Genomic DNA, 57,671 nt, shown 5'->3' with positions numbered 1-57,671 from the left:
GGCAGCGTGACCGCGTCGCCCGGCCCGTGGCAGAGCGCCGGGGGCAGCCCGGGGCGCCACTCCTCCCAGGAGAGCAGGGCGGGCAGCCGGGCGGCGGTGCCGGGGGCGGTGAAGAGGAGCGTCCGGTCGCGTACGGCCGCGGCGGGGCCGCTGCCCGCGCCCTGCGTCCACAGCAGCTCCAGCACCCGGCGGCCCGGCAGTGCGGGGAAGCTCACCACGTCGAAGGCGCCGCCGCACGGCAGCACGGCGGGCGCCGCGGGGCGCTGCGACCACAGCGCGTGCACGCTGCGCGGGAAGGGGCTGGCGGAGGCGAGCCAGTCGGCGCCGGCGGGAGTCACGTCGCTGGCGGGAGTGTCCGATGCGTGACGGTTCATGGAAACCACATCTACGCGCGCTGCCGCACGCCCCCGTACAGATCCGCGGAACCAGGGACAAGTCGGCGGAGGGGAGAGTACTCTGCGGCGGTTTGTACGCGTGCCGGAGGGACGGCGTTCCCTCTCCGACGGCCTCTAGCCCTCCGCCGGAGAGCCCGCCCCGCCCTCGGCGAGGAGGTCGCGGCCGTACTCGACCATCCGCTTCGCGTAGTCCTCGGTCCAGTCCGCCCGCTCCGCGATCGCCTCCGGCGTCAGCCGGTCGAACCGCTTGGGGTCGGCGAGCTGCGCCGCCGCCATCGCCTGGTACTCGATGGCCCGGTCGGTCGCCGCCCGGAAGGCCAGCGTGAGGTCGGTGGCGCGGGCCAGCAGCTCGCGGGGGTCCTCGATCGACTCCAGGCCGAAGAAGTGCTCCGCGTCGGGCTCCGCGAGCGGCGGCTCGAAGAGCAGCGCGGCGGGCCGCCGCGGGGTGCGCGGCTGCTCCGTCCGGCCTGGCCGAGCCGGGTCCGGCTCCGTCATAGGGGTCCTCCACTTGCCTCTGTGCCACCGCCCATTCTCCCCCGCCGCGCAACCCCGCCCGCGCGCGGCGCCGCGGGACCGCCCGTACGGGCGCGTGCCGGGCCGGCGCTCACGCCCGTACGCGATGGTCCGCCAGGTGCGCCAGGACCGCCTGGTGGGCCTCCCAGCCGTCCGGGAACTTGACCACCGCGCCGAGCTGCACCGGCTCCGTCGAGGGGTGCTCGTCCAGCAGCTCGGGCACGCCCGCACGGCACACCACGACACACGCGTGCCGGTGCCGCGAGGCGAGCACGCACAGGCGCCCGGTCTCCAGGTGGAACGCCGTCGCGTCCGGGCGTCCCGACAGCGGGTGCAGCACCACCGTGACGTCGAACTCCATGCCCTGCAGCCGGTTGGCCGTGTCGACCGTCACCGCGTCCGCCGACTCCGCGGGCAGCGTCCGCGCGAGCGCGGCCCGTACCGCCGCGGCCTGGTCCCGGTGCGCCGTGCCCACCGCGACCCGGTCCGCCGTCAGCTCGCCCTCGCCGCGCTCCGAGGCCGTCGTGCCGCGCCGCTCCAGCAGCCGCCGCACGACGCGCGCCACCGCCGCCACCGCCTCCGGATCGGTCCGCGGCGTGTGCGCCGCGGGCAGCTCCAGCAGCCCCCAGCCGCTCGCCGCCGCCTCGTCCAGCACCCGGTCGGCGCCCGACCCGTCCGACCGCTCCGCGAACGCCAGCCGCCGCTCACCCGGGCCCGTACCGCTGCGGAACGGCGTGAAGGGGTAGAACGCCCGCGACACCAGCGGCGCGGCCGACGCCGGCAGCCGCCAGGACACCGGCAGCCGGTGCTGCGGCAGCCCCGGGTGGTGCGCCAGCAGTGTCGTCACCGCGCTGGCCGCCGGGTCCCAGGCCAGGCCCGACCACTGCTCGGCGCCGACCGCGCTGAACGGGTCGAGCTGCCCGGGATCGCCCACGAAGAGCGCGCGCTCGAAGAGCCCGGCGACGGAGAGCAGCGCGTCGGAGCGCATCTGGTACGCCTCGTCCACGATGGCGTGCTCCCAGCGCTCCGCGCCCTCGGCCTCCTTCGCCCGGGCCGCGGCGACATACGCCCACTTCGCGGCGGTGGAGGCGATGACCCCGAGTCCCGCGAGATCGGCGAGGCTCGTGGCGGTACGCACGTGCTCGTGGCCGTCGAGCACGGGGTCGTAAGGGCGGGGGTCGCTGCTGTGCAGCCGGCCGACGGGCAGGTCGGGCTCCTCCCGGGCGAGGCGGTCGACGAGGTCGTCGACCTGCGCGTTGGTCTGGGCGACGAGGAGGAGCCTGCGGCCGGCGGCGGCCAGCTCGCGGGCGGCGCGGACGACCAGGGTGGACTTGCCGGCGCCGGGCGGGGAGTCGACCAGGACGCCGCGGGAGGAGCCGTCGAGGGTGTCGCGGAGGATGGCCTCGGTGGCGGCCCGGGCGGCGGTGGCGGGGTCGGCGCCGTGGTGCTGGGGTGCGGCCGGACCCGGGGGGCGTGTGGCCGCGGTGCGGGGCTCGGGGGCGTGCGCGCGGGCGCGCTGCTCGGCACCGGACGCCTCCGCGGGGCCGCCCGCTTCTGCCACCGTCCCGCCCGCCGCGGGTGTGTCCGCCGCGCTCCGGGTGCTCTCCGCGCGCCCGTACGCGCCCGTCCTCGGCTCCGTCGTCACAGGAAGTCCTCCGCCGTCACCCGGTCCGGCTCCTCCGCGGCCCGCGCCGCCGGGCTGCCGTGCGTCCACGGGGTGTCCTCCGGCTCCGGCAGCGCGGGGCCGCGGCGGGCCGTGTGCTCGAAGAGCGTCCACACCACCCGGTCGCCCGGCTCCGGCACCGAGCCCTCCGCGGGGGTGCGCGAGCGGCCCATGCCGTCCTGCAACTGCACGGTGACGCGCCCGTCCCCGTACCCGGCGACCAGCGCGCGCTGCGTGCGGCCGCCGGGCAGCTCGCGGTAGACCTTGCCGCCGTCCTCCAGGTGCGGTTCGTCGTCGGTGGCGACGGTGACCAGCGGCCGGGGCATCGGGCGGCGGCCTTCGGAGTACGCCATCTCCACCGATTCCGTACGGCACACGAACGCCTGCCCCGCGAGCCGCCGCTCCGCCATCGTCAGCGGGTCGTCCAGCGCCTCCTGGGCGTCCAGCTCGGCCAGCGCGCGCTCGCGCTGGGCCAGCTTGCGGGCGGCGGTCACCGCGTCGTCGCGGCGCGGCTGCGGGGGCTCCCCGGCGCGCACCCGGTCGCGGTGGGCGGTGAAGGACCACCTGTCGCCGAGCCACCGGCCGGGCACGTGCGCGCCCTCGGGGAGGGCACGCAGCAGATCGTACGACCGCCAGACCGCGTCCCACGTGGGCCGCAGCCGGCTCTCCACGAGCCGGGCGACGGTCTCTTCCGCGGCCCGCACCGCGGCGGGGTCGCCCTCGGCGCGGGCGCGGTCGAAGCGGGCCATGGCGGGGGCGAGGAGCCTGTTGTCGAACGCGGGGTCGGTGGCCGGTCCCGCCGGGGGCACGAGCAACTGGCCCTCGGCGTCGCGGCCGGTCTCCGCGCGCTCCGCGGCCGCCGCGCCGTCCGTGATCCAGGCGAGCAGGGCGCCGAGGTGCTGGTCCTCGACGGTGCTCTGGCCGGTGGCCCAGTGCCGGGCGAGCAGTTCCGTGGCCGGCAGCAGCAGCGAGGCGCCGGGCACGCGGGCGCGCTCGCCGTAGTGCGACAGCCAGCGGCCGAGGAGCGGCACGCGCGGGGGCGCGGGGTGCGGGGTGTCCGGGTCGTCCTCGGCGGTCCTGCGGAAGCGCATGGAGCGGCCGAGGAGGCGCACGTACTCGATGCCTGCGCGGCTGGGCACGAGGAGCTGCGCGGCGTCGGCACAGGGCTCCTGGACGGGCTCCGCGGGCTCGTCGTCGCCGGGAGTGTCGCCGGAGCCGCCGGACTCGCCGGAGCCGCCGGACTCGCCGGAGCCGCCGGTTTCGCCGTCCTCCGCGTACGACTCGACGTACGGCAGCACCTCCGCCGCCAGCTCCGCCAGGAACGCGAACCGCAGGTCGCGGTCGCGCGGCTGCGGGACGACCAGGAGGCGCGGCCGGTCGCGGTCGCAGCCGACGAGCGCGCCCAGCGGGGCGGCGGCCTCGCCGGCGGCGGTCATCGGGACGAGGACGAGCGGCCGGTCGGACAGATGCCGGTGCCGCACGGTCGCCAGCGGGGTGGCCCGCCCGGCGACCACGGCCTCCGCCCGCGCAAGGGTGACCATGAGACTCATGCGCCGCCGCCCCCTTCGGCGGCGGCCAGCGCCTCCGCGCGCAGCACGGCGGCCCGCCGCAACGCGGCCACGGCGGGATCCTCCGGGGACGGGCCCGCCTGGTCCACCTCCGGCGCCACCGCCCGCGCGGCAGCGGCGCGCCCCGCGGCGGGCCGCCCTGCTTCCGCCGCACCCTCCTCGGCGTCTGCGCCGCCCGCCCGCGGTGCCCCGCCCGACGCAGCCGTCACGACCTCCGCCACCGTGCGCAGGCCGCCCAGGTCGCCGCGCACGCCGCGGCCCAGGGCGGTCACGTCGCCCCGCTCGCGGGCTCGCGCGCGGCAGTGGAAGGCCAGCTCGCAGGCCGCCAGGCACTCGGGGGCGTACGCGGCGGGCACCGACTCCACCGCCGTCATCAGCCGGGGCGGGGGCTGGCGGACGTCCAGGGTAAGGTCCGCGGGCAGGGTGGCGGCGATCGCTTCGAGGCGGGTGAGGCGGGCAAGCTGGCGGCGGGTGGCGGCCAGTTGCTTGCGCACGTCGACGGGCTCGGCGACCGGCTGGTTGGAGAAGTCCTTGGGGCAGACCAGCAGCACGTCGTGGTGGACCTCGCAGTGTGGCTGGAGCGCCAGCACGTACACCGCCGCCTGCCGGGCCGCCGCGCCGACCTTCGCCGGGTCCGCCGCCCCGTCGAGGATCGGGAAGGACTTGATCTCGGCCACCGTGCAGCGCCCGTCGGGCCCGACGACCGCCGCGTCCGGCTCCAGGTAGACCGGCGCGCCCGCGACCTCCAGGCTGACCATCGGGTGCCGCAGCAGCGTCCAGCCGCCCGCCGCCACCGCCTCGGCGATGGCCAGCCGGGTGCGCTCCGTACGCCCGCGGGGGCCGGGGGCGGCCAGGTCGGGGACGTGCACCGCGGCGGGCTCGGGCGGGACCTCGCCGGTCCGCTCGGCGAGGAGGCTCAGCAACTCGGCGCCGCCGTCGGCGGTGATACGGGCCTCGAAGGCGTTGCCGCGGGCGAACGCGAACTGCGACTGGCCGAACGGCGCCGGTCTGCCCAGCGCCTCGGCGAGCGCGCCCTTGTCGATCCCGGCGCCGTCCAGCAGCGTCCGGCGGCGGCACCCGGGGTTCGCCGCCAGCGCGGCGAGCGCCCGCGCGTCCAGGGCGCGCGCCTCGACGCCCGCGCCGCGCAGCGCGTCGAGCCGGCGGCGCAGCGCGGGTCCGGGCGCCGGCTCCGTCCCGGGCCCGGCGGTGGGGGCGTCGGCGTGGGCGGGGGTCAAGTCGCCCGTAGCGGTCGTACGTTCCACGCGCCGCAGTCTGGCACGCCCCACCGACACCGGGGGTGCCCGCGGGGCGGGAGCGGCGCCGCGGCGGTCCGCCGCTGCCCTGTCGCGATCCCCGCCGGTGCCGGGCGCGCGCGGCGCATCCGGCGGATCTTCGCGTACGGGCGTACCGGGCGCGGCACCGTCAGCCGCCGCGCCCGCCGCGCGTCAGTACGCGAGTCTCCTGCACATCACCTGTGCCGCGCTGCCGCGCTGCTCCACCGGCGCCCGTCTGCCGCCCGACGGCGCCGGCGGGTCGCCGGGGCCCGGGTTCTCGTGGGTGGCGCGCGGGCTCGGGATGTGGGGCGCTTCGGGTTCGTCTCCCGGGGCGCCGCCCCCGCCCGTGCGGACCTTCTCCGGCGCGCGGTCGTCGGCCGGTACGTCGCTGCCGTCCGGGTCGCCGGGCCGCGGGCCGCCCGCGGCGACCACGCCGCCGCCCGCGGGCGTGCCGCTGACGCGGGAGGCGAGCCGGTAGACCCGGCGGCGGATGCCGTCCGCGGCGCGCAGCGACGGGCGCAGCAGCAGCCAGCCGAGGCCCATGACGGCGGCGCCCGCGACCGCGTCGAGGAAGTAGTGGTTGGCGGTGCCCATGACCACGATGGTGGTCACGAGCGGGTACGCGACGCCCAGCAGCCGGACCGGCGTGTACGGGGCGTGCCGCCACAGCACCACCGCGCACCAGAGCGCCCAGCCGACGTGCAGGCTGGGCATCGCCGCGTACTGGTTGGTCAGCCCGCCGAGGCCGCGCGGTGCGCTCGCCTCACCGCCCCACCAGCCGTACGACGAGTACTGCGCCATCGTGTCGACGAACCCGTACGCCGGGTCCAGCAGCCGCGGCGGGCAGGTCGGCATGAGGATGAAGCCGACGAGCGCGACGACGGTGGAGAGCAGCAGCCAGGTCCGGTAGCGCCGGTAGTGCACGCGGTGGCGGAGCCAGACCCACACCAGGACCACGGGCGTGACGACGTAGTGCAGGGACGCGTAGATGAAGTCGGCGGGGACGCCGAGCACCGCGTGCGCGGTGAAGAGTCTGTTGAGCGGGTCCTCGAAGTTGATGTGCAGGGTCTTCTCGATGTCGAGCAGCGCGAGGCCGTTGTCGACCGCCATGGTCACGTCGCCGCGGGCCAGCAGCCGCCCCGCCGAGTACGCCATGTACACCACGACGACGAGCAACAGCTCCGTCCACCAACGCTGCCTCAGTCGCATGGTCCAGGCACTCCGTCTCCGCTTCCCCGCTCCGGGCCGCCCCACGTGGCCCACGGACAACCGTACGGTGTACGTCAGCCCACCGCACGATGTATATCCCTCCACCGGTTGGTGGATGCGACCTCCACCGAACGGTGGAGGGAGCAAGAAAGACGCGGAATGATCCGGAAAGGTTGCCTGGAGTTGCCGGATCAGGCGGAAATCAGCCCCGGGTTCGTCAGGAACGCGTCCACCTCGGACCTGCCTGACCAGCGCCGCAGTCTCTCCGCGGTGGCGTCGAGCATGGCGCGTACGCGCGTGGAACGCACCTCCTCCAGGAGCGCGAGCGCGCCGCCGGCCGCGGCGGCGGCCTCGTCCGGCCGGCCCGCGGCGGCGAGGTCCGCGGCCAGTTCCGCGGTGAACAGGGCGGTGTTGCGGGCGAAGTGCGGGTCCTGGAGGAGCACGGCGCGGCGGGCGCACTCGGCGGCGCGGGTGTGGTCGCCGAGCGCCGCCCAGCACTGGGCCTCCAGGCCGGTCAGCTCGGCCTCGCCGTAGAAGGACATCCACTCCGGGCACCCGTCCGCCGCGCCCCGCGCGAAGAGGTCGCCCGCCGTGGTCAGCGCCTCGCGGGTCGCGGCGGGGTCGCCGAGGAGCGCCCAGCCGCCGGCCTCGCGGGCGGCGAGCAGCGAGCGCAGCCGGTCGCAGCCGGCCGCGGCGGCGGCGCGGCGGCCGGCCTGGGCGGCGCGTACGGCCTCGTGGGCGCGGCCGGTGTCGCGGGCCAGGAACGCGGTGTTGGAGAAGGCGTGCGCCTCCAGGGCGGGGTCGTCGGCGAGCCGGGCGGTGGCGAGGGCCTCGGCGTAGTGCGAGCGGGCGTCGGCGTAGCGGCCGGAGTCGTGGGCCAGCCAGCCGACGGAGAGTGCCAGCTCACCGGCCGCGGCGTGCAGCCGCTCGGCGTCGGAGCCGGGGCGCGGGACGGTCTCGGGGAGCAGCGCGCGGGCGGTGCGCAGGGTGCAGCAGGCGCGGGCGTAGAGGTCGTCGGCGCCGTGCCGGTCGTCGTGCAGCCGGATGCGGCGTACCGCCTCAGCCACGGCGGCCTCGGGGAACTCGGGCGTACGGGGCCGGGCGGGCGGCAGCGCCGGGAAGGGCGGGAGCGGCGGCGGCCCCCCGGCCGCGGAGGCGGCGGGGGAGTGCTCCGCCGGCCCTTCCGGAGGCGTGGGGCGCATGGACGTGCGCGGGGGCGCATCTTTGCTGCCGCGCGCCCTTCGGCCCCGTACCGCCGCCCGCGGCTCGAAGCCCAGATCGCCCAGCGAGCGCCCCGGGAACATGTGCAGGAACACGCGCTCGTACGCGTAGTTGGGGCACCGGATCTCGCCGGACTCGACGCGGCCCACGTAGCGCGCGTCACACGAGACCTGTTCGCCGATCTCCCGCGCGGCCCGCCGCACCGAGGCGGCGAACTCGCCCGGTGACCGGCTGCCGCGCAGCGCGCGGAAGGCGGCGTTGGGACGCAATCGGTCCGGTGGGGCGGCCACGTCCGCTCTTCCTCCCTGCTGCTGCTCGACCCTGCTGCTGCTCGGCGACGCCCGTGCCGCGACCCCCGGTCGGCCACCGATGCGCTCCACGGGCGGCGCCGCACGGCGGCCCGCTCGCACCCGCGGTGCGTGCGCCGCCACGCAGAGTCTGCCGACCCGCGGGTCCCCTCGCCCCCGATCCGCTATAAAACGCCATCCTTTGCGGCGACTTCACCCCGTGCCGTTGACGCGGTCCTGGCGTTGGATGGGCAGAGGACCGGGGGAACCACGACGGGGACTGGATGAGGAGGGGTTCCTGTGCCGGACACCGGCGGGGAGACCACTGTCGGTACGAGAGCCGCCGCGGACCCGTGTGACCTGGTCACCGTCCCGGCCAGACACGGCCTCGAAGCGGTCGACATCCTCCGGCTGCGCACGGCCGTCGGGCCCGTGCTGCACGACGGCGGCGTCGACACCCTGGGCTTCCTGGTACCGCCGGGCACGGCGGCGCGCTGGGACCTGCCCGGCAGCGCGTGCACCCCGACGCTGCGCCGCGGGCTCGCGGCGCAGCCGGTGGCGGGGACGTACTGGCTGGTGCCGCCGGAGGAGGCGGCGCCGGTGACGGACCCGGTGCTGCTCGCGGCGGCGCTCTGCGAGGCGGCCCGTACGATCGAGGCCGCCGACCGCTTCTGACCCCGGGCCGACCGCCCCGTACCCCCGCGGAGCGCGCCCGGGGCCCGGGCGGGGGATACTGGGCCCGTGGCCAGGCAGAGGTCGCGCGGCGGGCGCAGCCCCGTCGTGGTGGACGTGGACGGCGGCACCGCGGAACTGCGTCCCGACCCGGACCGCCCGCGTGCCTGGATGCTGCTCCTCGACGGCGCCCCGCAGTCGCACGTCGACCTCGACGACCCCGCGCACCTGACGTTCGAGTACCAGCGCCGCCTCGGCCACGCCGCCGACCTCGTCGCCCCCGCCGGCCGCCCCGTGCAGGTCCTCCACCTCGGCGGCGGCGCGCTCACCCTCCCCCGCTACATAGCCGCCACCCGCCCCCGCTCCGTCCAGCAGGCGGTCGAGATCGACGGCAGGCTCACCGCGCTGGTACGCGCCGAACTGCCGCTGCCCGAGCGGGCGCGGATCCGGGTGCGGCACGGGGACGCACGCGCCGTGCTGGCCAGGATGCCGGACGGCTGGGCGGACCTGATCATCGGCGACGTCTTCCACGTCGCGCGCACGCCCGCGCACCTGACCACCACGGAGTTCCTGGGCTCCGTGCGCAGGGTGCTGCGCCCCGGCGGGGTCTACGCCGCCAACCTCGCCGACGGGCCGCCGCTCGCGTACCTGCGGGCGCAGATCGCCACCGCCGCCGCGGTCTTCCCCGAGCTGTGCGTCGTCGCCGCCCCCGCCGTCTGGCGCGGGCGGCGCTTCGGCAACGCCGTGCTCCTCGCCTCCGCCGTCCCGCTGCCGGTCGGCGAGCTGACCCGCAGGGCGGCCACCGACCCGCAGCCCGGCCGCGTCGAACACGGCCGCGCGCTCCGGGACTTCGCGGCGGGCGCCCGGCCGGTGACCGACGCCACGGCGACCGAGTCGCCGGCGCCGCCGCCCGGGGTGTTCACGTAGCGGAGGACGTGTCCGGGTCCTTCAGGTCGCGTACTCGTTCGTCTCCACCCGCGGCGGGCCGTCGTGCCACGTGCAGATCACCGACGTCCGCCCGTTGTCCGCGACGAAGTCGACGCGGATCCACGTCGTCTGCTCCCACGTCTGCATCTGCCACCCGGCGTCCGGCGTCGCCGACACCAACTCCGCGGAGTCCGCGGCCATCTCGAACGTCACCCGCCCGCCGGCCACCGGATACGTCTGCACGTCCCCCGTCGCGGTCGCCGCAGGCCGGTCCCGCCGCCCCGCGTCCCCCGGGCCCTCTTCCGCCCCCACGGTGCCCTCGGGGCTCGCCGTACGCCGCTCGCGCTCCGGCGGATCCTGCGAACTCTCCGGCGCCGACGGGGTTTCCGGCTCCGGCGTCGGGGAGGCCGGCGGGGGCCGCTCCGTCGCCGTGCCGACCAGAGGAGGCGGCGACGACGGCGCGCGGCCCGACAGCGGCACGGTGTGCGGCCGGTCGGACGTGCTGTCCAGCACCAGCCTGACCCCGAACCACGACACGGTTACGGCCGCCAGTGTCGCCAGGGTCCACGCGAGCGCGTGCACAAGCCTTCGACGCATCAGCCCTATCCTGCCGCACCCGCCCCCGCGGTGCCGCACCCCGCCCGGAACCGCTTGCGGCCGGTTGTCCACAGGCGGGCGGAGGCGGGGCGGCGCACACCGCGCTTTTGGCGTACGTTGCCGGACATGGCATGTGTGCTGCTGGTGGAGGACGACCAGTTCGTGCGCTCCGCGCTGATCAGGCATCTCACCGACGCCGCCCACACCGTGCGCAGCGTCGGCACGGCGCTGGAGGCGCTCCGCGAGGTCGCGCACCACGGGTTCGACGTCGTGATCCTCGACCTCGGGCTGCCCGACCTCGACGGCGCCGAGGCGCTGAAGATGCTCCGCGGCCTCACCGACGTGCCGGTCATCGTCGCCACCGCCCGGGACGACGAGTCCGAGATCGTCCGCATCCTCAACGACGGAGCCGACGACTATCTCGTCAAGCCGTTCTCCGTCGAGCATCTGCAGGCCCGCCTCGGCGCCGTGCTGCGGCGCGCCGGCGGCCGCACCGCCGCCGCCCCGCCGCCGCGGCAACTGCGCGTCGGCGGCCTCGCCATCGACCTGCGGCGGCGTAGCGCGGAGCTGGACGGCCGCGAGCTGGACCTGACCCGGCGCGAGTTCGACATGCTGGCGTTCCTCGCCGAGCGGCCCGGCGTCGTCGTACCGCGGCGGGAGCTGCTCTCCGAGGTGTGGCGGCAGTCGTACGGCGACGACCAGACCATCGACGTCCATCTGTCCTGGCTGCGCCGGAAGCTCGGCGAGACCGCCGCGCGGCCCCGCTATCTGCACACCCTGCGCGGCGTCGGCGTGAAGCTCGACCCGCCGGCCGGGATCCCGCCCGCATGAGGTGGGCGCTGGTCAAGGTGTGCCTGGCGGTCACGGTGATGGTCGTGGTCGCCTTCGCCGTGCCGCTCGGGCTCGTCGTCAAGGAGATGGCCCGCGACCGGGCGCTGACCAACGCCGAGCGGATCGCGGCGGGCATCGGCCCGGCGCTGGCGATCACCACCGACGCCGAGCAGTTGGAGCGCGCGGTGGGCAGCACCGAGGCCGGCGCGGGCGGGCGGATCGCGGTGCACGTGCCGCGCGGCAGCGCGGCGGGCATGTCGGCGGTACGGATCGGGGAGCCGCGCGCCGGCGCGGCCGACGTGGAGCGCGCCTCGGGCGCGGGCACGTCGCTGCTCGTCGCCGTCGCCGGCGGGCACGCGCTGCTCCAGCCCATCGCCGTCGAGGGCGACCGGGTCGCCGTCGTCGAGGTGTTCGTGCCCGCGGGGGAGCTGACCGAGGGCGTGGCGCTGGCGTGGCTGGTGCTGGCGGGCGTCGGCCTGGCGCTCATCGCGGGCTCGGTCGCCGTCGCGGACCGGCTCGGCACCCGGATGGTGCGGCCCGCGCGCCGGCTCGCGGGCGCCGCCCACGACCTGGGGGAGGGGAAGCTCGGCGTCCGGGTCGAGGAGTCGGGGCCCTCCGAACTGCGCTCGGCGGCCGTGGCGTTCAACTCGATGGCCGACCAGGTCGCGCTGCTGCTGGCCAACGAGCGCGAGCTGGCCGCCGACCTCTCCCACCGGCTGCGCACCCCGCTGACCGTGCTGCGGCTCAACGCCGCCTCCCTGGGCGAGAGCGGCGCCGCCGAGCAGACCCGGCAGGCGGTGGCCCAACTGGAGCGCGAGATCGACCAGATCATCGCCACCGTGCGCGAGCAGCGCGGCCGGCCCGCGGGGCCGCAGGCGGCGGCGGTGGCCGGCTGCGACGTGTCGGCGGTCATCAGGGAGCGGATGGAGTTCTGGTCGGCGCTGGCGGAGGACGAGCGCAGGTCCGCCCGGCTGGCGGGGGTCGACCGGCCGGCGCAGGTGCCGGTGGCGCGCGCCGAGTTGGTCGCCGCGATCGACGCGCTCATCGGCAACGTCTTCCGGCACACCCCGGAGGGCACGGACTTCTCCGTCGACGTGCACCACGCGGGCGACGCCGTGATCGTGCTCGCCTCGGACGCGGGACCCGGCATCCGCGATCCGGAGGCGGCGCTCGCCCGCGGGCAGGGGCAGGGCGGTCCCGGGTCGACGGGGCTGGGTCTGGACATCGTGCGGCGGGTCGCGGAGTCCACGGGCGGGGACGTGCGGATCGGCCGGTCGGTGCTGGGCGGCGCGGAGATACGGCTTTGGCTGGCGCTGGGCGCCGGGCCCGCCGCTGCGGACGGCGAGCGGCGCCGGCAGCGGCACCGGGTGGTGCGGCGGCGGCGCGGCCGGGCGGCGGAGGGCCCGGCGGCGGGCGGCGCGGGGGACGGGGACGGGACGGCGGCCGCCGCGGGCGCGGGCGCGGGTGCGCGGCGCGCGTAGCGCGGGCGGCGGCCTCCGCCCCTGAAAGGCGCCGGCCCGTCGCGCCGGCCGCAGGCCACCGCCCGTCACGCGGCGGCCTCCGTCCGGGCCGGACGGCCCTCGCCCTCCCCATGCGGCGCCCGCCGGTCGCCGGTCCGGCGGGCGCCCGTCTCGTCGCCCGGCCCCGGGCGCCGGTCCGCGGCGCCCCGTCTGCCGAAGCCCCGGTCTGCCGAAGCCCCCGTCTGCCGAAGCCCCGGCCGGCCGGGCGCCGTCGCGCCTCCGTCAGAGGCCGGCCGCGGGCAGCGCCCCCGTGCGGATCACGTCCGCGTACCAGCGGGCGCTGGACTTCGGCGTGCGCCGCTGCGTCGTGTAGTCCACGTGCACCGCGCCGAACCGCTTGCCGTAGCCGTACGCCCACTCGAAGTTGTCCAGCAGCGACCACAGGAAGTAGCCCCGCACGTCCGCGCCCTCGGCCATCGCGCGGTGCACGGCGCCGATGTGCCCGTGCAGATACGCGATGCGGTCCGGGTCGTGGACCGAGCCGTCCGGCTCCGGCTTGTCGTCGTACGCCGCGCCGTTCTCGGTGATGTACAGCGGCAGGTCCGGCGCGTCGGCGGTGAACCGCAGCAGCAGCTCCGTCAGCCCCGTCGGGTCGACGGTCCAGCCCATCGCGGTGCGCTCGCCCGGCGGCTGGTGGAAGGCGATGTGGTCCGCGGCCGGCCAGGGGGACTGCGCGCCGCCGCCGTGGCCGTCGGCGCGCTCGGGCCTGGCGTCGCCGGAGACGGCGGAGACCACGGTGGGCGTGTAGTAGTTGAGGCCGATCGAGTCCAGCGGCCGGTTGATCAGCGGCAGGTCTCCGTCCCGTACGAAGGACCAGTCCGTCAGCCGCGCCGTGTCGTCCAGCAGATCGGGCGGGTACGCGCCGTCGAGCATCGGCCCGGTGAAGATGCGGGTGGCCAGCGCGTCGACCTGGCGGGCGGCGTCGCGGTCCGCCTCGGAGTCCGTACGCGGCCGGACGACGGCCGGGTTGAGGCTGACGGAGACCTGGGCGCGGGCGGGAAGCACGGTGCGCAGCGCGTCGGTGGCGAGGCCGTGCGCGAGGTTGAGGTGGTGCGCGGCGCGCAGGGCGGCGACCGGGTCGGTGCGGCCGGGGGCGTGCACCCCGGCGGCGTAGCCGAGGAACGCGCTGCACCAGGGCTCGTTGAGCGTGGTCCACAGCTCGACGCGGTCGCCGAGGGCCTCGCCGACGAGGCGGGCGTAGTCGGCGAACCGGTGCGCCGTATCGCGCTCCGGCCAGCCGCCCGCGGTCTCCAGCTCCTGCGGCAGGTCCCAGTGGTAGAGCGTGAGCACCGGCTTGATGCCGGCCGCCAGCAGCTCGTCGGCGAGCTGCCGGTAGAAGTCGAGCCCGCGCTGCACGGCGGGCCCGCGGCCGGTGGGCTGGACGCGCGGCCAGGAGACGGAGAAGCGGTACGCCCCGACGCCGAGCCCGGCCATCAGCTCGACGTCCTCGGTGCGCCGGTGGTAGTGGTCGACGGCGACGTCCCCGGTGTCGCCGCCCGCGGTCTTCCCCGGGGTGTGCGAGAAGGTGTCCCAGATGGAGGGGGTGCGGCCGTGCTCCCGCGCGGCGCCTTCGATCTGGTACGCGGCGGTGGCCGTGCCCCACAGGAAGTCCTCGGGGAAGGTGGCGGTGGTGTCGGACATCTGGGAGCGCTCCCAATCTCGGCAGTGACGAACGTCGTGGACAGGTGGGTCGGGTCGCGAGGATTCCCTGACGGTGGTCGCGGCGGGCCGCGGATACGGGTGGGCACGGCCGGATCAGCCCTTGACCGCGCCCTGCATGATGCCGCCGACGATCTGCTTGCCGAAGAGCAGCAGGAGCAGCAGCAACGGCAGCGTGCCCAGCAGGGCACCCGCCATGATCACGGACTGGTCGGGGTTATGGCCGCGCGGCAGCCCCGTGAGCGCCACCTGCACGGTCGGGTTCTCCTGGGTGAGGGCGATGATCGGCCAGAAGAACTCGTTCCAGGCGAAGACGAAGGTGAGCATCCCGAGCACGGCCATCGCGGGCCGCGCCGCGGGGAAGACCACGTGCCAGATCACCCGCACGCTGCTCGCGCCGTCCACCCGGGCGGCCTCGATCAGCTCGGTCGGCAGCGCCTGGATCAGGTACTGCCGCATGAAGAACACGCCGAAGGCGCTCACCAGGAACGGCAGGATGACGGTCTGCAACTGGTCGATCCAGCCGAGTTCCGCGATCGCCATGTACAGCGGCACGACACTGAGCTGCGGCGGCACCATCATGGTGCCGATCACGAGCAGCAGCAGCAGGTTCTTGAGGCGGAACCGCAGCTTGGCGAAGGCGAACCCGGCCAGGGTGCCGAAGAGCACGGTGCCCGCCGCGACCGATGCGGCCACGATGGTGGTGTTCAGCAGCGCCAGGTCCATGTTGGCGTCGGTCCACGCCGTCTCCATGTTGGAGAAGAGGTTGCCGCCGAACCAGAGCGGCGGGGGCGTCTCCGCCAGTCGCGCGTTGGTGCGGGAGGCGGCGATCGCGGTGTAGACGAGCGGGCCGATCGAGATGGCCGTGAAGAGCGCCAGGATGGCGTACGTCAGCTTGCCGGCCCGCTGCTGCCCGCCGGCCTCGCCGGCCCGCGGCCGGCGTCGGCGGCGGGCGGCCGCCGGGGGAGCTTCCGTCTTGAGCAGTGCCATGAGCTCTCCTTCAGCTCTTCCGCAGACGGCGTGCGATCAGGGCGTTGACGACGCCGATCACCACCAGGATCAGGAACATCACCCAGGCGATGGCCGCGGCCCTGCCCAGGTGCAGGTTGCGCCAGCCCTGCTCGTACATGTAGAGACCGAGCGTCTGGAACTGGTGGTCGGCGCCGCCGGTGGCTCCCTTCGTCTCGTCGAAGAGCAGCGGTTCGCCGAAGAGCTGCACGGAACCGATCGTCGACACCACGACGGTGAAGAGGATCGTGGGCCGCAGCGACGGGACCGTGACGTGGAGGAACTGCTTCCAGCGGGACGCCCCGTCGAGCGAGGCCGACTCGTAGAGGTCCTGGGGCACGGCCTGCATCGCGGCCAGGTAGATCAGGGTGTTGTAGCCGGTCCAGCGCCAGATCACGATGCTCGCGACGGCGATCCGTGAGGTCCAGTCGCCGGCCTGCCAGTCGATCTCACCGACGCCGAACTGCCCCAGCACCCAGTTGATCACCCCGTAGTCGCGGCCGTAGAGCATGGCGAAGACCAGCGTCGCCGCCGCCACGCTGGTGGCGTACGGCGCCAGCATCGCCACCCGGAAGAAGGCGGAGGCGCGCATCTTGTAGTTGAGCAGGTGCGCGAGACCGAGCGCCATGAGCAACTGCGGGACGGTGGAGATCACGGCGAGGACGAAGGTGACCCACAGCGAGTTCCAGAAGAAGTCGTCTTCCAGCAGCCGGCTGTAGTTGTGCAGGCCGGCCCACTCCATGTCGGTGGGTGCGGTCAGCTCCACCCGGTGCAGCGACGCCCACGCGGTGTAGAGCAGCGGAAAGAGGCCGAACGCGACGAAGAAGAGGAAGAACGGCGAGATGAAGGCGTACGGGCTGAATTTGGCGTCCCACCGGTAGCGCCTGCTGCGCCACGTCTTCCGCGGGTCGCGGGCCGCGGCCCGCGGCGCGGGCGGGGCCGCGCCCCCCTCCGCAGAGGGGGGCGCGGCCGCGGTCGAACCTGTCTGGGTCATGATTCCCGTCTCACTGGTCCAGCGCGTTGTCCACCGCGTCGACGGTCGTGTCCCAGCCACCGTCGGCGTCTTCCTTGCCCTGCTCGACCAGCCGCAGCCCGTTGGCGATGTTCTCGGCGATGACCTGGTCCTTCGGGCCGATGATCTGAACGGGGGTGCCCTCAGCGGCAGCGGCGAAGATCTCCCCGATCGGGGCGTCGCCGAAGTACTCGTTCGTGGCGTTCTTCACCGAGTCCATCTCGTACGCGGACGGGGTGCTGGGGAAGCTGCCGCGCTCGGCGAAGAGCTTGGCCTGCTGCTCGGGCGCGAAGAGCCAGGCGACGAACTCGGCCGCCTCCTCCTTGTTCTCCGCCGCCTCGGGGACGCCGAAGAAGGAACCGCCCCAGTTGCCGGGAACGGGCGCCTGAGCGACGTCCCACTTGCCCTTGGCCTTCTCGCCGCCCTTGTCGGCGATGTAGCCGAGCATCCACGGCGGGCAGGAGACGGTGGCGAAGTCGCCGTTGCTCATCGCCTGGTCCCAGCCCTTGGTGAACTGCTGAAGGTTGCCCGTCAGCTTCTCCTCCGCGGCGGTCGAGGCGATGTCCCAGGACTCCTGCACGCCCGGGCTGTCCTTGTAGATGACCTCGCCGTCCTCGTCGTAGTACCGGGTCTCGTTGGAGGACACGGCCGCGTTGTACACGCCGCCGGCGGCGTCCGCCCAGGCGACGCCGTCGGGGGCCTTCTTCTGGAAGTCGCGGCCGACGTCGAGGTACTTCTGCCAGTCGCCCTCCCACAGCTTCGAGACCTCGTCGCGGTCGGTGGGCAGTCCGGCCGCCTCGAAGTGGTCCTTGCGGTAGCAGACGGCCATCGGGCCGATGTCGGAGTCGAGGCCGACGAGCTTGCCGTCGGCGGTGGAGCCCATCTGCCACTTCCAGGGCAGGTAGTCCCCCTCGGAGACACCCTTCACCTCGGAGAGGTCCATGAACTTGTCGGCCTGGGTGTCGACGATCTCGGCGATGTTGGCGACTTCGATCGCCTGGACGTCCGCCAGGCCGCTGTCGCTGGTGAGGTGGTTCAGCAACTGCGGGTAATAGTTCTCGTTCCGCTCGATCACCGTCTCCTTGATGGTGATGTCCGGATTGAGCTTCTCGTACTCGTCGTAGAGCCCGGCCTCCTTGAAGCCGAAGGTGCCGAAGAGTCCCATCGTGATGGTGGTCTTGCCGCCGCCTCCGTCCTCGGAGCCGGCCTTCGAGCCGCCGTCTTCGTCATCGCTCGCGCACGCGCTGAGCAACCCGGTGCCCAGAGCGGCTGCGGCCAAAAGGCCCACGGCCCGTCGGGTCGTGCGGTAACTGCGCACTGCATCCTCCTAGCGCCCTGACGCGTGCCGCTCCTGCCGGAGGTCTACGAGGGGGATCGGGAGTGGCGGCTCGGGCGGGCTTTCGTGCGGGTTCTCTATGGGTCGAGTAGAGTGGGAGCGCTCCCAGAAGTGATTGGTTGAAGGGTGGCCTGTCGGCGAGGGGGTGTCAAGGGACCGGACATCTCGACTGGCTCCCGTTACGCGGCTGTTAGCTTCTGCGCGGTCCGTGGACATGGGCCGGGGGCGAGAATCGGACAGTCAGCAGACAGCCATAACGCGGGAGGGTGGAATGGCGGTCAGGGATCGGCGTACGCCGGTGGCGCGCGGCGGGCGCGGTGGCAGGCCGACGCTTGAGCAGGTCGCCGCGCGAGCCGGGGTGGGCAGGGGGACGGTGTCCCGGGTGATCAACGGATCGGACCAGGTCAGCGAGCAGGCGCGGACCGCCGTCGAGCGGGCGGTCGCGGAGCTGGGTTACGTGCCCAACCGCGCGGCGCGGGCGCTCGCGGCCGGGAGCGCGGACGCGGTCGCGCTGGTGATCCCGGAGCCGGAGACCCGGCTCTTCTCCGAGCCGTACTTCTCGGACATCGTCCGCGGGGTGAGCGCGGAGCTCGCGGAGACGGACAAGCAGCTCCTGCTCACGCTCATCCGCTCGCCACGGGAGCGGGAGCGGCTGGCGGCGTATCTCAGCGCCGACCGGGTCGACGGCGTGCTGCTGGTCTCCGTGCACGAGGGCGACCCGCTGCCGGAGATGCTGGCGGCGATGGGGCTCCCGGCGGTGCTCAACGGCCGGCGGGCGGCGGGCGAGGCCGTGCCGTACGTCGACTCGGACAACACCGGCGGCGCGCAGGCGGCCGTCGAGCATCTGATCGGCCGCGGGCGCTCGGCGATCGCGACGATCACCGGCCCCTCCGACATGTACGTCGCGAGCTGCCGGCTGGAGGGCTACCGTCAGGCCCTGAAGGAGGCGGGCCGGGCGGAGGACGCCGGTCTGGTCGCGGTCGGGGACTTCACCGAGGAGGGCGGCCGGCGGGCGATGCAGGAGCTGCTGGAGCGGCGGCCCGCGCTGGACGCGGTCTTCGCCGCCTCCGACGTGATGGCGGCCGGCGCGCTCCAGGTGCTGCGGGCGGCGGGCCGTACGGTGCCGGACGAGGTGGCGGTCGTCGGCTTCGAGGACTCGCCGGTGGCCCGGCACACCGACCCGCCGCTCACCAGCGTGCGCCAGCCCACGGAGGAGATGGGGCGGGCGATGGTGCGGGTGCTGCTGGACGGTATCGACGCGAAGGAAGCCACGCAGGGGCGGCACGTGGTGCTGCCGACCGAGCTGGTGGTCCGCGCCTCGGGGTGACCCGGGCGGTGCGGGCGGTCCGGGCGGCTCCGCCGCCCGGCGCCGGAAGGTGACGCGGGGCGGGCCCGGCCGGGCCCGCCCCGTCCGCGTGGGTACGGGCCGTCCTGCCGGCGCGTTGCAGGCAACTGCCCCGGCTCCGGGGCGACTTCTGTCCGGAGGGTTGACACGTGCATAACCCTTCGGGAGATTGGGAGCGCTCCCACGATTCAAGACTTGCACCTCCTTCCGCGAGGCGAGGACGGGGGCGTACCACACCAGGACCACCCCGTCCGGTCAGCTCAGCCGGGCCGGGCGCACACAGGCCCCGTGCGCCCGGCCCGGCTGTCCCCCCACGCCGTCCGCTCGCGCATCCGCACGCCCGAACACCTTCCAGTTCCAGGAGGATTCGTGCACGCACCCCGCACTCCCGACGAGTCCGCACGGCTGTCACGAAGATCATTCACCACCGCCGCCGGCGGCGCGCTCGTCGCCCTCGGCGCCGGGCAGGCCCTGGCCGGCGCCACCGCCCACGCCGCCGAGGCGCCGGCGGGCGAGCGTACGAAGGCCGTCGCCGCCACCCCGTACACCGACGCCTTCCTCGCCCAGTACGAGAAGATCAAGGACCCCGCCAACGGGTACTTCAGCCCGGACGGCATCCCCTACCACTGCGTCGAGACCCTGATCGTCGAGGCGCCCGACCACGGCCACCAGACCACCTCGGAGGCGTTCAGCTTCTGGATCTGGCTGGAGGCCGCCTACGGCAGGGTCACCGGCGACTGGGGCCCGTTCAACGGCGCCTGGGAGACCGCCGAGCGCTCCATCATCCCGCCCCACGCCGACCAGGCCAGCAGCGGCTCGTACAACCCGGGCTCGCCCGCCACCTACGCGCCCGAGCACCCCGAGGTCTCGTCCTACCCCTCCCAGCTCGACCCCGCCGTCTCCGTCGGCCAGGATCCCATCGCCGCGGAACTGGCCTCGGCGTACGGGACGATGGACGTCTACGGCATGCACTGGCTGATGGACCTCGACAACGTCTACGGCTACGGCAACACCCCCGGCACCGGCGGCCAGAACGGCCCCGGGCCCGGCGCGTCCTTCATCAACAGCTACCAGCGCGGCTCGCAGGAGTCGGTCTGGGAGACGATCCCGCAGCCGACGACCGACCTCTTCGAGTACGGCGGCCCCAACGGCTACCTCGACCTCTTCGTCGGGGACGCCTCCTATTCCCGGCAGTGGAAGTACACCAACGCCCCGGACGCCGACGCCCGCGCCGTGCAGGCCGCGTACTGGGCGCTCACCTGGGCCAAGGCGCAGGGCAACGCCGGGCAGATCTCCGCCTCGGTGGCGCGGGCCGCGAAGATGGGCGACTACCTGCGGTACTCGATGTTCGACAAGTACTTCAAGCGGATCGGCGACTGCACCAGCCCCACCGGCTGCCCGGCGGGCTCAGGACGCAGCTCGCAGCACTACCTGCTGTCCTGGTACTACGCCTGGGGCGGCTCCGCCGGCAGCGGCGGCGGCTGGGCCTGGCGCATCGGCGACGGCGCCTCCCACCAGGGCTACCAGAACCCCTTCGCGGCCTGGGCGCTCTCCACCGTGCCCGAGCTGACCCCCAAGTCCCCCACCGCGAAGAGCGACTGGGCCAAGTCCCTCACCCGGCAACTGGAGTTCCTGCGCTGGCTGCAGTCCACCGAGGGCGCCCTCGCCGGCGGCTGCACCAATAGCTGGGAGGGGCGGTACGGCAGCCCGCCCGCCGGCACGCCGACCTTCTACGGCATGCCGTACGACTGGCAGCCCGTCTACCACGACCCGCCCAGCAACAACTGGTTCGGCTTCCAGGTCTGGGGCATGGAGCGCGTCGCGCAGTACTACCACGCCACCGGGAACGCCGACGCCGGGGCGATCCTCGCCAAGTGGGTCGCCTGGGCCTCCGCCGAGACCACCGTCGGCGCCGACGGCAGCTACCGCTTCCCGTCCACCCTGCGGTGGACCGGCGCCCCCGACACCTGGAACCCCGCGAACCCGGGTGCCAACGCCGGCCTGCACGTGGACGTCGTGGACTACGCCGACGACGTCGGCGTCGGCGCCGCGCTGGTCATGACGCTGGTCTACTACGCCGCCAGGGCCGCGGACACCGACGCCGCGGCGCTGGCCAAGGCGCTGCTCGACGCGATGGCCGCGCACGCCGACGACAAGGGCATCGCCGTCCCCGAGACCCGCCGCGACTACAACCGCTTCGAGGACGAGGTGTACGTGCCCGCCGGCTGGTCCGGCACCTCCCCGCACGGCGACCCCATCGCGCCCGGCGTCACCTTCATCGGCCTGCGCCCCTGGTACCGCGAGGATCCGGACTGGGAGAAGGTGCAGACGTACCTCGACGGCGGCGCCGCGCCGGTGTTCACGTACCACCGCTTCTGGGCCCAGGCCGCCCTGGCCCTCGCCCTCGCGGCCTACGGCGAACTGCTCGGCGGGGAGACCCCCGGCGGTCCCGGCGACGACACCGAGCCGCCGACCGTGCCGGGCGGGCTGCGGGTCACCGGCACCACGGCGAGCAGCGTCGCGCTCGCCTGGACCGCCTCGACGGACAACGTGCGGGTGACGGCGTACGACGTGTACCGCGACGGCACCCCCGTCGGCAGCGCGACCTCCACGTCCTTCACCGACACCGGGCTCTCCGCCGCCACCAGGTACTCCTACACGGTCGCCGCCCGGGACGCGGCGGGCAACGCCTCGGCGCAGTCGGCCGCGGTGGCGGCGACGACCGGGACGGGCAGCGGCACCGGGGCGGTGAAGGTCGAGTACCGCAACAACGACCAGGCACCCACCGACAACCAGATCAAGCCGGGCCTCCGGATCGTGAACACCGGCGGCGGCGCGCTGAGCCTGTCGACGCTCACCCTCCGGTACTGGTTCAGCGGCGAGTCCGGCGCGGCCACGTACAGCACCTGGTGCGACTACGCCCAGCTCGGCGCCGCCAACATCACGCACCGCGTGGTCGCGGCCGGCGGCGGCAAAGCCGGCGCCACGCACTACCTGGAGGTCGGCTTCACCGCCGGCGCCGGCAGCCTCGCCGCCGGCGCCTCCACCGGCGACATCCAGTTGCGGCTGAACAAGACCGACTGGTCCGCCTTCAACGAGTCGGACGACTACAGCCGCGCCACCACCGGCACGTACATCGACGCGCCCCGGATCGTCGCGTACGTCGCCGGCTCGCCGGTGTGGGGCACGGAGCCCTGACCCCGGCGCGCGGCCCGGTGCGTACGGGCGGGACGACTCCGGCCCGTACGCACCCGCCGCGGCACGACGGCGGGCCGACCCCCGCCCCGAGGGCGCGGCCGTGACGACGAGGGGCGCGGCCGCGCCCCAACCCCCACACCCCCTGCCGAAAGGACGTCTTCCGTGAGACGGCACATACCCCGTGCCCTCGCCGCCGTGCTGGTCGCCGGAGCGCTCGCCGCGCCCGGCGCCGCCGCGGCCGACGAGGGCCCCGAGCTGATCCTCAACGGCGGCTTCGACGCCGGCACCGCGCCCTGGTGGTGGACGCCGGGCAACCCCGCCACCGTGGTCGACGGGCGGCTCTGCGCCGACGTGCCCGCCGGGACCGCCAACCCGTGGGACGCCATCATCGGCCAGAACGACCTGCCGCTCGCCGCCGGCGAGACCTACGCCCTGAGCTACACCGCGACCGCCACCGAGCCGGTGACGATCCGCACCAACGTGCAGCAGGCCGTGGAGCCGTGGGGCCAGTTCTTCTCCTCCGCGGACCAGGTGACGGAGGCCGCCACGACCTTCGAGCACGTCTTCACCGCCACCGCCGCGGACGACGCCGCCCAGCTCGCCTTCCAGATCGGCGGCAGCGACGCGGCGTTCACCTTCTGCGTCGACGACGTCTCGCTGCGCGGCGGGGCGGAGCAGCCGCCGTACGACCCGGACACCGGCTCGCCCGTGCGCGTCAACCAGGTCGGCTACCTCACCGAGGGGCCGAAGAACGGCACCTTCGTCACCGATTCCGCCCAGCCGCTCGCCTGGACGCTGAACGCCGCGGACGGCACCGAGAAGGCGCGCGGCACCACCGTGCCCGCGGGCACCGACCCGACCTCGCTGGAGAACGTGCACACCTTCGCCTTCGGCGACTTCACCGAGGCCGGCGAGGGCTACACCGTCACGATCGACGGCGAGACCAGCGAGCCGTTCACCATCGGCGACGACATCTACGGCACCCTGCGCACCGACGCGCTCGCGTACTTCTACCACAACCGCAGCGGCATCGAGATCGACGCCGGGCTGGTCGGCGAGGAGTACGCCAGGCCCGCCGGGCACGTGAACGTCGCGCCCAACCAGGGCGACGACGACGTCCCCTGCCAGCCGGGGGTCTGCGACTACACGCTGGACGCCGCGGGCGGCTGGTACGACGCGGGCGACCACGGCAAGTACGTCGTCAACGGCGGCATCGCCGCCGCGCAGGTGATGAGCGCGTACGAGCGCACGCTGACCACCGAGGGCGCCGACGGCGGGCCGCTCGGCGACGGCAAGCTGGCCGTGCCCGAGCGCGGCAACGGCGTGCCCGACGTGCTCGACGAGGCGCGCTGGCAACTGGAGTTCCTGCTCGCCATGCAGGTGCCCGCGGGCGAGGACCTGGCCGGCATGGCGCACCACAAGCTGCACGACGCGCAGTGGACCGGCCTGCCGACGCTGCCGCACGAGGACCCGCAGCCGCGCGAGCTGCACCCGCCGTCCACCGCCGCGACGCTCAACCTGGCCGCCGCCGGCGCCCAGTGCGGGCGGCTTTACGGGGACTATGACGAGACGGCCGCCTTCGCCGACCGCTGCCTGACCGCGGCCCGTACCGCGTACGCCGCCGCCAAGGCGCACCCCGGCATGCTCGCCGACCCGAACGACGGCACCGGCGGCGGCGCGTACAGCGACGGCGACGTGCGCGACGAGTTCTACTGGGCCGCCGCCGAGCTGTACCTGTCCACCGGCGAGGACGCGTACCTCCAGGACGTGCTCCGCTCGCCCCTGCACGGCGACGCCTCGGCGGTCTTCCCGAGCGGCGGCATGTCGTGGGCCGCCACCGCCGGACTCGGGGCGCTCGACCTGGCCACCGTCGACAGCGGGCTGACGGACGCGCAGCTCGCCGTCGTACGCGGCATGGTCACCGACGCCGCCGACGGCTACGCGGCCGACGCCGCGAACGCCGCCTACGGCGTCCCGTACGCCCCCGAGGGCGGGCGCTACGTCTGGGGCTCCAACAGCCAGGTGCTCAACAACATGGTCGTCCTGGCCACCGCCCACGGGCTCACCGGCGAGGCCGGCTACCGCGACGCCGTGCTCACGGGCCTCGACTACCTGCTGGGCCGCAACCCGCTGAACCAGTCGTACGTCACCGGACACGGCGAGCGCGACTCGAAGAACCAGCACCACAGGTTCTGGGCCAACCAGCTCGACCCGAGCCTGCCGAACCCGCCCGCGGGCGCGCTGGCCGGCGGCCCGGACTCGCAGCTGGAGGACCCGGTGGCACAGCGAGAGCTGGCCGGCTGCCCGCCGGCGATGTGCTACATCGACCACATCGAGTCGTACTCGACCAACGAGGTCACGATCAACTGGAACGCCCCGCTCGCCTGGATCGCCGGCTACGCCGACGACCTCGGCAGCGGCGGCGGCGACCCGGGGCCGGGGCCCGGCGAGGAGTGCTCCGCGGCGTACTCGGTGCCCAACCAGTGGCCGGGCGGCTTCACCGGAACCGTCACCATCTCCTGCGACGGCGCGGCCCTCGACGGCTGGACCGCGCAGTGGGACTTCCCCGACGGCCAGCGGCTCCAGAACGCCTGGAACGCGGTCTGCTCCCAGACCGGCACTACCGTGACCTGCCGTAACGCGCCGTACAACGGCCGGGTGCCGGACGGCGGTTCGGTCTCCTTCGGCTTCAACGCCGGCTGGAGCGGCAGCAACGGCACGCCGCGGGAGGTGAAGCTCGGCGGCGGCACCTGAGCCGCCGTACCCGGGGTGCCGCACCCGAGCGGCACCCGCACCTGAACGACCGTCCGTGCGCCGCCGGGGCGGGGTGCTCCCGCCCCGCCGGCGCACGGATTAAGTGCTTCCGATGCGTTCCTCAAGAGAGCCTTAAGGCTCGCGCCCGGCGCCCGTGTTGCGATTTTTGCCCGAGTCGGGGCCACTAGCGTGCGTAGCGTTCCTCGGGACGGCGCGGAGGCGGTGGTCTCCAGCCGTGCCGAGCGGTGCGGGCCGTCCCCCCACCGCCTCCCCTCAGCGGGCTCCGCGGCCTCGCCGCGGACCGGCAGCCGCCGGGGGGAGGCGGGCCCGTGCCCCCGGTCCCGGCGGCGCCGGGATCACTCCCAGGGCACCTGCGCCGAGCGGTAGAAGTCGACGCCCATCGCCTCCCACCGCGGGCCCTGCGCCACCAGCCGGTCCCGGTAGCCGTCCCAGCCGAGCTTCGCGGCCGGGGACCAGCCCAGCTCGGCGGCGCCCGCGGCGCGCGGGAAGGCCATGAACTCGATCTGGTCGCTGGTCGACAGCGTCTCCGACCACAACGGCGCCTCGACGCCGAGGATCGCGCTCTCGGGCACGCCGCCGCGCATGTACGTGCCGGGGTCCCAGTCGTAGGACTGCCGCACCTCGACGTACCCGGCCCAGCTCAGCCCGAGGGGCGTCTGCGCGTGGTACTTCATGTCCAGATACGTCCTGTTGGCCGGCGACAGCACCAGCGGCGTCCCCGCCTTGGCCGCGTCGATGACCCCCTGCTCGCCGCCGGTGGTGCCCCAGTACTGCGCGACGGTGCCCTCGGCGGGGCTCGCGGTGATCTGGTGCCAGCCGACGACCGTCTTGCCGTACCCGGCGACGATCGCCTGCGCCCGCTCCATGAAGGCGACGTACTCGTCGTGCGGTGTGGAGTGGGCCTCGTCGCCGCCGATGTGGAGGTACTTGCCGGGCGTCAGCTCGGCCAGCTCGCGGACGACGTCGTCCACGAAGTCGTACGTGACCTCCTTCGGCACGCAGAGCGAGCTGAAGCCGACGCTCGTGCCGGTGTAGAGCGGCGGGGCGACGCCGTCGCAGTTCAGCTCGGCGTACGAGGCGAGGGCGGAGTTGGTGTGGCCCGGCATGTCGACCTCCGGCACGACGGTCATGTGCCGGCTCGCGGCGTACGCGACCAGCTCGCGGTACTGGTCCTTGGTGTAGTAGCCGCCGGGGCCGCCGCCGACCTGCGTACTGCCGCCGTACTCGGCCAGGTTCGGCCACGAGTCGATCGCCAGCCGCCAGCCCTGGTCGTCGGTGAGGTGCAGGTGCAGGGTGTTGTACTTGTAGAGCGCGAGCTGGTCGATGTAGCGCTTGACCTGCTCGACGGTGAAGAAGTGCCGCGCCACGTCGAGCATCGCGCTGCGGTACGCGAACCGCGGCTCGTCGGTGATGCGCCCGCCCGCCACCGGCCACGGCCCGTCCTGCCGGGTGTCCGCCTCCACGGCGGGCGGCAGCAACTGGCGCAGGGTCTGGACACCGTGGAAGAGCCCGGCGGGGGCGGCGGCGGAGATCAGCACCCCGTCGGCGCCGGAGGTCAGCTCGTAGCCCTCGGTGCCGACGGCCTTCTTCAGCTCGGCGCTCAGCCGCAGCTCCACGTCGCCCGACTTGCTGCCGACGGGCAGCTCGAAGCCGGTCGAGGGGCGCAGCACGCCGGCCAGGTACTCGCCCGCGTCCCGGGCGGACGCGGCGGCGGCCGAGCTGCCGGCGGGCACCCGGATGGCGGTATCGGCGGTGATCTCGTACGGGCTGCCGCCGGGCGCGACGGCGGCGGGGGCGGGGATGACGGAGTCCAGCGCGGCCGGCGCGGCGGCCCGCCGCCCCCCGTCCGCCGCGCCGGGCGCCGCCGCGCCGCCGGCGCCGGCGCCCGCGGCGACGGTGAGCAGCAGCGCGACCCCCAGGCGCGCGAGGGAGCGCGGGGAGCGGTGCGGGGGAGTCCTCAGGCGGTGACCTCTCACAGTGGTCCCTTCGGGGCTGCGGCTCGTGCGCATGACATGGACATTCCCAGGCGTACCGCCGGTGTCCGCGCCGGTCAAGGGTGTAGACCATTCCGGCGAGGGGAAGGAAGGATTCCTGCCCGATTCCGGGCAGATTTCTTGCGGAAGTGAAGATCATCAAGCAGTATCGACGGGTGCACGACGACCTCATCGACCACCTGACACGCAGCGCGCCGCTCAGCCGCGGCGAAGCCGCGCGGGTCGTGCAGGACGTCCTGGCCTACTTCGACGAGACGACGCCCGCGTTCGTCCGCCGCCGCCACCGCGAGCTCCAGGCGGCCGGCCTGGTGAACGACGAGATCTTCGACCGGATCGCCCGCGAGCTGGCGCACCGCGCGGTCGCCCCGCCCGAACTGACCCGGCGCCAACTGCGCCGCCTCGTCTACGGCTAGCCCCACCCTCACCCTCTCCCGACAGGAAGCGAACGATATGTGCGGAATCGTTGGTTACATCGGCAAGCGAGACGCCGCGCCGCTGCTGCTCGAAGGGCTCCAGCGGCTGGAGTACCGGGGCTACGACTCCGCCGGCGTGGCCATCGCCGCCCGCTCCGGCGCGCTGAAGACGGTCAAGGCCAAGGGCCGGGTACGTGACCTGGAGGCCCGGCTGCCCAAGCGCTTCGCCGGCGCCACGGGCATCGCGCACACCCGCTGGGCCACCCACGGCGCCCCCAGCGACGCCAACGCCCACCCGCACCTGGACGAGGCGGGCAAGGTCGCCGTCGTCCACAACGGGATCATCGACAACGCCGCCGACCTGCGCGCCAAGCTCGCGGCCGACGGCGTCGAGCTGACCTCAGAGACCGACACCGAGGTGCTGGCCCACCTCGTCGGCCGCTCCGCCGCCGCCACTCTGGAGGAGGCCGTACGCGAGACGATGCGGCTGGTGGAGGGCACGTACGGCATCGCCGTGCTGCACGCCGACCACCCCGACCGCATCGTCGTCGCCCGCAACGGCTCGCCCGTGGTGCTCGGCATCGGCGAGCGGGAGATGTTCGTCGCCTCCGACGTCGCCGCGCTGGTCTCGCACACCCGGCAGGTCGTCACCCTCGAAGACGGCGAGATGGCCACGATCAAGGCCGACGACTACCGCACGTACACCACCGAGGGCTCGCGCACCTCGTCCTCGCCGGAGACGGTGGAGTGGTCGCCCGAGTCGTACGACATGGCGGGCCACGACACGTACATGCACAAGGAGATCTGCGAACAGGCCGAAGCCGTCGACCGCGTGCTGCGCGGGCGCATCGAGGACCGGTTCTCCACCGTCCACCTCGGCGGCCTCAACCTGGACGCGCGCGAGGCGCGCGCGGTGCGGCGCGTGAAGATCCTGGGCTGCGGCACGTCGTACCACGCGGGCATGATCGGCGCGCAGTTGGTCGAGGAGCTGGCGCGGGTGCCCGCGGACGCCGAGCCGGCCAGCGAGTTCCGCTACCGCAACCCCGTCGTCGACCCCGACACGCTCTACGTCGCCGTCTCCCAGTCCGGCGAGACGTACGACGTGCTGGCCGCCGTGCAGGAGCTGAAGCGCAAGGGCGCGCGGGTCCTCGGCGTCGTCAACGTCGTCGGCTCGGCCATCGCCCGGGAGACGGACGGCGGCATCTACGTGCACGCGGGCCCGGAGGTCTGCGTCGTGTCCACCAAGTGCTTCACCAACACCGTCGTCGCCTTCGGCCTGCTCGCGCTCCACCTCGGCCGCATCCGCGACCTGTCGGTCGCCGACGGCCGCCGCGTCATCGAGGGGCTGCGGCGGCTGCCGGAGCAGATCGCCGAGATGCTGCGCGGCGAGGACGAGATCCGGGCGCTGGCGAAGGAGTACGCGCACGCCAGGTCGATGATGTTCATCGGCCGGGTCCGCGGGTACCCGGTGGCCCGGGAGGCGGCGCTGAAGCTCAAGGAGGTCAGCTACATCCACGCCGAGGCGTACCCGGCCTCCGAGCTGAAGCACGGCCCGCTGGCGCTCATCGAGCCCGAGGTGCCGACGGTGGCGATCGTGCCGGACGACGAGCTGCTGGAGAAGAACCGGGCGGCGCTGGAGGAGATCAAGGCGCGCGAGGGCCGCATCCTCGCGGTGGCGCACCGGCGGCAGGAGAAGGCGGACCACACGATCGTGGTACCGCGCAGCGAGCCGGAGCTCGACCCCATCCTCATGGGCATCCCGCTCCAGCTCTTCGCGTACCACACGGCGCTGGAGCTGGGCCGCGACATCGACAAGCCGCGGAACCTGGCGAAGTCGGTGACGGTGGAGTAGACGCGGGCGGTGGCGGCGGCCGGCCGCGGGGCCGGCCGCCCGCCACCGTGTCTCACCCGCGGCCGCCGCAGGCCGGGCAGTCCGGGCGGCGGGGCAGCCGGACGGTCACCTCGTCGCCGGGCACCATCAGGTTGAACCCGAAGCGGACGCCGGGTTCGAGCGGCGGGATGCCGGTCAGCAGGGCCAGGGCGCCGTACGCGACGAGCGCGCCGGAGAGCCCGGCGGTGACCGCGTTGGCCGGGTTCCACGGCAGGTGCGCGGAAGTGCCGGGCTCGTCCGCCCCGGGGGCGAGGCCGAGGTCGGCCCGCTGCCTGGCCTGGTCGTGCAGGCACTCCCAGCACCCGCCGCTACCCGGCCGGTGGACGCCCGCGGTGACCAGCGGCCCGCTGTAGCCGCCGTCCACCCACGGCAGTCCCGCGGCCAGGCAGGCCCGGTTCGCCCAGCGCCGTATCTGCGGCGGCCCGTCGGCGCCCAGCACGAACACGTCGTACGGGGGCGAGGAGACGACGAGCGCGGCCAGCTCCGCGGCGGTGGCGATGCGGCGCACCTCGCCGGTGACGCGGATGTCGGGGTTGAGGGCGGCGAGCCTGGCCACCGCCGCCTCGGCCTTCCGCCGCCCCAGGTCTGCCTCCGCGTACAGCAACTGCCGGTTGAGGTTCGACAGTTCCACCCGGTCGTCGTCGACCACGTGCAGGTGGCCGACGCCCGAGGCGGCCAGGTGCCAGGCGGCCGCGCCCCCCGTACCCCCGACGCCCAGGACCAGTACCCGGGCCTCCTTCAGCCGCAGTTGCGCCTCCCACGCGCTGGCGCGGGCGCCCAGGTCCATCCAGCGGAGCAGCGGTACGCCCCGGCTGTAGCGCTCGGCCTCCCGCGGCGAGAACTGCGCGGGCAGCGGCGCGGCCGCGTCCTCCAGGAAGCCCGCCGCGGCCAGCCGCTCCAGCGCCGCGGTGACGTCGCCGGGTTCGATCTCCTCGTGCCGGGTGCGCACGGCGGTGACGATGTCGCGCGTGCTGCGGCTGCCGTCGGCCGCCTCGACCAGCGTCCAGACCCACCCCCGCGGGTCCTCGATCTCCGCGCCGACGCCGTAGATCACGCTGCCGATACGGACGTTTCCCGCCACGGTGCGATAGCCGCGGTGCTCCGGTTTGACCCGGGGCCGCGCCCACTCTCCCACCGCCATACCCCACTCCAGGATGATGCGCCAGGAAGCTTGCACCGACGCGGCCCAATGTGCACTACTGAGTGAGTCGTTTCAAGCACACAGAGTTGACAAGGGTGGGAGGGAGGCGCGATGCAGGAGATCAGGATCCGTCGTCTCGACAAGAAGGAGACGGCAGGCGACAGCAACCCCAGCGGCGAGTGACGTCGGTCGGCGTCCCCGCGCTGGCGCGGCACCGCTACCCCACCGTGGACGACCTCACCCGGACCGCCCGCGACCTGGCGCGGCGCCATCCGTCCCGCTGCCGGCTGCGGCAGATCGGCGAATCCCGCGCGGGGGAGCCGCTGTGGCTGCTCTCCGTCGGCCACGGCTCCCGGAACGTCCTGGTCGTCAGCGGCGCGCACGCGAACGAGCCGGCCGGGGGCGCGGCCGTCGCCGACCTGGCCTACCGGGCCGTACGCGGCGGGCACGGGGGGCACGGGGGGCGCGCCGGGGCCGGCGCGCGCGACCGCCGCCACGACCGCGACGCCGCCTGGCACTTCCTGCTCTGCCTGGACCCGGACGGCGCCCGCCACACCGAGCCCTGGACCCGCCACCCCGGCACCCTGGAGCGCCAGCTCCGCCACTTCTACCGGCCCGCCGCCGACCAGCAGCCCGAGTGGCTGCCGCCGCCGGGCGGCCGGGCCGCGCCGCTGCCGGAGACCCGGGCGCTGCTGACCGTGCTGGACGAACTGCGCCCGGCGGTGCAGTTCTCCCTGCACGCCAACGACGTCGGCGGCGCCTGGGTGCAGCTCACCCACGACCTGCCGGGCGCCCGCGCGGCGCTCGCGGACGCCGCCGCCGGCCTGGCCGTGCCGCTGGCCGTGGCCCCTGTGGACACGCTGCACATGCCCGGCGCGGGACCGGGCGTCTTCCTCATGGCCGCGGGGGCGGGGCTCGACGCCAACGTCGTGCACCGCGACTGGCTGACCCGTTCGACATGGTTCCACCCGCTGCGGTACGGCACGGTGACCGCCGTCGTCGAGACGCCCGTCTGGGCCGTCGAGGGCGTCGCCGACCTCCGGCCCACCGGGGCGCCGAGGGTGGTCGTGGGAGAGGCCGTGGGCCATCTGCGGGCGCAGGCCGACCGGTTGGCGGGGCTGCTGGACGAGGCCCGTACCGGACTCGGCGCCGCCCCGGGGCCGTTGGTGGACGCCGCGGCCTGGCTCACCGAAGCCTGCTTCACCAACGCCGCGCAGTGGTCCGCGCCGCCCTCGCCGGGCAGCCCGCCGCCCGCGGCGACCGCGGGCGGCGCCCTCGCACTGCGCATGGCCGCCCGGCGGCTGCCGCTGCGGGCGGCGGCGATGCTCGCCCGTGCGACGGACGGCCATCCCCTCGGTCCCGAGGCGGAGACGCTGCTCACCCGCTGGCGCCGCAGCTACGCGGCCGGCTTCGGGCCCCGCTGGATCCCCGTACGCGACCAGGCCGCCCTGCAGACGGAGTTCATCGCCCGCCTCGCCCGCCTGGCCCTCGACTCCGCGCCCCGCACGGACGGCTCCCCCGCGAACCGTCGCCGCGGCGGGTGACGGGGCCCCGTCCGGGCCGACGCACCGGGGCGCGGCGGAGGGTGCCGTACGGAGCGTGGACGTGAGGCGGTCCGGAGCCACCGGCCCCGTTCAACCCGCCGCCCCTCGGCGGGAGGCGAAAGAGCGGCCCTCTGCGCGTGCCACCACGTCGCGCAGAGGGCCGCCTCCCCTGTGCCGGCGTCGCCCAATACGCCGGCGGTGCCGCTGCCGTACCGGGGACCGTCACCTCCCGGTCGGCAGCGCGTCGTCGTGTCCCCTATATGCCCCTCACAAATTCACAACCCACATCTACCCGCGAGTAGATTTCTCCGGGGAGGCGCGACGGCGCGCACCACGGGCGCGACCGGCGCAAACGTGCGCGGGGGCGGCTACGGAACGACGACGACGGGCCGTTGCGCCCGCCGGGCGAGGCGGCCCGCGACCGAGCCGAAGATGCGGCCCACGATGCCCTGCGTGGAGCCGACCACGATGGCGTCGGCCTCGTACTCCCGGCCGACTTCCTCCAGTTCGTGGCAGATGTCGCCGCCGCGCTCGACGAGGATCCAGGGCACGTCCGACAGGTAGTCGGCGCAGGCGAGTTCCAGCCCGAGGACTTCGGTGCGGTGGTCGGGAACGTCCACGAAGACGGGCGGTTCGCAGCCGGCCCAGACGGTGGTGGGCAGCCGGTTGGCCACGTGCACGATGATCAGGCCGCAGCCCAGGCGCCGCGCCATCCCTACCGCGTAGGCCAGGGCGCGTTCACTGGACATGGAGCCGTCGAAGCCGCAGACGACGCCGTGCTTGAAAGCGGGATCGCAGCCTTGGCGCGGCTCGGCCGCCGCCTCCAGGTCCGCCGTGGGATCGGCGACCGGCTTGCGGTCCGCGGGTTCGGGGAATTCGTGACCGGCCATCGGTGTCTCGGCGAAGGGAATCCTCGTGGCTGGAGGGACACGGCTTGCTGTGTCCGCGCTTCCTGTGTCCGGGAATCATCTTCCCAATCCCGTACAACAAGGGTACGGCGACACCACCTCCCTTGCCCAGGGGCGGGCGGCGGTATGCCAGGTGGCCCCGGCGAACGGTTCACAGGAGCATGCCCCAGTGCGGCGTCCCGCGCAACGCCGACCGGTCGGCGCGGCGGCCCGGCGATCGGTCTCGGGCACCGCCGGGGGCGCACGGCGGCGGCGCTCGGGGATCACGCCGCCGCCCTCCGTGCCGCCCCCCACGCTTCCGTGCGCTGTCGCCGCGCCCCCGGGGTCCGTCGTCGCCGCCGCGAAGGCAAACGTGGCACGTGCGCCGGGGTCGCGCCGCAGGACACGGCGCGGGCGCGGCCGGCACCGGCGTTTTCGCGGCTGGGCGCGGGCGTACGCCCTTGGTTGAGGGGACAACCTCCTCTGACCCGATCTTTTCGGCCAACTTCCCTTCTGCACACCGGAGTTGCAAGACTTAAGGCTGGAACGTTCCGGGCTCGGGGGGCTGGGGGCGCAGTCGGGGCGCACGAGCCTTGCACGTCGGAGAACCGGAGGGGGTGGCCTTCCCTGATGCGTGAACGAGTGGAACCGTTCGCGATCGAAAGCTTCACGCCAGGTTTCCTTGTCGACATAGAGGCAGGGCCGAACCTGGCACGCGTGTCACACAAGAGCCGCTCTACCTGTCGTTATAGATGCGGGGCTGAAGCTGTCCGGTCCGCCGGACGACACACAGTAGATTTGATCTTGGCCGAGAGACCGAGATCGTCCCGGGGGTGTAGGTGCAGGACGCGGAGGAAGAGAGAAGCGAGGGGGCTTAGCGTCATGAGCCAGGACTCCACCGGAGCGGGCGCAACGATCCGGTCCGGCGGGCCACGCACACCCGAGGCGGCGGCAGCCGCGGTGCGGACCGAGGCGGTGCGGGGCGAAGCACCGCGCCCGCCCCGGCGGCGCCGTGAGGTCGTCGCCGTGCTGCTGTTCAGCGGTGGCCCCGTCTTCGAGAACTCCATCCCCCTCTCCGTCTTCGGAGTCGACCGCCAGGACGCCGGCACCCCCCGGTACCGGCTGCTGGTCTGCGCCGGTGAGGACGGTCCGCTGCGTACCACCGGCGGCCTGGAGCTCTCCGCCCCGTACGGGCTGGAAGCGCTGGCCCGGGCCGGCACCGTCGTCGTGCCCGCGTGGCGCTCCATCACCCAGCCGCCGCCCGCCGCGGCGCTGGACGCGCTGCGCAGGGCGCACGAGGACGGCGCCCGCATCGTCGGGCTGTGCACGGGCGCGTTCGCGCTGGCCGCGGCCGGACTGCTCGACGGCCGCCCGGCGACCACGCACTGGATGTACGCGCCGACGCTCGCCAAGCGCTACCCGTCGGTCCACATGGACCCGCGCGAGCTGTTCGTCGACGACGGCGACATCCTCACCTCGGCGAGCACGGCCGCCGGCATCGACCTGTGCCTGCACCTGGTGCGCCAGGACCACGGCGCCGAGGCCGCCGCCGCGCTCTCCCGGAGGCTGGTGGTGCCCGCGCGGCGCGGCAGCGGCCAGGAGCGCTACCTCGACAGATCTTTACCCGAGGAGATCGGCGGAGACCCGCTGGCGGAGGTCGTCGCCTGGGCGCTGGAGAACCTGCACGAGCAGTTCGACGTGGAGACTCTGGCGGCCCGCGCGTACATGAGCCGACGCACGTTCGACCGGCGGTTCCGCTCGCTCACCGGCAGCGCACCGCTGCAGTGGCTGATCACCCAGCGGGTGCTTCAGGCGCAGCGGCTGCTGGAGACGTCGGACTTCTCCGTGGACGAAGTGGCGGGGCGCTGCGGCTTCCGCTCGCCGGTCGCGCTGCGCGGGCACTTCCGCCGCCAGCTCGGCTCCTCCCCGGCCGCGTACCGGGCCGCCTACCGGGCCCGCAACCCCCAGTCCGTACCGCCGCCGGAACCCCCCACGGTCCCGGCCCCGCGGCGCCCGCAGCCGCCCGGCGCGGCCGGGCCCGCCGGGGTCGCGGGCGGGGGCATGGGGGCGGCGCGGACGGCGCGGAGAAGCCGCAGTCCGACGCGTTCGCGCCCGGCCACCCCGAGCCGCACCCGCCGCGGCACCGGGGAGCGCTCGCCAGGCGCGCGACCGTACCGGGACAGCGGGACCGGCACGTAGGGTGAGGGCCATGAACGATCGGATGGTCTGGATCGACTGCGAGATGACGGGCCTCTCGCTGATCGACGACGCGCTCGTCGAGGTGGCCGCGCTCGTCACCGACTCGGAGCTCAACGTGCTCGGTGACGGCGTCGACATCGTGATCCGGCCCCCGGCCGCGGCCCTCGCCTCCATGCCCGACGTCGTCCGCGCCATGCACACCGCCTCCGGCCTGCTCGACGAGCTGGCCGGCGGCACGACGCTGGCGGACGCGGAGCGGCAGGTGCTCGCCTACGTACGCGAGTTCGTCCCCGAACCCGGCCGCGCCCCGCTCTGCGGCAACTCCGTCGGCACCGACCGCGGCTTCCTCAGCCGGGACATGCCGAACCTGGAGGGCCACCTGCACTACCGCATCGTGGACGTCTCGTCCGTCAAGGAGCTGGCCCGCCGCTGGTACCCGCGGGCCTACTTCAACAGCCCCGAGAAGGCGGGCAACCACCGCGCGCTGGCCGACATCCGGGAGAGCATCGCCGAACTCCGCTACTACCGCGAGGCGGTCTTCGTCCCCCCGCCGGGCCCGGATTCGGAGACCGCCAAGGCCATCGCGTCCCGCCACACGCTGGCGGCGGACGGCTCGTAACGAAGCCCCCGCGGCCCGGGGAAAGCGGGAGGCGAGCACCGCCGGCGACCCTGTACACTTCTACACGGCCGGTGCGGAAGCATCAGCTCACGGTGGGTGTAGCTCAGATGGTAGAGCACCTGGTTGTGGTCCAGGTGGCCGCGGGTTCAAGTCCCGTCACTCACCCTCACGGAAACGCAGGTCAGGCCCGGTACTCCGATGCGGAGTACCGGGCCTGACGGCTGTCTGGGGGCGGTTGGGGAGTGGCAGGGGAGTGGATCTAGGAATTCCGCCCCTTGGCAGATGCTCTGAGTAGCCGGTCGAGCACCGTCACGGGGGAGCCCGGCGACAGGTTCCGGCGGGCCCGTAAGGACTCCTCCCACAGCTCCGTCAGTCCTCGGCACAAGCGCCGCCGCATGGCCTGGGTCACGTGGGTGTACCGGGCAGAGATGGAGCAGTCCTGGTGCCCCATGCGCTCATCCATGAGGACCTTCTCCGTCCCCAGCTCCGAACCGTCACCTCATCGATGGCCACCTCGAAGAAGCTCTTTGTGTCCATCGAAGCGGCGGGTCGAGCGGCCATGGCCACCGGCGCCGGGCAGCGGCGTCTCGATCTGCACCGGGCCGCCGGACAGCGCGGCGCGCCCGTGCCAGGGCGCGGACCCGATCGGAACGCCGCACCGCCGCGTCGACGACGGGGCGCCCGGGTGCCGGCTCCGGCCCGTGTCCACGGACGTGCCCTGTCGGTCGCCTTTCGCGTGCGGGATGATGAGGCGGCGGGGCGCAATCCGCGGGGGCGAGGGGGTGTGAAGTGGCGGTCGACGCGATGACCCATGCGGTGGTGGTGGGAGCCGGGGTCTCCGGTCTGCTCGCAGCTCACGTGCTGGCGAGCAGCTTTGAGCGGGTGACGGTGGTCGAGCGGGATGAGTTCGCCGACGGGGCGCCCGCGTTCCGGTCCGGGGTGCCGCAGTCGCGACATGTGCACGTCCTGTGGTCCCGCGGGCAGGCCGCGGTGGACGCGCTCTTACCGGGGGCCGTCACCGACCTCGAAGCCGCCGGGGCCACCGTCGTGCGCGCCCCTGATCAGATGCGCTGGCTCTCTCCGGCCAGGTGGTTCGCCGACGTCCCGGGAGCGCACTACCTCTCCGCCTCGCGCGAACTGCTGGAGGCGACCCTACGGCGCCGGATCGACGACCATCCCGCGATCGCGTGGATGCCCCGCCATGAGGTGACCGCTCTGGTGCCCGGGCGAAACGGGGCGGCAGCGGTGTCCGGTGTACGGCTGCGCGAGCGTGGCAAGGACGGCCAGGAGTCCACGGTGCACTCGGACCTGGTGGTCGTCGCCACCGGCCGCAGCTCCCGTACCACCCGCTGGCTGGTCGAACTCGGTCACGCCGCGCCAGCCACGGAGAGGTTCGACGCGCACCTCGGCTACTCCTCGCGCTACTACCGGCGCCCGGCCGCCGAGGGTCCCTGGACGGCCATGTACGTGCAGGGCACCCCCGATGTTCCGCGCGGCGGGGTGATCGTGCCGATCGAAGGCGGGCGCTGGCTGGTCACGTTGCTGGGGCAGGCTGAACACCAACCACCGATCGAGGAGAAGGACTGGCTCGCCTTCGCCGCCTCGCTGCGTACCGATGAGCTGGCAGAGGCGCTCGCGGGTCTGGAGCCGTTGTCGGACGCGGTCGCCTTCCGGGCGACGGCGAACGAGTGGACGCACTTCGAGCGGGCGAGGCGGTGGCCCCGGGGACTGCTGGTGATCGGTGACGCCCTGTGCCGCTTCAACCCGGTCTACGGGCACGGGATGACGGTCGCGGCGATGCAGGCGCAGGCCATCGCCGCCCGGATCGCGACGCTCAGGCCGGCGGAGGTCCCCGCACGCGCACCGGAGCTGCAGAAAGCCGTGGCGAAGTGCGTGCGCGGCGCCTGGGCGATCGCCACGGGCGAGGACGCCCGGTACCCGAGCACGGACGGGCCGAAGCCGGGGCCACTGGGCAGGATGCAGCAGCGCTACATGTCGCGGGTGGTGGCTGCGGCCAACACCGACCCAGTGGTGTCCGAGGCGTTCTTCGCGGTGCTGTCACTCAACCGCCCCCCTGAGTCGCTGCTGACGCCGCGGATCGCGGCGCGCGCGAGGCGCTGACCGACCGGCTCGTCTGACCACTGCTCACGGCTCGTCGAGTGGGTCACCATGCTGCTTGTCACTCGTGAGGCGACCGGCGCTGCAAGCTCTGTGCGTCTCCACGCGCGATGGTGGCGCTGGTGTACCTGCGCGCGCACATCACTCTGGCGAAGATCGCTGCCGGGCTCGGCATCAGCGAGTCCACCGCCCACCCTTACACCAGCACGGTCGTCGACCTTCTCGCCGCACGTGCACCGGGCCTGCTGAAGACGCCATGTACATACAGGACCGCACCTCCTGTGGTTCTCTGCGGTTACCTGCGTCCAGACGTGAGAGCTGGGCCGTCGGGGGAGTGGCGTGGGAGTGGATCTTCGTATTCTCTGCCGGAGTAACCGCGTGAGACCAACGGATCCCGAAGCTCTGACCTGCGTCGTAGTCTGCTAGGCGTGGTAGCGGGTCACATGAGACCTGGTTGTGGTCCAGGTGGCCGCCTGACCGCTGTTCTGGGGTGTCGGCTCCGTTACTGGGCGAGCCAGTCCCGCAGGTCCAGTTGCCGGTCGCTGAGCACGGTGGCGCTCGCCCCGGGGGTGGCGTCCACGACGTACACCTTCCTCGTGGAGGCGTCGTCCTGGCCCGTGAACGCGATCCGGTCGCCGTCGGGGGAGAAGACCGGGGTCCAGGCGTAGACGGGGATCCGCACGTCGAGGAAAGTGCCGTCGCTCACGTCCACGGAGCGCAGTCCGTAGCCCGTGGAGTAGACGATGTGCCGGCCGTCCGCGGACCAGTCAGGCCGTGTCCACTCGCCGCCGCGGTGGTCGGTGGTGAGTGTGCTGACCTTGCCCGAGGCCAGGTGCAGCACGTGGAGGTCACGGCCGCAGTTATTGTCCTCGCCGGTGTCCCAACATGTCGTCGTCAGGAAGGCGAGGCTCTCGCCGTCCGGGGAGAACGCGGCGTCGTGGCCGCCGGTGGTGTTCAGCACCTCGCGGCCGGTGCCGTCCGTGGCGATCCACTCCAGTCGCTGGGTCTGGTCCGAACGCATGGTGTGGAAGAGGATGCGCTCGCCGTCCGGCGCCCAGGCCACCTCGTCGATTGAGTCGCTCGCCCCGTCGACCAGTACGCGCGCGTTGCCGCCGTCGGCGTCCGCGATCCAGAGGTCGGAGCGGTACGTGCAGCCCTCGGGCTTCGGCGGTGCTGTCGGCGGCGGCGTGCACGGTGAGCGGCAGGCTCGTGGCGACCATGAGCGCGAGTGTTAACGCGGCGTGTCTGAGGCGCATCTGTTCCTCCCCTTGCGTCGCGGACCGGCAGCCCCGGTCCTACGGGGGCAGCGCACGGCGGGCGGGAAACGTCACTGGGCGGCCCGCTCAGCCGGGGGCGGCGGCGCGGCGGGCGGCGTAGGTGCGGGCCTTGGCGCGGTTGCCGCAGCCCTGCATCGAGCACCAGCGTTTGCTGCGGTTCTTCGACGTGTCCCAGAACGCCTCGTGGCAGGTGTGCTCCGCGCAGCGCTTGAGGCGGGCCGCGTCGCCGGTGATCGTCAGCGTGCTCCAGGCGAGGGCCAGCTCCGCGACCGCCCGCTCCGCGGGCGTGAGGCCGGGGGCGGGGACCGGGGGGCCGGCGGTGGTGGGGTGGAGGGGGAAGCGGGTGAGGGCCGCGTCGGCCGCCGCCGTGACGGCGGGGTCGGGGGTGTCGCCCACGTGGGCGCCCAGGTGTTCGCGGATGCCCGCGCGCAGGGCGACGGCCGCCGCGTGCAGGCCCGGGTCGGGGGTGGCGGTGACCGGCAGAACGTGTGTCGTCAGCCAGGCGGCCAGCTCGTCCGGGGTGCTCAGGGTGTCCGTGCCGGCGTAGATGTCCAGGGTGTTGGCGAAATCGGCCACCAGCTCGGCGGCCCGAGGAGGTGTGCGCATACGGACCACTTTACCGGCTATCGCGTTTGGTGGTAACTTCCTCTCACCGGTAAACGGCTTTGGTGGTTAGAGGGGGACGTCATGGGTGCAGCCGGGGTGCTGGAGAGTGATCGGCTACGGGCCGGGCGGGACGCCGGGCGCCGCAACACCGCCGTCCTCGTCGCGTTCACCGCCGTGACGAACCTCGCCGACGGCGTCGTGAAGATGGCCCTGCCGCTGCTCGCCGTCCGTGCCGGCGGCTCTCCCGCGCAGGTCACCGGGGTGGCGCTGGCCATCTCGCTGCCGTGGCTGCTCGTCGCCCTGCACGCGGGTGTGCTCGTCGACCGCGTCGACCGGCGCCGGCTGCTGTGGATCATCAACGTGCTGCGGCTGCTCGCCATGGTGCCGCTGCTCGCCGCCGCCGCGAGCGGCGGCCTCTCCGTGGCGCTGCTGGCCGCCGCCGGTGCGGCCATCGGGGTCGCCGACGTCGTCGCCTCCACCGCGGCCACCGCGCTGGTCCCCGCCGCCGTCCCGCCCGCCGGGCGGGACAGGGCGAACGCGTGGATGGCCGGGGCGGAGACGGTGTTCAGCGAGTTCGCCGGGCCGTTCGTCGGCGGGCTGCTCATCGCGGTGGGCGCCGGGTGGGCGCTGGGTGCGACCTGGGCCGCGTACGCCGCGGCGGCGCTCGTGCTGCTGCTGCTCGCCGGGCGGTTCCGGGCGGGGGCCGTGGCGTACGGGAACGGGGACGAGGCGCCCGCGACCACCGTCAACGGGCAGATCGCCGAAGGGCTCCGCTACCTCTGGCGGCACCGCCTGCTGCGCTCCCTCTCCCTCATCCTCACCGTCCTCTCCGGCACCTGGGGCGCCTGGCTCGCGCTCATCCCGCTCTACGCGACCCGCGACATGGGCCTCACCCCCGGCGAGTACGGCGTGCTGCTCAGCGCGCTCGGCATCGGCGGGCTCCTCGGCGCCACCACCGTGACCTGGCTCAACCGGCTGCTGGGCCGCCGCCGCGTGATGCTCGCCGACCTCTTCGGCACCGCCGCGATGGCCGCCGTCCCGGCGCTCACCGCCGACGCGCGTGCCGTCGCCGCGGCCGCGTTCCTCGGCGGGCTCGGCGGCACGCTGTGGACGGTCAACAGCCGCACGGTCATCCAGCGGGCGGTGCCGGACGCGATGCTCGGCCGGTTCAGCTCCGCGAACCGGATGTTCGCCTGGGGCGCGATGCCGCTGGGCGCCGGGCTGGTCGGGGTCCTCGCGGAGTTCGCCGGGCCGCGGGCGGCGTTCGGCTTCTTCGCGGTGGCCTCGCTGCTGACGGTCCCGTTCTTCCTGCGGGCGGCCGCGCGGGGCGCGGACACCCTGCGCTGAGCCTTCTGCCAGATTTTTTCGCGGGGGATGTCGAGAACCGGCGCGCGGCTCCGTCCCCGGGGTGAACGCGGCCCACAATGGGCCGTACCTCGGCAAGGAGAAGATCATGGCCAAGTACCTGCTGCTCAAGCACTACCGCGGCGCGCCGGCGGCGGTCAACGACGTCCCGATGGACCAGTGGGAGCCGGAGGAGGTCACGGCCCACATCCAGTACATGCGTGACTTCGCCGCCCGGCTGGAGGCCACCGGCGAGTTCGTCGGCGAGCAGGCGCTCGCCCCGGAGGGCACCTTCGTCCGCTACGACGGCGAGGGCAGGCCCCCGGTCACCGACGGGCCGTTCGCGGAGACCAAGGACCTGATCGCCGGCTGGATGGTGATCGACGTGGAGACCTACGACCGCGCGCTGGAGCTGGCCGCCGAGCTGTCCGCCGCCCCGGGCGCGGGCGGCAAGCCGATCCACGAATGGCTGGAGATCCGCCCGGCCTACGGCGTGCAGGCCCCGGCCGCCGAGTGAACGAGTCGCTGCTGCGGGAGCTGGTGCCGGAGGTCATCGGGGTCCTCGTCCGCCGCGGAGCAGACTTCGCGGCGGCCGAGGACGCCGTACAGGACGCCCTGGTCGAGGCCGTGCGCGGCTGGCCGGAGGGCGACGTGCCGAGGGACCCCAAGGGGTGGCTGATCACGGTGGCGTGGCGCAAGTTCCTGGATACCGTACGGGCCGAGAGCTCCCGGCGGCGGCGCGAGGAACGGGTCGAGGCCGAGCCCGCGCCGGACGGGGGCGGGGCGGTGGACGACACGCTCCAGCTCTACTTCCTCTGCGCGCACCCGTCCCTGACGCCGGCCTCGGCCGTCGCGCTGACGCTGCGCGCGGTCGGCGGGCTGACGACGCGGCAGATCGCGCGGGCGTATCTGGTGCCCGAGGCGACCATGGCACAGCGGATCAGCAGGGCGAAGCGGACGGTCTCCGGGGTGCGGTTCGACCAGCCCGGGGACCTGGCGACCGTGCTGCGGGTGCTGTACCTGGTGTTCAACGAGGGCTACTCCGGGGACGTCGACCTGTCGGCGGAGGCGATCCGGCTGACGCGGCAGTTGGCGGCGAGGACGGGCGCGGCGGTGGCGAGAGGGGGTGGGGGCGAGGGTGCCGGTGCCGGGGGGACCGGGGCCGGCGGTGAGGAGGTCGCGGGACTGCTGGCGCTCATGCTGCTCCACCATGCGCGGCGGCCGGCGCGTACCGGCGCGGACGGCAGGCTCGTACCGCTCGCCGAGCAGGACCGCGGGCTGTGGGACACCGGACTGATCGCCGAGGGCGTCGGGATCCTCCAGGCGGCGCTGGCCCGGGACCGCCTGGGGGAGTTCCAGGCGCAGGCGGCGATCGCCGCGCTGCACGCGGACGCCCCGACGGCGGGGGAGACGGACTGGGTGCAGATCGTGGAGTGGTACGACGAGCTGGTACGCCTCACCGGCAGCCCGGTGGCCAGGCTCAACCGGGCGGTGGCGGTGGGCGAGGCGGACGGGGCGAGGGCGGGGCTGGCGGCGCTGGCGGACCTCGATCCGTCGCTGCCGCGGTACGCGGCGGTGGCGGCGTACCTGCACGAGCGGGACGGCGACACGGAGACGGCGGCCGGGCTGTACGCGCAGGCGGCCCGCTCGGCGCCGAACATACCGGAGCGGGACCACCTGACGCGGCAGGCCGCGCGGCTCAACGCGCGGCGGCGGGGGTGAAGGGGGCGGTGGCGCGGGCGGGTCGAGGGGCAGGCCGGTGACACCGGCCGGGTCACGGGCTTTGTCGGTGGAGCGGCCTACCCTGGGGCGGGTGTGCGGGGTTCGGGGGGCGGATTTCGGCGGTGGGCGTCGGCGTTCGGGGCCCTGTGAGGCGCATGCCTGCCGGGCCACCGGCGTCTCGTCCTCGGTGGCCCGGGCTGCTGTCGGTGGGGCGGCCTACCCTGGGGCGGGTGTGCGGGGACGGTGCGGGGCCAGAGGGTTGCGGAGGGTGCCCACCAACTGGAGGGCCGCCGACGGGTCCGTGAGGTCGACCATCTGCCGGTTGTCCCGCAACTGCAGCCTGTTGAGGCACGACAGCGCGAACTCCGGCGCGAACAGGTCGTGCCGCTCGAACCGGTCCGCCAGGTCCGGCACCGCCGCCCGGTAGTCCCGCGCGCACTCCGCGACCGTCCGCCAGAAGTCCTCCTCGCCCAGCACCCCCGCCTCGTCCAGCAGCGGCGCCAGGAAGCGGAAGAAGCAGTCGAAGACGTCCGTGAAGACCGACAGCAGTTGCATGTCGTCCGGGACCTCGGCGCGGATCCGCTCCGCCGCCGGCGGCAGCGGCAGGTCCGGGTCCATGACCACGACCTCCTCCGCGATGTCCTTGAAGAGCGCGCGCACCACCGCCCCCGCCTCGTCCAGGACCAGGATGACGTTCTCGCCGTGCGGCATGAACGCCAGCCCGTATGCGTAGAAGGCGTGCAGCAGCGGCGTCAGATACGCGTCGAGGTACCGCCGCAGCCACACCTCGGGCGCCAGCCCCGAGCCCTCGACCAGCGCCGCCGCCAGCGGGCGGCCCGCGCGGTCGGTGTGCAGCAGCGCCGCCATCGTCGCGAGCCGCTCGCCCTCGGCGAGCCGCGGCACCGGGCTCTCCCGCCACAGCGCGGCGAGCATCTTGCGGTACGGCGAGCCGGGGGCGGTGGCGGCCTCGTACGCCTCGTGGCGGTAGCCGACGGCGGCCAGTTCGCGGAGGACCACCAGGCCCGTGCCGCGCAGCACCTCGTCCTGGTCGACCAGCCTCGCGACCCAGTCGTTGATCGCCGGGGTGGCCTCCATGTACGCGGCGGAGAGCCCGCGCATGAAGCCCATGTTGAGCACGGAGAGCGCCGTCTTGACGTAGTGCTTCCGGGGCACGGACGTGTTGAAGAAGGTGCGTATCGACTGCTGCGGCTGGTACGTGTCCTCGCTCTCGCCGAGGTACACCAGCCGGCGCGCGGCGACCTCGCCCGCGAAGGTGACCGAGAGCTTGTGCTCCCACTGCCAGGGGTGCGCGGGCATCAGCAGGTAGTCGTCCGGGTCCAGGCCCAGGGCGCGGAGGCGGGCCGCGAAGCGGTCCAGCACGGCGGGCCCCAGCTCCGCGCGGAGCAGGGTGTCGTAGTCGAGGTCGGCGGCGCAGGTGAAGGCCGCCCGGTCGCGGTGGGCGGCGAGCCAGACGAGGCGGGTGCGGGCGCCGGTCTCGGGGGCGTACGCGCGGTAGTCCGCCGCGCCCAGCCCCAGGCGGCCGTTGTTGGCGACGAAGCAGGGGTGGCCCTCCGTCATCCCCGCCTCGATCCGCTGGAAGTCCGCGGTCGCCAGGTCCGGGTCCTCGGGCCCGGCGAGCTTGTACGCGCTGCTCGCCAGCGTGGACGTGATCTCCTCCAGGTACACCGGCAGCACCTCGGCGCTCAGCCCCAGCGGCTCCCGGAGTTCGGCGAAGAACCGCAGCGCGTCGGGCGCCGAGCCCTCCGGCGGGTCGCCGGGGGCGTGGCGGGTGACCGTGCGCGGGTCGACGCGCCAGTGGTCCAGCGCGTAGCGCCGGGCCTCGAAGCGGTATTCGGCGTCCCCCACCCGTAGCGCGTACGAGCCGACCCCCCGCGGCTGTGGCGTCAGCAGCCGCTCGTGGGTGAACTCCCCGATGGCCTTGGCCAGGAGCCGGCGGGTCGCCTCCGCCCAGTGGCCGGGGGTGAGGTGCCCGGTGGGGTCGGGAGGTGCCGGCGCCTGCGAGGCGGCGAACTGCTCGCGGGTGCAGAAGCTCAGCAGCGCCTCCTTGCCCGGCTTCCCCGGGGCGCCCGGTATCCGTACGCGGCGGGCGACGCGGAAGCCCACGGCCTCGTTGAGCGCGTGCACCGCGGTGTTGCGCGCGTCGGGCTCGACCACGACCCGGCGCACCGCCGGGTCGGCGAAGAGCCACTCCATCACCGCCGTGATCACCGCGCGGGTGAAGCCGTGCACGGGGGTGTCGGCGGGCGCGGTGAGGAAGTGCATGCCGACGTCGCCGTCCTCGGCGGCGTAGACGCCGGTCAGCTCACGGTGCGCCGGGTCGTAGCGCTCGGCGAGGAACGCGGGGGTGCCGTCGGCGAGGCCGAGCCAGGCGTCGTGGTGCGGATCGGCGGCGATCCGCGCGTACTCCTTCTCGACCTCCTCCGGCGTGCAGCCCTGCATGAGCCAGAACGCGGCCTTCGGATGGGTGACCCAGGTGTGCAGCAGCGGCGCGTCCAGGGCCGGGTCCAGGGGGCGCAGGGTGAGTTCCATCAGGCCGGCGCTCCGAACTCCTGGAAGGCGATGGACTTCTCGACCGGGTAGACCTCGCGGCCCGTCATCTCCCGGATGATGCAGGAGTTGCGGTACGCGGCCATGCCCAGGTCGGGGGCGGCGAAGCCGTGGGTGTGCAGCTCGGCGTTCTGGACGAAGACCTCGCGGCCCGCGTGGTCGACGGTGTAGTTGCGGGCGACGGCGAAGCGTCCCTGCTCGTCGCGCGCGAGGCGGTCGGCGATGCCGGCGAGGAAGGGCGGCTCGGCGTAGCGGTAGCCGGTGGCCAGCACCAGGCCCTGGGTGGCCAGCTCGAAGTCCCGGCCCTGCTCCTCGTGGCGGAGCCCCAGGGTGTACGTGCCGTCCGCGTACCCGGCGGAGACGAGGGCGGTGTTGGTGAGCAGCCGGGTCGGCACCGGGCCGCGGCGGGACTTGACGTAGAGCAGGTCGAAGATGGCGTCGATCAGCTCGGTGTTGATGCCCTTGTAGAGGCTCTTCTGCGCGGGGCCCAGCCGGTCGCGGACGGGCGCCGGCAGCGCGTGGAAGTAGTCGACGTACTCGGGGGAGGTCATCTCCAGCGTCAGCTTGGTGTACTCCAGCGGGAAGAACCGCGGCGAGCGGGTCACCCAGGTGAGGTGGTAGCCGTCGGGGCCGAGGTCCTGGAGGAGGTCGTAGTAGATCTCGGCGGCGCTCTGCCCGCTGCCGACGATCGTGACCGACTCCTTGTCCCGCAGCCGCTCGCGGTGCTCCAGATAGCGGCTGTTGTGGAGGAGGTCGCCGCCGAGGCCGCGGCACGGCTCGGGTACGTACGGCGGCGTGCCGGTGCCGAGGACGAGGCGGCGGCCGCGGTAGGTGCCGCGCGGGGTGCGGACGACGTACGTGCCGTCGGCCGCGTCCCGTACGACGTCGGTGACCTCCTCGCCGAAGCGGATGCCGGGGAGTTGGGCGGCGGCCCAGCGGCAGTAGTCGTTGAACTCCTCGCGCAGCGGATAGAAGCTCTCGCGGATGTAGAAGGAGTACAGCCGCCCGGTCTCCTTCAGGTAGTTCAGGAAGGAGTACGGGGACGTGGGGTCGGCGAGCGTGACCAGGTCCGACATGAACGGCGTCTGGAGCGTGCTGCCTTCGATGAACATCCCGGAGTGCCAGTCGAAGTCGGGCTTGCGCTCCAGGAAGACGCCGTCGAGGCCGTCGACCGGCGCGGAGAGGCAGGCCAGGCCCAGGTTGAACGGACCGAGGCCGACGGCGACGAAGTCGTGGACGCGGGTCTCAGCGCGCGGGGACCGGCGGGGCCGCCGGGCCTGCGGGGCCTGCGGGGACTGCGGCGACTGCCGGGACTGCGGGGGCTGCTGGGTCGGCGGCGGCGGGGACGTCGGGGACAAGGGACTCTCCGGTGTGGTCGGCGGCGTGCGCGGCTATGAGGTCGAGGACGGCGGCCAGGTCCTCGGTGGTGGTCTCGGGGTTGAGCAGCGTGAACTTCAGGTGGTGCCGGCCGTCGACCTTGGTGCCCGCGACCATCGCGGCGCCGGAGGCGGCCAGCCGTTCGCGGGCGCGCAGGTTGGCGGCGTCGACGAGGGCGGGGTCGGTGCCGGCGGGGCCGTCCGGGACGTAGCGGAAGACCAGCGTCGACAACTGCGGCCGTACGACGACCTCGAAGCGGGGGTCCGCGTCGAGCAGCCGCCACCCGGCCCCGGCGAGGTCGCAGACCTCGTCGAAGAGCGCGCCGACGCCGTCGGCGCCCATGACGCGCAGCGTCAGCCAGAGCTTGAGCGCGTCGAACCTCCGGGTGGTCTGGAGTGACTTGTCGACCTGGTTGGGGATCTGCTCGGCGGCCATGCGCTCGGGGTTGAGGTAGTCGGCGTGGTACGTCGCGTGCCGCAGGGTCGCCCGGTCCCGTACCAGCACGGCGGAGGAACTGACCGGCTGGAAGAAGGACTTGTGGAAGTCGACGGTCACCGAGTCGGCGCGCTCGATGCCGGCGAGGAGGTGCCGGCGGCGGCCCGAGACCAGCAGCCCGCAGCCGTACGCCGCGTCCACGTGCAGCCACACGCCGTACCCGGCGCACACCCCGGCGAGCTGCGCCAGCGGATCGACGCTGCCGAAGTCGGTGGTGCCCGCGGTGGCGACGACGGCCATGGGGACGAGGTCGTCGCGCTGGAGCCGCGCGAGGGCGGCGGCCAGCGCGGCGGGCCGCATGCGGCGCTCCGCGTCGCACGGCACCTCGACGACGGCCTCCTCGCCGAGGCCGAGGAGCGCGGCGGCCTTGCGGACGCTGAAGTGGCCGTGCGCGGAGGCGAGGATGCGCAGCCGGGGCAGGATCTCGGCGGTGCGCAGCCCGGTGCCCCGCTGCTTGCGCACGCCGTCGCACGCCTCCTCGCGGGCGAGCAGGAGTGCGTGCAGGTTGGACTGGGTGCCGCCGGAGGTGAACACGCCGTCCGCGGCCGGGCCGAGGCCGATGCGGGCGGCGGTCCAGTCGATGAGGCGGCGCTCGATGAGGGTGGCGCCGGCGGACTGGTCCCAGGTGTCCAGGGAGGAGTTGACGGCGGAGAGCACCGCCTCGCCGAGGACGGCGGGGATGACGACGGGGCAGTTGAGGTGGGCGAGGTAGCGCGGGTGGTGGAAGTAGACGGCGTCACGCAGGTAGAGCCGGTCCAGCTCGGCCAGCGCGGCGCCGGCGTCACCGAGGGGGAGGTCGAGGTCGACGGCGTCGACGACCGGGGCGAGGGCGGGGGGTGTGATGCCCGTGAACGGGCGGTCTGCATGGGCCAGTCGGGCCGCGATGTGCTCGACGCCTGCGGTGACCGTACGACGGTAGGCACCGGCGGTGCGGTCGTTGAGCAGGTGGGACCTCATGGATGGTGTCCTCACGACGGGGGCCAAAAACTTAGGGAAGCCTAACCTAAGTAATTGGTCCTAGGGCCCCCGCCCCCGTCGTTTCGGCCACGCGCCGCCGGCTCATCCGTCCGCGGCCGCGTCGTCGTCGCCTCCGGTCTCGGCCTCGTGGCGGAACTGGTCCTCGGAGGCGCCGCGGCGCCAGTAGCCGGTGAAGGCGACCGACCGGCGGTCGAACTTCCGCTCCCGTACGAGCTGGCGGCGCAGCTCCCGCACCATCCCCGCCTCGCCGGCGAGCCAGGCGTACGGCGTGCCCGCGGGCAGGTCCGCGGCGCGCAGCGCGTCGACCACGCCGGCCGCGGGGCCGGTCAGCCAGGTCACCTCGGCGTCGGCGGCGGTGTGCAGCGCGATCGCGTCGTCGGGGTGCGGCACCCGTATCCACGCCTTCACCGGCAGCCCGGCGGGCAGCGACTCCAGGATCGCCGCGGCGGCCGGCAGCGCGGTCTCGTCGGCGGCGACGATGACGTGATCCGCGCCCTCGGGCAGCCGGAAGCGCACCCCGGTGTTGTCCGGCACGGCCGGGCCGAGCGCGATGATCCAGTCGCCGGGCCCGGCCTCGCTCGCCCACTGCGCGGCGGGGCCCGCGGGTTCCGTGTGCAGCACGAAGTCGATGTCGACCTCGCCGGGGCGCTGCGCGCGCACGGTGTACGAGCGCAGCACGGCCCGTACGCCGGGGTCGAGCGCGCGGTACTCGTCGAACCAGTCCGGTCCCGTGGGCATCACCGGTTCCGTCTGGCCGGGCTGGGGGAGGAACAGCGACAGGCTCTGGTCCCGGCCGCCGGAGGCGAAGCCTTCGAGGCTGCCGGGGCCGCCGGTGCCGTCGTCGCCGAAGGTGACGCGCAGGAGGGTGGGGCTGAGCCGCCGGGTGCGGGTGACGTCGAGGCGGAAGAAGCGGAACGGTTCGGCGGCGTCGGGCGCCGGCTCCGCCGTCTGCGTGGTCGGTTCCGTGGTCACGTCGGGCTCACCTTCCGGGCGGGTGCGGGGGTCGCGGCCGCGTCCCGCGTACGGAAGGGCCGGCAACGCAGATTAGGCTAACCTAACCTAACTCCCGTGCACAGGTACCGGAATCAGGCCATGAACCCCGCCTCCCGGCACGCCCGCGCGGCGCCCGGGTGCAGCGGCGCCGGGACATTGCTGTGAGGTGGTTCACGAACCGGACCGGTCCGGCAAGAAGCCGTCGGAAGAAGGTACGTTCCCATAATCTGGTGCCCCGTCGACGTGGACGGGAACGAGGAGCTGCCGCATGGGCCAGGGGTGGGAGGGGCGCTCCCGGCGCGACCGGGTGGTGACGGAGTACGTGGGCGCCGCGCTGCGGCGGCGCTTCCGGCCCGCTGCAGAGCGGGCAGGCGATCATGGGGCACGACGCGATGCTGGCGCTGGTCAAGGCCGTGGAGTTCGCCACCGGGCCGGGCGGCGGCGACCCCGTGGACGCGGGCGCGGTACGGCAGATGCTCCTGCAGCTCGGCACCACGAAGGAGGTACGGGGCCTCAGCGGGCCCCTCGGCTTCGACGCGTACGGGAACCCGAAGGGCCGGCCGATGGCGTACGTCGAGCTGCAGTGGCGGTCCGGCTTCCGGTACGTGCACAAGGCGCGGCTCTGGCCGTGAGCGCCGGGGCTCCGGCCGGCCGGCCCGGCTGACGGGCGACCGGCCGGCCCGCCGTCAGGCCGTGGGCGGCAGGCCCAGTTCGCGGGCGATCAGCATGCGCTGCACCTCGCTCGTGCCCTCGCCGATCTCCAGGATCTTGGAGTCCCGCCACATCCGCGCCACCGGGTACTCGTTCATGAACCCGTACCCGCCGTGGATCTGCGTCGCCTCGCGCGCGTTGTCCACCGCCACCGTCGAGGTGTGCAGCTTCGCCAGCGCCGCCGCCTTCTTGAACGGCTCGCCGTGCACCAGCCGCGAGGCCGCGTCCCGCCAGGAGAGGCGGGCGGTGTGGGCGCGCAGCTCCATGTCGGCCAGCTTGAACTGGATGGCCTGGTTCGCGCCGATGGGCCGGCCGAAGGCGTGGCGCTGCTCCGCGTACGCCAGCGACTCGTCCACGCAGCCCTGCGCGAGCCCGGTGGCGAGCGCGGCGATGGCGATGCGGCCCTCGTCCAGGATCCGCAGGAACTGGGCGTAGCCGCGGCCGCGTTCGCCCAGCAGGTTCGCGGCCGGGACGCGGACGTCGGAGAAGGAGAGCTCACGGGTGTCGGAGGCGTTCCAGCCGACCTTGGAGTACGGGGCGGCGACCGTGAATCCCGGGGTGCCGGACGGCACGATGATCGACGAGATCTCCGGCTTGCCCGACTCGCTCCTGCCGGTGACGGCGGTGACGGTGACCAGTCCCGTGATGTCCGTGCCGGAGTTGGTGATGAAGCACTTCGTCCCGTTGATCACCCACTCGCCGGCGGCCTCGTCGAGGCGGGCCGTGGTGCGCGTACCGCCCGCGTCCGAGCCGCACTCCGGCTCCGTCAGCCCGAACGCGCCCAGCATCTCGCCGGTGCACAGCTTCGGCAGCCAGGTGCGCTTCTGCTCCTCCGTACCGAAGTGGTAGACGGGCATCGCGCCCAGCGAGCAGGCCGCCTCCAGCGTGATCGCCACCGAGGAGTCGACCCGGGCCAGCTCCTCCAGCACGACGCCGAGCGCCAGGTAGTCGCCGCCCATGCCGCCGTACTCCTCCGGGAACGGCAGCCCGAACAGGCCCATGCGGCCCATCTCGCGCACGATGTCGTACGGGAACTCGTGCCGCTCGTAGTAGTCGCCGATCTTCGGCGCCACGACGTCGTGCGCGAACTCCTCGACGGTGCGGCGGAGCTGCTCCAGCTCCGGGGAGAGGCGGTGGTCGAGGCTGGGCGTCATCGGGGTCACTCCTTGTGGGAGAGGGCGGTCACGGTGCGGGACGGGCTCGGGCGGCCGAGGCGGTCGGCCATCCAGACGCTGGTGGCGACGAGCGCGTCGAGGTCGACGCCGGTCTCGACGCCGAGTCCCTGCAGCATCCACACGAGGTCTTCGGTGGCGAGGTTGCCGGTCGCGCTCCTGGCGAACGGGCAGCCGCCGAGGCCGCCCGCGGAGGCGTCGACGGTGGTGACGCCGTGCTGCAGCGCGGCGAGGGTGTTGGCGAGGGCCTGGCCGTACGTGTCGTGGAAGTGGACGCCGAGGCGCTCGACGGGGATGCCCTCCTGGGCGAGGGCGCCGAGCAGCGCGGCGACGTGGCCGGGGGTGGCGACGCCGATGGTGTCGCCGAGGCTCAGCTCGTCGCAGCCCATGTCGGCGAGCGCGCGGGCGGTCCGTACCACCTGGGGGAGGGGGACGGGGCCCTCCCAGGGGTCGCCGAAGCACATCGAGAGGTAGCCGCGGACGTGCAGGCCGTCGTTCTTGGCCTCCGCGACGACGGGGGCGAACATCGCGAGCGACTCGTCGACGGTGCGGTTGAGGTTGCGGCGGGCGAAGGTCTCGGTGGCGCTGGCGAAGACGGCGACGCGGCGGGCGCCGAGGGCGGTGGCGCGCTCCAGGCCGCGGATGTTGGGGACGAGGACGGGGAGGTCGACGGCGCCCGTGGCGGTCAGGTCGGCGAGGCGGGGGTACAGGTCCTCGGCGTCGGCGAGCTGGGGGACCCACTTGGGGTGCACGAAGCTGGTCGCCTCGACGGTGGTGAGACCGGCGGCGGCGAGGCGGTGCACGAACGCGGCCTTGACGTCGGTGGGGACGGTGGCCTTCTCGTTCTGCAGGCCGTCGCGGGGGCCGACCTCGTGGATACGGACCCGGGCGGGCAGGCCGGCGGCGGGCACGCGCATGGGGAGGGGCTGGGGGGTCATCGCGGGTCCTCCGGTTCGTCGCGCTGCCCGTCGCTCCGGCTGTCGCCCTGTCCGTCGCCCTGTCCGTCGTCGGGTACGACCAGGGCGAGGACCTGGTCCATGGCCACGGTCCCGCCGGCGACGACGTCCAGCTCGGCGACGGTGCCGGCGTGCGGGGCGGCGATGACGTGCTCCATCTTCATCGCCTCGACGACGAGCAGACTCTGCCCGGCGGCGACCCGGTCGCCCACGGCGGCCTTGACGACGGTCACGGTCCCGGGCATGGGCGCGGTGAGCGCGTCGGCCCCGGCGACGAGGGCACCGCCGCGGAGGGCGGCGTCGACGGGGTCGTGGTCGAGGAGATGCCAGACGTCGCCGTCGCGGCCGAGCCAGATCCCGCCGGGGGAGGCGGCGATGCTGAACCGGTGGGTGACGCCGTCGAGTTCGAAGGTGACGGAGGAGTCGTCGGCGTGGGCGAGGCGGGCGCGGAGGGGATGTTCCCCGACCCCGCCCCTTCCCGAAACCCGGGGGCTGGGCCCCCGGGACCCCCCGCGGGGCTCCGCCCCTTCGCCCTCGGCGGCGGCTTCGCCGCCCGCCGGGGCGGACACCGGCGCTCCGCGCGGTGCCGTGTCCACCGGACCACCAGGCGTGCCCGGGGTCTGGGGCGTGGCCCCGGTGCAGACCTCCGCCGCCGACGTCAGGCCCCTGACCCGTACCTCCACCGGGTCCCCGCCCGCCGTGCGGAACCACCGTGTCGTCCAGGCCGGGGGGCCGCCCGGGCGCCAGCCCGACGGCTCCGCGAAGGGGTCCGTCCAGCCGTCCGGGCCCGTCGGGCGGCGGGAGGCCGACTCCAGGGCCGACTGCGCCAGCAGCGCCGCCGCCGCGTACGCCTCCGGGGGCACCGGGGCCGCCGCCAGGCTCGCGCCCGTGCGGTCCACCAGGCCCGTGTCCAGGTCGCCCGACGCCACCGCCGGGTGCGCCAGCAGGCGCCGCAGGAAGCCCGTGTTGGTGTCCAGGCCCAGCACCACCGTCTCCGCCAGCGCCGCCCGCAGCCGCCGCAGCGCCGCGGCCCGGTCCGGGCCCCACGCGACGACCTTCGCCAGCATCGGGTCGTACGCCGTGCCGACCTCCGTGCCCTCCAGCAGCCCCGAGTCGACCCGCACCCCCGGCCCCGACGGCTCGCGCAGCAGCCGGACGCGGCCCGCCGAGGGCAGGAAGTCGACCCGCTCGCCGCCCTCCGACACCCGCGCCGTCTCGGCGTAGATCCGCGCCTCGACCGCGTGCCCCTTCAGCGGCACATCCGCGGACGTGAACGTCAGCCGCTCCCCGGCGGCCACCCGGAGCTGCCACTCCACCAGGTCGAGCCCCGTCACCAGCTCCGTGACCGGGTGCTCGACCTGCAGCCGCGTGTTCATCTCCATGAAGTAGTACGCGACCGGGCCCTCGCCGCCGCCCGGCACGATGAACTCCACCGTCCCCGCGCCCGCGTACCCGCACGACCGCGCCGCCTCCACCGCCGCCGCGCCCATCGCCGCCCGCGTCGCCTCGTCGAGCAGCGGCGACGGCGCCTCCTCGACGATCTTCTGGTGCCGCCGCTGGAGCGAGCACTCCCGCTCCGCGAGGTGCACCACGTTCCCGTGGCCGTCCGCCAGCACCTGGATCTCGATGTGCCGCGGCCGGTCGATCCACCGCTCCACCAGCAGCGTGTCGTCGCCGAACGAGCCCCGCGCCTCGCGCCGCGCCCCCGCGATCGCGTCCGTCAGCGCGTCCTCGTCCCGTACGAGCCGCATGCCCTTGCCGCCGCCGCCCGCCGAGGGCTTCAGCAGCACCGGCAGCCCGGTCTTCCGCGCCGCCGCCGCCAGCTCCGCGTCCGACAGGCCGCTGCCCGTCGAGCCCGGCACCACCGGCACGCCCGCCGCCCGTACCGTCTCCTTCGCGCGGATCTTGTCGCCCATCAGCTCGATCGCGTCCGCCGGCGGGCCGACGAAGACCAGCCCCGCCGCCGCGCACGCCCGCGCGAACTCCGCGTTCTCGGCGAGGAACCCGTACCCCGGGTGCACCGCCTCCGCGCCCGTCTCGCGCGCCGCGCGCAGCAGTTCGGCGGCCGACAGGTAGCTCTCGATCCGCACGGCCGTGTCCGCCTCGCGGACGTGCCGCGCGTCCGCGTCCGCGTCGGTGAAGACCGCCGCGGAGCGGATGCCGAGCGCCCGCAGCGTACGGATGACCCGTACCGCGATCTCACCCCGGTTGGCCAGCAGTACCGTCTCGAACATCGCCACCCTCCCCCTCACATCCGGAAGACGCCGAAGCCCTGCGCCGCGCCGTCCCTGGCGGGCAGCGGCGCGTGGGCGCAGGCGGTCAGCGCGAGCCCGAGCACCCGGCGGGTGTCGAGCGGGTCGATGACGCCGTCGTCCCAGAGGCGGGCGGTCGCGTAGTAGGCGTTGCCCTGCGTCTCGTACTGCTCGCGGATGGGCGCCTTGAACTCCGTCTCCTCCTCCGCCGACCACTCCTCGCCGCGCGCCTCCAACTGGTCGCGCTTGACGGTCGCGAGGACGGACGCGGCCTGCTCGCCGCCCATGACGGAGATCTTCGCGTTGGGCCACATCCACAGGAAGCGGGGGGAGTAGGCCCGGCCGCACATCGAGTAGTTTCCGGCGCCGTACGAGCCGCCGATGACGACGGTCAGCTTCGGCACCCGCGTGCACGCCACGGCGGTCACCATCTTGGCGCCGTGCTTGGCGATGCCGCCGGCCTCGTAGCTGCGGCCGACCATGAAGCCCGAGATGTTCTGGAGGAAGAGCAGCGGGATGCCGCGCTGGTCGCACAGCTCGATGAAGTGGGCGCCCTTCTGGGCGGACTCGGAGAACAGGATGCCGTTGTTGGCGACGATGCCGACGGCGTGGCCGTGGATGCGGGCGAAGCCGGTGACGAGCGTCGTGCCGTACTCGGCCTTGAACTCCTGGAAGCGCGAGCCGTCGACCACCCGCGCGATGACCTCGCGCACGTCGTACGGCGTCCGCGAGTCGACCGGCACGACGCCGTAGAGGCCGGCGGGGTCGTGCTTGGGTTCCTCCGCGGCGCGTACGGACCAGGGGGGCGGGCCGGGTTCCGGGAGGGTGTCGACGATGCCGCGGACGATGCGCAGCGCGTGCGGGTCGTCCTCGGCGAGGTGGTCGGTGACGCCGGAGGTGCGCGCGTGCACCTCGCCCCCGCCCAGCTCCTCTGCGGTGACGACCTCGCCGGTGGCGGCCTTCACCAGCGGCGGGCCGCCGAGGAAGATCGTGCCCTGGCCGCGGACGATGACCGCCTCGTCGCTCATCGCGGGGACGTACGCGCCGCCCGCGGTGCAGGAGCCGAGGACGGCGGCGATCTGCGGGATGCCGGCGCCGGACATGCGGGCCTGGTTGTAGAAGATCCGGCCGAAGTGCTCGCGGTCGGGGAAGACCTCGTCCTGCATGGGCAGGAAGGCGCCGCCGGAGTCGACGAGGTAGACGCACGGCAGCCGGTTCTCCAGGGCGATCTCCTGGGCGCGCAGGTGCTTCTTTACCGTCATCGGGTAGTACGTGCCGCCCTTGACGGTGGCGTCGTTCGCGATGACGACGCAGGCCCGGCCGCTCACCCGGCCGATGCCGGCGATGACGCCGGCGGCGGGCGCGCCGCCGCCGTACATCCCGTCGGCGGCGAGCGGGGCCAGCTCCAGGAACGGCGAACCGGGGTCGAGCAGGCCGTCGACGCGGTCGCGGGGGAGCAGCTTGCCGCGGGCGGTGTGCCGGGCGCGGGCCTTCTCGCCGCCGCCGGCGCGGGCGGCGGCGAGCTTGTCGTGCAGCTCGCCGGCGAGCGCGCGGTGCGCCGCCTCGTTGGTCCGCCAGGCGGCGCCGGCCGGGCCCGCGGGGTCGGCGGCGGTCGTCAGCACGGGTGCGTGGTCCACGGGGGCGCGCCCTTCCCTAGATGAGCCCGTACGGCCGTACGGGCCGACAAGCAGGTTAGCTGTCGTTAACCCCGTGCGCCCAAGGTTAACGCTCACTAACCGGGCTGTCTACAATGGACCGCATGAGCACCGAGGCCCCCGCCCCCACCCGTCGTGAGCAGATCCTGAAGGAGGCCGCGCGCCTCTTCGCGGACCGCGGCTTCCACGGGGTGGGCGTGGACGAGATAGGCGCGGCGGTCGGCATCAGCGGCCCCGGTCTCTACCGGCACTTCGCCGGCAAGGACGCCATGCTCGCGGAGCTGCTGGTCGGCATCAGCGAGCGGCTGCTGGAGGCCGGCCGCACGCGGGCGGCGGTGCGCGGGCCCGGCCCGGACGCGCCGCTGGACGCGCTGATCAGCGGGCACATCGACTTCGCGCTGGACGACCGCCCGCTCATCACCCTGCACGACCGCGAGCTGGACCGGCTGCGGGACGAGGACCGCAAGCTGGTGCGCCAGTTGCAGCGGCAGTACGTCGAGCTGTGGGTCGACGTCGTACGGGAGGTCTACCCGGCGCTGACCGAGGGCGCGGCCCGTACGGCGGTGCACGCGGTCTTCGGCCTCCTCAACTCCACCCCGCACCTCGGCGCCCGCGGCACCCTCCCCGACCGCGCCGCCACCGCCGCCCTCCTCCACCGCCTGGCCCGCGGCGCCTTCGCGGCGGCGCCGCAGCCGTAGCCGGTGCCGTGGCCGGTGCTGTGGCGGTGCCGTGGCCGGTGCTGTGACGGCCGCCGCAGGGGTGCGGCCTGGACAGCCGTGGTGACCCGCAGGTAACTTCGACTGCGAGGCGCTGAGCAAGCGCTTAGTCGGAGCTGGCCGGGAGGCGAGGACCATGCGGCGGACGGTGTTCAACGAGGACCACGAGGCGTTCCGCGAGACCATCCGCGACTTCATCGCCGCCGAGGTCGTGCCGTACTACCACGACTGGATGGAGGCCGGCGCCGTCCCCCGCGAGCTGTACAAGAAGCTCGGCGAGCTGGGGGTCTTCGGCATCGAGGTGCCCGAGGAGTACGGCGGGGCCGGGGAGCACAGCTTCAAGTTCAACGCCGTGATCAGCGAGGAGTGCGCCCGCGCCGGCGTCTCCTTCGGCGGCTCCTCCGTCCACACCGCGCTCTGCCTGCCGTACCTGCTCAAGTACGGCAGCGAGGAGCAGAAGCGCCGCTGGCTGCCCCCCTTCGTCTCCGGCGACATGATGACCGCCATCGCCATGACCGAGCCCGGCACCGGCTCCGACCTCGCCGGGATGAAGACCACCGCGAAGCTCTCCGACGACGGCACGCACTACGTGCTCAACGGCGCCAAGACCTTCATCACCGGCGGCGTGCAGGCCGACCGCGTCCTGGTCTGCGCCCGCACCGCGCCGCCGACCCCCGAGGACCGCCGCGGCGGCATCTCCATCCTCGTCGTCGACACCTCCTCCGCCGGTTACGCGGTCGGGCGCAAGCTCGACAAGCTGGGGCTGAAGTCCTCCGACACCGCGGAACTGAGCTTCACCGACGTCAAGGTGCCCGTGGGCGACCTGCTGGGCGAGGAGGGCAAGGCGTTCACGTACCTCACCCACAACCTCCCGCAGGAGCGCCTCGGCATCGCCGTCGGCGCGTACGCCCAGGCCGCCGCGGCCGTGCGGTTCGCGGTGGAGTACGTCAAGGAGCGCACCGTCTTCGGCCGGACGGTGGCGGAGTTCCAGAACACCAAGTTCGTCCTCGCCGACTGCAAGGCCGAGGTCGAC

Annotated in this window: 44 protein-coding genes, 1 tRNA gene and 2 pseudogenes (2 of these 47 only partly in view); 21 read left to right on the top strand and 26 right to left on the bottom strand. The window is 74.2% G+C overall.

The genetic code is table 11. The features are described from left to right. The 7 genes from DMB38_RS10610 to DMB38_RS10580 form a co-directional block, all read right to left on the bottom strand. Positions 1-374, bottom strand: partial view of a bifunctional DNA primase/polymerase gene (locus DMB38_RS10610; protein ID WP_125934957.1) — the 5' portion only. Its footprint begins 214 nt before the window's first position; only the first 374 of its 588 coding nucleotides appear in the window; the start codon lies at positions 372-374; the stop codon falls past the left edge of the window. A 135-nt stretch (positions 375-509) separates the two neighbouring features. Beyond that, positions 510-890 carry a hypothetical protein gene (locus DMB38_RS10605; RefSeq protein WP_125934956.1) on the bottom strand — a complete coding sequence of 127 codons (381 nt, stop codon included), beginning with the start codon at positions 888-890 and terminating at the stop codon, positions 510-512. A 109-nt stretch (positions 891-999) separates the two neighbouring features. Continuing rightward, complete coding sequence (locus DMB38_RS10600) at positions 1,000-2,307, bottom strand: AAA domain-containing protein (RefSeq protein ID WP_240662686.1); 1,308 nt, start codon at positions 2,305-2,307, stop codon at positions 1,000-1,002. A gap of 242 nt (positions 2,308-2,549) precedes the next feature. Further along, positions 2,550-4,121 carry a hypothetical protein gene (locus DMB38_RS10595; RefSeq protein ID WP_206337675.1) on the bottom strand — a complete coding sequence of 524 codons (1,572 nt, stop codon included), beginning with the start codon at positions 4,119-4,121 and terminating at the stop codon, positions 2,550-2,552. Next, a complete protein-coding gene (locus DMB38_RS10590; protein ID WP_240662685.1) occupies positions 4,118-5,308 on the bottom strand; it encodes a hypothetical protein in 1,191 nt (396 codons plus the stop codon). Before DMB38_RS10590 ends, DMB38_RS10595 begins: the two co-directional genes overlap by 4 nt. A 276-nt stretch (positions 5,309-5,584) precedes the next feature. Next, positions 5,585-6,622, bottom strand: a complete 1,038-nt coding sequence (locus DMB38_RS10585) for a phosphatase PAP2 family protein (RefSeq protein WP_240662114.1) — start codon at positions 6,620-6,622, stop codon at positions 5,585-5,587. Positions 6,623-6,813: 191 nt separating this feature from the next. Next, a complete protein-coding gene (locus DMB38_RS10580) occupies positions 6,814-8,112 on the bottom strand; it encodes a tetratricopeptide repeat protein (RefSeq protein ID WP_125938940.1) in 1,299 nt (432 codons plus the stop codon). A gap of 318 nt (positions 8,113-8,430) precedes the next feature. Here DMB38_RS10580 and DMB38_RS10575 point away from each other — a divergent pair, with 318 nt between their 5' ends. Together DMB38_RS10575 and DMB38_RS10570 are read left to right on the top strand one after the other, a co-directional pair. Continuing rightward, positions 8,431-8,805, top strand: a complete 375-nt coding sequence (locus DMB38_RS10575) for a hypothetical protein (protein ID WP_125934955.1) — start codon at positions 8,431-8,433, stop codon at positions 8,803-8,805. A gap of 105 nt (positions 8,806-8,910) precedes the next feature. Next, positions 8,911-9,729, top strand: coding sequence for a fused MFS/spermidine synthase (locus tag DMB38_RS10570; RefSeq protein ID WP_125938939.1), 819 nt, complete (start codon positions 8,911-8,913; stop codon positions 9,727-9,729). A 21-nt stretch (positions 9,730-9,750) separates the two neighbouring features. On the opposite strand, the gene DMB38_RS10565 is transcribed toward DMB38_RS10570, so the two are convergent. Beyond that, on the bottom strand, positions 9,751-10,311 hold the full coding sequence (locus DMB38_RS10565) for a hypothetical protein (RefSeq protein WP_125938938.1): 561 nt from the start codon (positions 10,309-10,311) through the stop codon (positions 9,751-9,753). 141 nt (positions 10,312-10,452) lie between these two features. On the opposite strand from DMB38_RS10565, the gene DMB38_RS10560 reads away from it, so the two are divergent. Together DMB38_RS10560 and DMB38_RS10555 are read left to right on the top strand one after the other, a co-directional pair. After that, a complete protein-coding gene (locus DMB38_RS10560) occupies positions 10,453-11,157 on the top strand; it encodes a response regulator transcription factor (RefSeq protein WP_125934954.1) in 705 nt (234 codons plus the stop codon). Continuing rightward, positions 11,154-12,638: a HAMP domain-containing sensor histidine kinase gene (locus tag DMB38_RS10555; RefSeq protein WP_240662112.1), complete on the top strand. Its 1,485-nt coding sequence runs from the start codon at positions 11,154-11,156 to the stop codon at positions 12,636-12,638. Before DMB38_RS10560 ends, DMB38_RS10555 begins: the two co-directional genes overlap by 4 nt. A gap of 261 nt (positions 12,639-12,899) precedes the next feature. On the opposite strand, the gene DMB38_RS10550 is transcribed toward DMB38_RS10555, so the two are convergent. From DMB38_RS10550 to DMB38_RS10535, 4 genes are all read right to left on the bottom strand, one after another. Further along, entirely contained in the window at positions 12,900-14,318 is a 1,419-nt protein-coding gene (locus DMB38_RS10550; protein WP_125934953.1) for a GH1 family beta-glucosidase, read from the bottom strand. Between the two features lie 114 nt (positions 14,319-14,432). Then, positions 14,433-15,326, bottom strand: a complete 894-nt coding sequence (locus tag DMB38_RS10545; RefSeq protein ID WP_125934952.1) for a carbohydrate ABC transporter permease — start codon at positions 15,324-15,326, stop codon at positions 14,433-14,435. A gap of 10 nt (positions 15,327-15,336) precedes the next feature. Further along, a complete protein-coding gene (locus DMB38_RS10540; protein ID WP_125934951.1) occupies positions 15,337-16,338 on the bottom strand; it encodes a sugar ABC transporter permease in 1,002 nt (333 codons plus the stop codon). Between the two features lie 10 nt (positions 16,339-16,348). Then, positions 16,349-17,521: an ABC transporter substrate-binding protein gene (locus tag DMB38_RS10535; RefSeq protein WP_125934950.1), complete on the bottom strand. Its 1,173-nt coding sequence runs from the start codon at positions 17,519-17,521 to the stop codon at positions 16,349-16,351. A 442-nt stretch (positions 17,522-17,963) separates the two neighbouring features. Here DMB38_RS10535 and DMB38_RS10530 point away from each other — a divergent pair, with 442 nt between their 5' ends. The 3 genes from DMB38_RS10530 (at position 17,964) to DMB38_RS10520 (ending at position 24,989) form a co-directional block, all read left to right on the top strand. Beyond that, positions 17,964-19,019 carry a LacI family DNA-binding transcriptional regulator gene (locus DMB38_RS10530; protein ID WP_125934949.1) on the top strand — a complete coding sequence of 352 codons (1,056 nt, stop codon included), beginning with the start codon at positions 17,964-17,966 and terminating at the stop codon, positions 19,017-19,019. Between the two features lie 387 nt (positions 19,020-19,406). Next, on the top strand, positions 19,407-22,235 hold the full coding sequence (locus DMB38_RS10525; protein ID WP_240662108.1) for a glycoside hydrolase family 48 protein: 2,829 nt from the start codon (positions 19,407-19,409) through the stop codon (positions 22,233-22,235). Positions 22,236-22,397: 162 nt separating this feature from the next. Beyond that, entirely contained in the window at positions 22,398-24,989 is a 2,592-nt protein-coding gene (locus DMB38_RS10520) for a glycoside hydrolase family 9 protein (protein WP_125934948.1), read from the top strand. A gap of 356 nt (positions 24,990-25,345) precedes the next feature. Here DMB38_RS10520 and DMB38_RS10515 read toward each other — a convergent pair whose 3' ends face one another. After that, complete coding sequence (locus tag DMB38_RS10515) at positions 25,346-26,986, bottom strand: beta-N-acetylhexosaminidase (RefSeq protein ID WP_125934947.1); 1,641 nt, start codon at positions 26,984-26,986, stop codon at positions 25,346-25,348. A gap of 173 nt (positions 26,987-27,159) precedes the next feature. Here DMB38_RS10515 and DMB38_RS10510 point away from each other — a divergent pair, with 173 nt between their 5' ends. Together DMB38_RS10510 and glmS are read left to right on the top strand one after the other, a co-directional pair. Then, entirely contained in the window at positions 27,160-27,417 is a 258-nt protein-coding gene (locus tag DMB38_RS10510) for a hypothetical protein (protein WP_047019935.1), read from the top strand. A gap of 37 nt (positions 27,418-27,454) precedes the next feature. After that, entirely contained in the window at positions 27,455-29,269 is a 1,815-nt protein-coding gene (gene glmS, locus DMB38_RS10505) for a glutamine--fructose-6-phosphate transaminase (isomerizing) (protein WP_125934946.1), read from the top strand. 52 nt (positions 29,270-29,321) lie between these two features. On the opposite strand, the gene DMB38_RS10500 is transcribed toward glmS, so the two are convergent. Then, the gene (locus DMB38_RS10500) at positions 29,322-30,449 is read right to left on the bottom strand and encodes a ThiF family adenylyltransferase (protein WP_125934945.1); all 1,128 of its coding nucleotides are present in this window, start codon (positions 30,447-30,449) and stop codon (positions 29,322-29,324) included. Positions 30,450-30,628: 179 nt separating this feature from the next. Here DMB38_RS10500 and DMB38_RS10495 point away from each other — a divergent pair, with 179 nt between their 5' ends. After that, complete coding sequence (locus DMB38_RS10495) at positions 30,629-31,993, top strand: M14 family zinc carboxypeptidase (RefSeq protein ID WP_125934944.1); 1,365 nt, start codon at positions 30,629-30,631, stop codon at positions 31,991-31,993. 368 nt (positions 31,994-32,361) lie between these two features. Here the strand turns inward: DMB38_RS10495 and DMB38_RS10490 are convergent, their stop codons facing one another. Then, entirely contained in the window at positions 32,362-32,883 is a 522-nt protein-coding gene (locus DMB38_RS10490; RefSeq protein ID WP_047015912.1) for a universal stress protein, read from the bottom strand. An 879-nt stretch (positions 32,884-33,762) separates the two neighbouring features. Here DMB38_RS10490 and DMB38_RS10485 point away from each other — a divergent pair. From DMB38_RS10485 to DMB38_RS10475, 3 genes are all read left to right on the top strand, one after another. Beyond that, positions 33,763-35,079 carry a helix-turn-helix domain-containing protein gene (locus DMB38_RS10485; protein ID WP_240662105.1) on the top strand — a complete coding sequence of 439 codons (1,317 nt, stop codon included), beginning with the start codon at positions 33,763-33,765 and terminating at the stop codon, positions 35,077-35,079. Between the two features lie 10 nt (positions 35,080-35,089). Next, positions 35,090-35,698 carry an oligoribonuclease gene (orn, locus tag DMB38_RS10480; RefSeq protein ID WP_047015911.1) on the top strand — a complete coding sequence of 203 codons (609 nt, stop codon included), beginning with the start codon at positions 35,090-35,092 and terminating at the stop codon, positions 35,696-35,698. A gap of 92 nt (positions 35,699-35,790) precedes the next feature. After that, positions 35,791-35,863 (top strand) — tRNA-His (locus DMB38_RS10475). A gap of 94 nt (positions 35,864-35,957) precedes the next feature. Here DMB38_RS10475 and DMB38_RS36745 read toward each other — a convergent pair. Continuing rightward, positions 35,958-36,185: pseudogene (locus tag DMB38_RS36745) on the bottom strand (LacI family transcriptional regulator); the annotation flags it as partial. Between the two features lie 302 nt (positions 36,186-36,487). On the opposite strand from DMB38_RS36745, the gene DMB38_RS10465 reads away from it, so the two are divergent. After that, positions 36,488-37,819, top strand: a complete 1,332-nt coding sequence (locus DMB38_RS10465) for an FAD-dependent oxidoreductase (protein WP_125934943.1) — start codon at positions 36,488-36,490, stop codon at positions 37,817-37,819. A 48-nt stretch (positions 37,820-37,867) separates the two neighbouring features. Further along, positions 37,868-38,067: pseudogene (locus DMB38_RS10460) on the top strand (transposase family protein); the annotation flags it as partial. A gap of 251 nt (positions 38,068-38,318) precedes the next feature. Here the strand turns inward: DMB38_RS10460 and DMB38_RS10455 are convergent. Continuing rightward, the gene (locus DMB38_RS10455; RefSeq protein ID WP_125934942.1) at positions 38,319-38,879 is read right to left on the bottom strand and encodes a PD40 domain-containing protein; all 561 of its coding nucleotides are present in this window, start codon (positions 38,877-38,879) and stop codon (positions 38,319-38,321) included. A 280-nt stretch (positions 38,880-39,159) separates the two neighbouring features. Next, positions 39,160-39,699, bottom strand: coding sequence for a CGNR zinc finger domain-containing protein (locus DMB38_RS10450; RefSeq protein ID WP_206337674.1), 540 nt, complete (start codon positions 39,697-39,699; stop codon positions 39,160-39,162). Positions 39,700-39,780: 81 nt separating this feature from the next. Here DMB38_RS10450 and DMB38_RS10445 point away from each other — a divergent pair, with 81 nt between their 5' ends. The 3 genes from DMB38_RS10445 (at position 39,781) to DMB38_RS10435 (ending at position 42,765) form a co-directional block, all read left to right on the top strand. After that, positions 39,781-41,046, top strand: a complete 1,266-nt coding sequence (locus DMB38_RS10445) for an MFS transporter (RefSeq protein ID WP_125934940.1) — start codon at positions 39,781-39,783, stop codon at positions 41,044-41,046. 106 nt (positions 41,047-41,152) lie between these two features. Further along, positions 41,153-41,560: a YciI family protein gene (locus DMB38_RS10440; protein WP_047019933.1), complete on the top strand. Its 408-nt coding sequence runs from the start codon at positions 41,153-41,155 to the stop codon at positions 41,558-41,560. Further along, positions 41,557-42,765, top strand: a complete 1,209-nt coding sequence (locus tag DMB38_RS10435) for a DUF6596 domain-containing protein (protein ID WP_125934939.1) — start codon at positions 41,557-41,559, stop codon at positions 42,763-42,765. Before DMB38_RS10440 ends, DMB38_RS10435 begins: the two co-directional genes overlap by 4 nt. 216 nt (positions 42,766-42,981) lie before the next feature. Here the strand turns inward: DMB38_RS10435 and DMB38_RS10430 are convergent, their stop codons facing one another. From DMB38_RS10430 to DMB38_RS10415, 4 genes are all read right to left on the bottom strand, one after another. Then, positions 42,982-45,315: a GNAT family N-acetyltransferase gene (locus DMB38_RS10430; protein WP_125934938.1), complete on the bottom strand. Its 2,334-nt coding sequence runs from the start codon at positions 45,313-45,315 to the stop codon at positions 42,982-42,984. After that, positions 45,315-46,691, bottom strand: a complete 1,377-nt coding sequence (locus tag DMB38_RS10425; protein ID WP_125934937.1) for a lysine N(6)-hydroxylase/L-ornithine N(5)-oxygenase family protein — start codon at positions 46,689-46,691, stop codon at positions 45,315-45,317. The genes DMB38_RS10430 and DMB38_RS10425 overlap by 1 nt, the downstream gene beginning before the upstream one ends. Beyond that, a complete protein-coding gene (locus DMB38_RS10420) occupies positions 46,579-48,162 on the bottom strand; it encodes an aspartate aminotransferase family protein (protein ID WP_125934936.1) in 1,584 nt (527 codons plus the stop codon). Before DMB38_RS10420 ends, DMB38_RS10425 begins: the two co-directional genes overlap by 113 nt. 102 nt (positions 48,163-48,264) lie before the next feature. After that, entirely contained in the window at positions 48,265-49,155 is an 891-nt protein-coding gene (locus tag DMB38_RS10415) for a siderophore-interacting protein (protein ID WP_125934935.1), read from the bottom strand. 398 nt (positions 49,156-49,553) lie between these two features. Between DMB38_RS10415 and DMB38_RS10410 the strand changes: the two genes are divergently transcribed. Beyond that, the gene (locus DMB38_RS10410) at positions 49,554-49,808 is read left to right on the top strand and encodes a hypothetical protein (protein WP_240662104.1); all 255 of its coding nucleotides are present in this window, start codon (positions 49,554-49,556) and stop codon (positions 49,806-49,808) included. Between the two features lie 54 nt (positions 49,809-49,862). Here DMB38_RS10410 and DMB38_RS10405 read toward each other — a convergent pair whose 3' ends face one another. From DMB38_RS10405 to DMB38_RS10390, 4 genes are read right to left on the bottom strand one after another with little or no spacing between them, the layout of a single operon-like run. Continuing rightward, positions 49,863-51,041 (bottom strand): acyl-CoA dehydrogenase family protein, encoded by a 1,179-nt coding sequence (locus tag DMB38_RS10405; RefSeq protein WP_125934934.1) that lies wholly within the window; start codon positions 51,039-51,041, stop codon positions 49,863-49,865. A gap of 5 nt (positions 51,042-51,046) precedes the next feature. Continuing rightward, the gene (locus DMB38_RS10400) at positions 51,047-51,997 is read right to left on the bottom strand and encodes a hydroxymethylglutaryl-CoA lyase (RefSeq protein WP_125934933.1); all 951 of its coding nucleotides are present in this window, start codon (positions 51,995-51,997) and stop codon (positions 51,047-51,049) included. Further along, the gene (locus DMB38_RS10395; RefSeq protein WP_125934932.1) at positions 51,994-54,249 is read right to left on the bottom strand and encodes a biotin carboxylase N-terminal domain-containing protein; all 2,256 of its coding nucleotides are present in this window, start codon (positions 54,247-54,249) and stop codon (positions 51,994-51,996) included. The genes DMB38_RS10400 and DMB38_RS10395 overlap by 4 nt, the downstream gene beginning before the upstream one ends. A 14-nt stretch (positions 54,250-54,263) precedes the next feature. Beyond that, positions 54,264-55,904: a carboxyl transferase domain-containing protein gene (locus tag DMB38_RS10390; RefSeq protein ID WP_125934931.1), complete on the bottom strand. Its 1,641-nt coding sequence runs from the start codon at positions 55,902-55,904 to the stop codon at positions 54,264-54,266. Positions 55,905-56,026: 122 nt separating this feature from the next. On the opposite strand from DMB38_RS10390, the gene DMB38_RS10385 reads away from it, so the two are divergent. Together DMB38_RS10385 and DMB38_RS10380 are read left to right on the top strand one after the other, a co-directional pair. Next, positions 56,027-56,620 carry a TetR/AcrR family transcriptional regulator gene (locus DMB38_RS10385; RefSeq protein ID WP_125934930.1) on the top strand — a complete coding sequence of 198 codons (594 nt, stop codon included), beginning with the start codon at positions 56,027-56,029 and terminating at the stop codon, positions 56,618-56,620. A 154-nt stretch (positions 56,621-56,774) separates the two neighbouring features. Next, positions 56,775-57,671 carry the 5' portion of an acyl-CoA dehydrogenase family protein gene (locus tag DMB38_RS10380; protein ID WP_125934929.1) on the top strand. The gene runs 261 nt beyond the window's last position, so only the first 897 of its 1,158 coding nucleotides appear in the window; it begins with the start codon at positions 56,775-56,777; its stop codon lies off the right edge, out of view.

The organism is Streptomyces sp. WAC 06738 (genome assembly GCF_003945505.1).
In the GTDB taxonomy this organism is placed as follows: domain Bacteria; phylum Actinomycetota; class Actinomycetes; order Streptomycetales; family Streptomycetaceae; genus Streptomyces.
Note: the sequence above shows the minus strand (reverse complement) of the source record. Positions and strands in the feature narration are given on the sequence as shown.

What these genes read in the sequence shown, in the direction of transcription:
- DMB38_RS10605 (WP_125934956.1), bottom strand. Translation starts at nt 890, where the DNA reads ATGACGGAGCCGGACCCGGCTCGGCCAGGCCGGACGGAGCAGCCGCGC.
- DMB38_RS10595 (WP_206337675.1), bottom strand. Translation starts at nt 4,121, where the DNA reads ATGAGTCTCATGGTCACCCTTGCGCGGGCGGAGGCCGTGGTCGCCGGG.
- DMB38_RS10585 (WP_240662114.1), bottom strand. Translation starts at nt 6,622, where the DNA reads ATGCGACTGAGGCAGCGTTGGTGGACGGAGCTGTTGCTCGTCGTCGTG.
- DMB38_RS10560 (WP_125934954.1), top strand. Translation starts at nt 10,453, where the DNA reads ATGGCATGTGTGCTGCTGGTGGAGGACGACCAGTTCGTGCGCTCCGCG.
- DMB38_RS10555 (WP_240662112.1), top strand. Translation starts at nt 11,154, where the DNA reads ATGAGGTGGGCGCTGGTCAAGGTGTGCCTGGCGGTCACGGTGATGGTC.
- DMB38_RS10550 (WP_125934953.1), bottom strand. Translation starts at nt 14,318, where the DNA reads ATGTCCGACACCACCGCCACCTTCCCCGAGGACTTCCTGTGGGGCACG.
- DMB38_RS10545 (WP_125934952.1), bottom strand. Translation starts at nt 15,326, where the DNA reads ATGGCACTGCTCAAGACGGAAGCTCCCCCGGCGGCCGCCCGCCGCCGA.
- DMB38_RS10540 (WP_125934951.1), bottom strand. Translation starts at nt 16,338, where the DNA reads ATGACCCAGACAGGTTCGACCGCGGCCGCGCCCCCCTCTGCGGAGGGG.
- DMB38_RS10535 (WP_125934950.1), bottom strand. Translation starts at nt 17,521, where the DNA reads ATGGGACTCTTCGGCACCTTCGGCTTCAAGGAGGCCGGGCTCTACGAC.
- DMB38_RS10530 (WP_125934949.1), top strand. Translation starts at nt 17,964, where the DNA reads ATGGCGGTCAGGGATCGGCGTACGCCGGTGGCGCGCGGCGGGCGCGGT.
- glmS (WP_125934946.1), top strand. Translation starts at nt 27,455, where the DNA reads ATGTGCGGAATCGTTGGTTACATCGGCAAGCGAGACGCCGCGCCGCTG.
- DMB38_RS10500 (WP_125934945.1), bottom strand. Translation starts at nt 30,449, where the DNA reads ATGGCGGTGGGAGAGTGGGCGCGGCCCCGGGTCAAACCGGAGCACCGC.
- DMB38_RS10490 (WP_047015912.1), bottom strand. Translation starts at nt 32,883, where the DNA reads ATGGCCGGTCACGAATTCCCCGAACCCGCGGACCGCAAGCCGGTCGCC.
- DMB38_RS10485 (WP_240662105.1), top strand. Translation starts at nt 33,763, where the DNA reads ATGAGCCAGGACTCCACCGGAGCGGGCGCAACGATCCGGTCCGGCGGG.
- orn (WP_047015911.1), top strand. Translation starts at nt 35,090, where the DNA reads ATGAACGATCGGATGGTCTGGATCGACTGCGAGATGACGGGCCTCTCG.
- DMB38_RS10450 (WP_206337674.1), bottom strand. Translation starts at nt 39,699, where the DNA reads ATGCGCACACCTCCTCGGGCCGCCGAGCTGGTGGCCGATTTCGCCAAC.
- DMB38_RS10445 (WP_125934940.1), top strand. Translation starts at nt 39,781, where the DNA reads ATGGGTGCAGCCGGGGTGCTGGAGAGTGATCGGCTACGGGCCGGGCGG.
- DMB38_RS10440 (WP_047019933.1), top strand. Translation starts at nt 41,153, where the DNA reads ATGGCCAAGTACCTGCTGCTCAAGCACTACCGCGGCGCGCCGGCGGCG.
- DMB38_RS10430 (WP_125934938.1), bottom strand. Translation starts at nt 45,315, where the DNA reads ATGGAACTCACCCTGCGCCCCCTGGACCCGGCCCTGGACGCGCCGCTG.
- DMB38_RS10420 (WP_125934936.1), bottom strand. Translation starts at nt 48,162, where the DNA reads ATGAGGTCCCACCTGCTCAACGACCGCACCGCCGGTGCCTACCGTCGT.
- DMB38_RS10410 (WP_240662104.1), top strand. Translation starts at nt 49,554, where the DNA reads ATGGGGCACGACGCGATGCTGGCGCTGGTCAAGGCCGTGGAGTTCGCC.
- DMB38_RS10405 (WP_125934934.1), bottom strand. Translation starts at nt 51,041, where the DNA reads ATGACGCCCAGCCTCGACCACCGCCTCTCCCCGGAGCTGGAGCAGCTC.
- DMB38_RS10400 (WP_125934933.1), bottom strand. Translation starts at nt 51,997, where the DNA reads ATGACCCCCCAGCCCCTCCCCATGCGCGTGCCCGCCGCCGGCCTGCCC.
- DMB38_RS10395 (WP_125934932.1), bottom strand. Translation starts at nt 54,249, where the DNA reads ATGTTCGAGACGGTACTGCTGGCCAACCGGGGTGAGATCGCGGTACGG.
- DMB38_RS10385 (WP_125934930.1), top strand. Translation starts at nt 56,027, where the DNA reads ATGAGCACCGAGGCCCCCGCCCCCACCCGTCGTGAGCAGATCCTGAAG.